The 54,003-nt window shown below is 40.0% G+C and carries 77 protein-coding genes, 5 tRNA genes, 1 rRNA gene and 1 pseudogene (1 of these 84 only partly in view); 81 read left to right on the forward strand and 3 right to left on the reverse strand.

Features of this window, described 5'->3' with window-relative positions:
- The 21 genes and pseudogenes from T543_RS10825 to T543_RS10910 form a co-directional block, all read left to right on the forward strand.
- A 23S ribosomal RNA gene (locus T543_RS10825) occupies positions 1 to 294 on the forward strand; the annotation flags it as partial.
- Positions 295 to 367: 73 nt separating this feature from the next.
- Positions 368 to 440, forward strand: a tRNA-Val gene (locus tag T543_RS10830).
- Positions 441 to 464: 24 nt separating this feature from the next.
- A tRNA-Asn gene (locus T543_RS10835) sits at positions 465 to 537 on the forward strand.
- Between the two features lie 51 nt (positions 538 to 588).
- A tRNA-Glu gene (locus T543_RS10840) sits at positions 589 to 660 on the forward strand.
- Positions 661 to 666: 6 nt separating this feature from the next.
- Positions 667 to 740: transfer RNA gene (locus T543_RS10845), tRNA-Ile, on the forward strand.
- Between the two features lie 39 nt (positions 741 to 779).
- Positions 780 to 865 (forward strand) — tRNA-Leu (locus T543_RS10850).
- A 381-nt stretch (positions 866 to 1,246) separates the two neighbouring features.
- Entirely contained in the window at positions 1,247 to 1,675 is a 429-nt protein-coding gene (locus T543_RS10855; protein ID WP_035768473.1) for a hypothetical protein, read from the forward strand.
- Positions 1,676 to 1,742: 67 nt separating this feature from the next.
- Positions 1,743 to 1,892 (forward strand): hypothetical protein, encoded by a 150-nt coding sequence (locus tag T543_RS15895; RefSeq protein WP_155843250.1) that lies wholly within the window; start codon positions 1,743 to 1,745, stop codon positions 1,890 to 1,892.
- Positions 1,889 to 2,122, forward strand: a complete 234-nt coding sequence (locus tag T543_RS10860) for a hypothetical protein (RefSeq protein WP_035768475.1) — start codon at positions 1,889 to 1,891, stop codon at positions 2,120 to 2,122. The genes T543_RS15895 and T543_RS10860 overlap by 4 nt, the downstream gene beginning before the upstream one ends.
- Positions 2,123 to 2,277: 155 nt before the next feature.
- Positions 2,278 to 2,910, forward strand: a complete 633-nt coding sequence (locus tag T543_RS10865) for an HAD family hydrolase (RefSeq protein ID WP_051638725.1) — start codon at positions 2,278 to 2,280, stop codon at positions 2,908 to 2,910.
- 25 nt (positions 2,911 to 2,935) lie between these two features.
- A complete protein-coding gene (locus tag T543_RS10870) occupies positions 2,936 to 3,460 on the forward strand; it encodes a GNAT family N-acetyltransferase (protein ID WP_035768477.1) in 525 nt (174 codons plus the stop codon).
- Positions 3,461 to 3,491: 31 nt separating this feature from the next.
- The gene (locus T543_RS10875) at positions 3,492 to 3,977 is read left to right on the forward strand and encodes an NUDIX hydrolase (RefSeq protein WP_081830046.1); all 486 of its coding nucleotides are present in this window, start codon (positions 3,492 to 3,494) and stop codon (positions 3,975 to 3,977) included.
- A 131-nt stretch (positions 3,978 to 4,108) separates the two neighbouring features.
- Positions 4,109 to 4,510: a DUF6483 family protein gene (locus tag T543_RS10880; protein ID WP_035768482.1), complete on the forward strand. Its 402-nt coding sequence runs from the start codon at positions 4,109 to 4,111 to the stop codon at positions 4,508 to 4,510.
- A gap of 268 nt (positions 4,511 to 4,778) precedes the next feature.
- Positions 4,779 to 5,258 (forward strand): DNA-deoxyinosine glycosylase, encoded by a 480-nt coding sequence (locus tag T543_RS10885; RefSeq protein WP_155843252.1) that lies wholly within the window; start codon positions 4,779 to 4,781, stop codon positions 5,256 to 5,258.
- Positions 5,259 to 5,317: 59 nt separating this feature from the next.
- Complete coding sequence (locus tag T543_RS10890; protein WP_035768487.1) at positions 5,318 to 6,130, forward strand: class I SAM-dependent methyltransferase; 813 nt, start codon at positions 5,318 to 5,320, stop codon at positions 6,128 to 6,130.
- Positions 6,131 to 6,221: 91 nt separating this feature from the next.
- A complete protein-coding gene (locus T543_RS16290; RefSeq protein ID WP_242839507.1) occupies positions 6,222 to 7,187 on the forward strand; it encodes a GNAT family N-acetyltransferase in 966 nt (321 codons plus the stop codon).
- Complete coding sequence (locus T543_RS10900; RefSeq protein WP_035768489.1) at positions 7,187 to 7,759, forward strand: GNAT family N-acetyltransferase; 573 nt, start codon at positions 7,187 to 7,189, stop codon at positions 7,757 to 7,759. The genes T543_RS16290 and T543_RS10900 overlap by 1 nt, the downstream gene beginning before the upstream one ends.
- A complete protein-coding gene (locus T543_RS15900) occupies positions 7,734 to 7,880 on the forward strand; it encodes a hypothetical protein (RefSeq protein WP_155843254.1) in 147 nt (48 codons plus the stop codon). Before T543_RS10900 ends, T543_RS15900 begins: the two co-directional genes overlap by 26 nt.
- Before the next feature lie 11 nt (positions 7,881 to 7,891).
- A complete protein-coding gene (locus tag T543_RS10905) occupies positions 7,892 to 8,785 on the forward strand; it encodes a metallophosphoesterase family protein (protein WP_051638726.1) in 894 nt (297 codons plus the stop codon).
- A pseudogene (locus T543_RS16580) lies at positions 8,763 to 8,873 on the forward strand (adenylate kinase); the annotation flags it as partial. The gene T543_RS10905 and the pseudogene T543_RS16580, both read left to right, overlap by 23 nt.
- Positions 8,874 to 9,088: 215 nt before the next feature.
- Positions 9,089 to 9,484: a cytidine deaminase family protein gene (locus T543_RS10910; protein ID WP_035768491.1), complete on the forward strand. Its 396-nt coding sequence runs from the start codon at positions 9,089 to 9,091 to the stop codon at positions 9,482 to 9,484.
- A 352-nt stretch (positions 9,485 to 9,836) separates the two neighbouring features.
- Here the strand turns inward: T543_RS10910 and T543_RS10915 are convergent, their stop codons facing one another.
- Positions 9,837 to 10,292 carry a DUF2798 domain-containing protein gene (locus T543_RS10915; RefSeq protein ID WP_051638793.1) on the reverse strand — a complete coding sequence of 152 codons (456 nt, stop codon included), beginning with the start codon at positions 10,290 to 10,292 and terminating at the stop codon, positions 9,837 to 9,839.
- Between the two features lie 388 nt (positions 10,293 to 10,680).
- On the opposite strand from T543_RS10915, the gene T543_RS10920 reads away from it, so the two are divergent.
- Entirely contained in the window at positions 10,681 to 11,904 is a 1,224-nt protein-coding gene (locus T543_RS10920; RefSeq protein ID WP_035768495.1) for a bacterial transcriptional activator domain-containing protein, read from the forward strand.
- Positions 11,905 to 12,043: 139 nt separating this feature from the next.
- The gene (locus T543_RS10925; RefSeq protein ID WP_081830049.1) at positions 12,044 to 12,889 is read left to right on the forward strand and encodes a GTP pyrophosphokinase; all 846 of its coding nucleotides are present in this window, start codon (positions 12,044 to 12,046) and stop codon (positions 12,887 to 12,889) included.
- A gap of 128 nt (positions 12,890 to 13,017) precedes the next feature.
- On the opposite strand, the gene T543_RS10930 is transcribed toward T543_RS10925, so the two are convergent.
- Positions 13,018 to 13,884 (reverse strand): class I SAM-dependent methyltransferase, encoded by an 867-nt coding sequence (locus T543_RS10930; RefSeq protein ID WP_035768497.1) that lies wholly within the window; start codon positions 13,882 to 13,884, stop codon positions 13,018 to 13,020.
- A gap of 516 nt (positions 13,885 to 14,400) precedes the next feature.
- Here T543_RS10930 and rpsJ point away from each other — a divergent pair.
- The 31 genes from rpsJ (at position 14,401) to T543_RS11085 (ending at position 30,737) form a co-directional block, all read left to right on the forward strand.
- A complete protein-coding gene (gene rpsJ, locus T543_RS10935) occupies positions 14,401 to 14,712 on the forward strand; it encodes a 30S ribosomal protein S10 (RefSeq protein WP_022761340.1) in 312 nt (103 codons plus the stop codon).
- 143 nt (positions 14,713 to 14,855) lie between these two features.
- The gene (rplC, locus tag T543_RS10940) at positions 14,856 to 15,539 is read left to right on the forward strand and encodes a 50S ribosomal protein L3 (protein ID WP_035768499.1); all 684 of its coding nucleotides are present in this window, start codon (positions 14,856 to 14,858) and stop codon (positions 15,537 to 15,539) included.
- 25 nt (positions 15,540 to 15,564) lie between these two features.
- Positions 15,565 to 16,188 (forward strand): 50S ribosomal protein L4, encoded by a 624-nt coding sequence (gene rplD / locus T543_RS10945; protein WP_035768501.1) that lies wholly within the window; start codon positions 15,565 to 15,567, stop codon positions 16,186 to 16,188.
- Entirely contained in the window at positions 16,188 to 16,487 is a 300-nt protein-coding gene (rplW, locus tag T543_RS10950) for a 50S ribosomal protein L23 (RefSeq protein ID WP_035768504.1), read from the forward strand. The genes rplD and rplW overlap by 1 nt, the downstream gene beginning before the upstream one ends.
- A gap of 85 nt (positions 16,488 to 16,572) precedes the next feature.
- A complete protein-coding gene (gene rplB / locus T543_RS10955) occupies positions 16,573 to 17,415 on the forward strand; it encodes a 50S ribosomal protein L2 (RefSeq protein ID WP_035768505.1) in 843 nt (280 codons plus the stop codon).
- Positions 17,416 to 17,526: 111 nt separating this feature from the next.
- Positions 17,527 to 17,814, forward strand: coding sequence for a 30S ribosomal protein S19 (rpsS, locus tag T543_RS10960; protein WP_035768513.1), 288 nt, complete (start codon positions 17,527 to 17,529; stop codon positions 17,812 to 17,814).
- Positions 17,815 to 17,855: 41 nt separating this feature from the next.
- Complete coding sequence (gene rplV / locus T543_RS10965) at positions 17,856 to 18,242, forward strand: 50S ribosomal protein L22 (RefSeq protein WP_035768514.1); 387 nt, start codon at positions 17,856 to 17,858, stop codon at positions 18,240 to 18,242.
- A 20-nt stretch (positions 18,243 to 18,262) separates the two neighbouring features.
- Positions 18,263 to 18,934: a 30S ribosomal protein S3 gene (gene rpsC, locus T543_RS10970; RefSeq protein ID WP_035768515.1), complete on the forward strand. Its 672-nt coding sequence runs from the start codon at positions 18,263 to 18,265 to the stop codon at positions 18,932 to 18,934.
- Complete coding sequence (rplP, locus tag T543_RS10975; protein ID WP_022761332.1) at positions 18,934 to 19,371, forward strand: 50S ribosomal protein L16; 438 nt, start codon at positions 18,934 to 18,936, stop codon at positions 19,369 to 19,371. The genes rpsC and rplP overlap by 1 nt, the downstream gene beginning before the upstream one ends.
- Positions 19,361 to 19,564, forward strand: coding sequence for a 50S ribosomal protein L29 (rpmC, locus tag T543_RS10980; RefSeq protein WP_026493608.1), 204 nt, complete (start codon positions 19,361 to 19,363; stop codon positions 19,562 to 19,564). Before rplP ends, rpmC begins: the two co-directional genes overlap by 11 nt.
- A gap of 28 nt (positions 19,565 to 19,592) precedes the next feature.
- Entirely contained in the window at positions 19,593 to 19,847 is a 255-nt protein-coding gene (gene rpsQ / locus T543_RS10985) for a 30S ribosomal protein S17 (protein WP_051638727.1), read from the forward strand.
- Between the two features lie 34 nt (positions 19,848 to 19,881).
- Positions 19,882 to 20,250: a 50S ribosomal protein L14 gene (rplN, locus tag T543_RS10990; protein WP_035768517.1), complete on the forward strand. Its 369-nt coding sequence runs from the start codon at positions 19,882 to 19,884 to the stop codon at positions 20,248 to 20,250.
- 11 nt (positions 20,251 to 20,261) lie between these two features.
- Complete coding sequence (gene rplX, locus T543_RS10995; protein ID WP_035768518.1) at positions 20,262 to 20,573, forward strand: 50S ribosomal protein L24; 312 nt, start codon at positions 20,262 to 20,264, stop codon at positions 20,571 to 20,573.
- Between the two features lie 22 nt (positions 20,574 to 20,595).
- Complete coding sequence (gene rplE, locus T543_RS11000) at positions 20,596 to 21,135, forward strand: 50S ribosomal protein L5 (RefSeq protein WP_035768519.1); 540 nt, start codon at positions 20,596 to 20,598, stop codon at positions 21,133 to 21,135.
- Positions 21,136 to 21,156: 21 nt separating this feature from the next.
- Positions 21,157 to 21,342, forward strand: coding sequence for a type Z 30S ribosomal protein S14 (locus T543_RS11005; RefSeq protein WP_022761326.1), 186 nt, complete (start codon positions 21,157 to 21,159; stop codon positions 21,340 to 21,342).
- 83 nt (positions 21,343 to 21,425) lie between these two features.
- The gene (gene rpsH / locus T543_RS11010; protein ID WP_035768520.1) at positions 21,426 to 21,827 is read left to right on the forward strand and encodes a 30S ribosomal protein S8; all 402 of its coding nucleotides are present in this window, start codon (positions 21,426 to 21,428) and stop codon (positions 21,825 to 21,827) included.
- A 15-nt stretch (positions 21,828 to 21,842) separates the two neighbouring features.
- Entirely contained in the window at positions 21,843 to 22,382 is a 540-nt protein-coding gene (gene rplF, locus T543_RS11015) for a 50S ribosomal protein L6 (RefSeq protein WP_035768521.1), read from the forward strand.
- A 19-nt stretch (positions 22,383 to 22,401) separates the two neighbouring features.
- A complete protein-coding gene (gene rplR / locus T543_RS11020) occupies positions 22,402 to 22,770 on the forward strand; it encodes a 50S ribosomal protein L18 (RefSeq protein ID WP_035768522.1) in 369 nt (122 codons plus the stop codon).
- A gap of 16 nt (positions 22,771 to 22,786) precedes the next feature.
- Positions 22,787 to 23,296: a 30S ribosomal protein S5 gene (rpsE, locus tag T543_RS11025; RefSeq protein WP_035768523.1), complete on the forward strand. Its 510-nt coding sequence runs from the start codon at positions 22,787 to 22,789 to the stop codon at positions 23,294 to 23,296.
- A 30-nt stretch (positions 23,297 to 23,326) separates the two neighbouring features.
- Entirely contained in the window at positions 23,327 to 23,530 is a 204-nt protein-coding gene (gene rpmD / locus T543_RS11030) for a 50S ribosomal protein L30 (RefSeq protein WP_035768524.1), read from the forward strand.
- A 16-nt stretch (positions 23,531 to 23,546) separates the two neighbouring features.
- Positions 23,547 to 23,987, forward strand: a complete 441-nt coding sequence (gene rplO, locus T543_RS11035; RefSeq protein ID WP_035768525.1) for a 50S ribosomal protein L15 — start codon at positions 23,547 to 23,549, stop codon at positions 23,985 to 23,987.
- Positions 23,987 to 25,306, forward strand: a complete 1,320-nt coding sequence (gene secY, locus T543_RS11040; protein WP_035768526.1) for a preprotein translocase subunit SecY — start codon at positions 23,987 to 23,989, stop codon at positions 25,304 to 25,306. Before rplO ends, secY begins: the two co-directional genes overlap by 1 nt.
- Positions 25,307 to 25,392: 86 nt before the next feature.
- Positions 25,393 to 26,034: an adenylate kinase gene (locus T543_RS11045; protein ID WP_035768527.1), complete on the forward strand. Its 642-nt coding sequence runs from the start codon at positions 25,393 to 25,395 to the stop codon at positions 26,032 to 26,034.
- Positions 26,035 to 26,050: 16 nt separating this feature from the next.
- Positions 26,051 to 26,806, forward strand: a complete 756-nt coding sequence (gene map / locus T543_RS11050; protein ID WP_035768529.1) for a type I methionyl aminopeptidase — start codon at positions 26,051 to 26,053, stop codon at positions 26,804 to 26,806.
- Between the two features lie 37 nt (positions 26,807 to 26,843).
- Entirely contained in the window at positions 26,844 to 27,062 is a 219-nt protein-coding gene (gene infA / locus T543_RS11055) for a translation initiation factor IF-1 (RefSeq protein ID WP_035768530.1), read from the forward strand.
- A 100-nt stretch (positions 27,063 to 27,162) separates the two neighbouring features.
- Positions 27,163 to 27,276 (forward strand): 50S ribosomal protein L36, encoded by a 114-nt coding sequence (rpmJ, locus tag T543_RS11060; protein ID WP_022754357.1) that lies wholly within the window; start codon positions 27,163 to 27,165, stop codon positions 27,274 to 27,276.
- Between the two features lie 196 nt (positions 27,277 to 27,472).
- Entirely contained in the window at positions 27,473 to 27,841 is a 369-nt protein-coding gene (gene rpsM / locus T543_RS11065; RefSeq protein ID WP_035768533.1) for a 30S ribosomal protein S13, read from the forward strand.
- Positions 27,842 to 27,902: 61 nt separating this feature from the next.
- Positions 27,903 to 28,301 (forward strand): 30S ribosomal protein S11, encoded by a 399-nt coding sequence (rpsK, locus tag T543_RS11070; protein WP_026511466.1) that lies wholly within the window; start codon positions 27,903 to 27,905, stop codon positions 28,299 to 28,301.
- Between the two features lie 124 nt (positions 28,302 to 28,425).
- Complete coding sequence (gene rpsD, locus T543_RS11075) at positions 28,426 to 29,019, forward strand: 30S ribosomal protein S4 (protein ID WP_035768534.1); 594 nt, start codon at positions 28,426 to 28,428, stop codon at positions 29,017 to 29,019.
- A gap of 65 nt (positions 29,020 to 29,084) precedes the next feature.
- Positions 29,085 to 30,047 (forward strand): DNA-directed RNA polymerase subunit alpha, encoded by a 963-nt coding sequence (locus T543_RS11080; protein ID WP_035768536.1) that lies wholly within the window; start codon positions 29,085 to 29,087, stop codon positions 30,045 to 30,047.
- Positions 30,048 to 30,200: 153 nt separating this feature from the next.
- The gene (locus tag T543_RS11085) at positions 30,201 to 30,737 is read left to right on the forward strand and encodes a bL17 family ribosomal protein (RefSeq protein WP_035768538.1); all 537 of its coding nucleotides are present in this window, start codon (positions 30,201 to 30,203) and stop codon (positions 30,735 to 30,737) included.
- Positions 30,738 to 30,941: 204 nt separating this feature from the next.
- Here the strand turns inward: T543_RS11085 and T543_RS11090 are convergent, their stop codons facing one another.
- Positions 30,942 to 31,727, reverse strand: a complete 786-nt coding sequence (locus T543_RS11090; protein ID WP_081830050.1) for a M15 family metallopeptidase — start codon at positions 31,725 to 31,727, stop codon at positions 30,942 to 30,944.
- Between the two features lie 98 nt (positions 31,728 to 31,825).
- On the opposite strand from T543_RS11090, the gene T543_RS11095 reads away from it, so the two are divergent.
- From T543_RS11095 to T543_RS11235, 27 genes are all read left to right on the forward strand, one after another.
- Positions 31,826 to 32,695: an energy-coupling factor transporter ATPase gene (locus tag T543_RS11095; RefSeq protein ID WP_242839508.1), complete on the forward strand. Its 870-nt coding sequence runs from the start codon at positions 31,826 to 31,828 to the stop codon at positions 32,693 to 32,695.
- Positions 32,696 to 32,704: 9 nt separating this feature from the next.
- Positions 32,705 to 33,550, forward strand: coding sequence for an energy-coupling factor transporter ATPase (locus T543_RS11100; protein ID WP_035768540.1), 846 nt, complete (start codon positions 32,705 to 32,707; stop codon positions 33,548 to 33,550).
- Positions 33,551 to 33,566: 16 nt separating this feature from the next.
- The gene (locus T543_RS11105) at positions 33,567 to 34,370 is read left to right on the forward strand and encodes an energy-coupling factor transporter transmembrane component T family protein (protein ID WP_035768542.1); all 804 of its coding nucleotides are present in this window, start codon (positions 33,567 to 33,569) and stop codon (positions 34,368 to 34,370) included.
- Positions 34,371 to 34,373: 3 nt separating this feature from the next.
- Positions 34,374 to 35,165, forward strand: a complete 792-nt coding sequence (gene truA / locus T543_RS11110; RefSeq protein WP_242839509.1) for a tRNA pseudouridine(38-40) synthase TruA — start codon at positions 34,374 to 34,376, stop codon at positions 35,163 to 35,165.
- Positions 35,166 to 35,419: 254 nt separating this feature from the next.
- Complete coding sequence (gene rplM / locus T543_RS11115; RefSeq protein ID WP_035768543.1) at positions 35,420 to 35,848, forward strand: 50S ribosomal protein L13; 429 nt, start codon at positions 35,420 to 35,422, stop codon at positions 35,846 to 35,848.
- Positions 35,849 to 35,868: 20 nt separating this feature from the next.
- Complete coding sequence (rpsI, locus tag T543_RS11120; RefSeq protein ID WP_035768545.1) at positions 35,869 to 36,267, forward strand: 30S ribosomal protein S9; 399 nt, start codon at positions 35,869 to 35,871, stop codon at positions 36,265 to 36,267.
- Positions 36,268 to 36,685: 418 nt separating this feature from the next.
- Positions 36,686 to 37,240, forward strand: coding sequence for a GNAT family N-acetyltransferase (locus tag T543_RS11125; protein WP_035768548.1), 555 nt, complete (start codon positions 36,686 to 36,688; stop codon positions 37,238 to 37,240).
- A gap of 100 nt (positions 37,241 to 37,340) precedes the next feature.
- Positions 37,341 to 37,820 (forward strand): MarR family winged helix-turn-helix transcriptional regulator, encoded by a 480-nt coding sequence (locus T543_RS11130; RefSeq protein ID WP_081830051.1) that lies wholly within the window; start codon positions 37,341 to 37,343, stop codon positions 37,818 to 37,820.
- A complete protein-coding gene (locus tag T543_RS11135) occupies positions 37,817 to 38,374 on the forward strand; it encodes a flavodoxin domain-containing protein (protein ID WP_035768549.1) in 558 nt (185 codons plus the stop codon). The genes T543_RS11130 and T543_RS11135 overlap by 4 nt, the downstream gene beginning before the upstream one ends.
- Positions 38,375 to 38,388: 14 nt before the next feature.
- Positions 38,389 to 38,847: a GNAT family N-acetyltransferase gene (locus T543_RS11140; RefSeq protein ID WP_035769419.1), complete on the forward strand. Its 459-nt coding sequence runs from the start codon at positions 38,389 to 38,391 to the stop codon at positions 38,845 to 38,847.
- 111 nt (positions 38,848 to 38,958) lie between these two features.
- Positions 38,959 to 39,441: an NUDIX domain-containing protein gene (locus tag T543_RS11145; RefSeq protein WP_051638729.1), complete on the forward strand. Its 483-nt coding sequence runs from the start codon at positions 38,959 to 38,961 to the stop codon at positions 39,439 to 39,441.
- 27 nt (positions 39,442 to 39,468) lie between these two features.
- Entirely contained in the window at positions 39,469 to 40,422 is a 954-nt protein-coding gene (locus tag T543_RS11150; RefSeq protein ID WP_035768551.1) for an amidohydrolase family protein, read from the forward strand.
- Between the two features lie 57 nt (positions 40,423 to 40,479).
- Positions 40,480 to 41,400, forward strand: a complete 921-nt coding sequence (locus T543_RS15345) for a GNAT family N-acetyltransferase (RefSeq protein ID WP_051638730.1) — start codon at positions 40,480 to 40,482, stop codon at positions 41,398 to 41,400.
- Positions 41,401 to 41,451: 51 nt separating this feature from the next.
- Positions 41,452 to 42,015: a histidine phosphatase family protein gene (locus tag T543_RS11165; RefSeq protein WP_027218932.1), complete on the forward strand. Its 564-nt coding sequence runs from the start codon at positions 41,452 to 41,454 to the stop codon at positions 42,013 to 42,015.
- 71 nt (positions 42,016 to 42,086) lie between these two features.
- Positions 42,087 to 42,611, forward strand: a complete 525-nt coding sequence (locus T543_RS11170) for a GNAT family N-acetyltransferase (RefSeq protein WP_035768554.1) — start codon at positions 42,087 to 42,089, stop codon at positions 42,609 to 42,611.
- A 159-nt stretch (positions 42,612 to 42,770) separates the two neighbouring features.
- Positions 42,771 to 43,331 (forward strand): helix-turn-helix domain-containing protein, encoded by a 561-nt coding sequence (locus tag T543_RS11175; protein WP_035768555.1) that lies wholly within the window; start codon positions 42,771 to 42,773, stop codon positions 43,329 to 43,331.
- Positions 43,324 to 44,034: a DUF6036 family nucleotidyltransferase gene (locus tag T543_RS11180; protein WP_035768557.1), complete on the forward strand. Its 711-nt coding sequence runs from the start codon at positions 43,324 to 43,326 to the stop codon at positions 44,032 to 44,034. The genes T543_RS11175 and T543_RS11180 overlap by 8 nt, the downstream gene beginning before the upstream one ends.
- A gap of 175 nt (positions 44,035 to 44,209) precedes the next feature.
- Positions 44,210 to 44,605 carry a hypothetical protein gene (locus T543_RS11185; protein ID WP_035768559.1) on the forward strand — a complete coding sequence of 132 codons (396 nt, stop codon included), beginning with the start codon at positions 44,210 to 44,212 and terminating at the stop codon, positions 44,603 to 44,605.
- Between the two features lie 2 nt (positions 44,606 to 44,607).
- Positions 44,608 to 45,630 carry a S66 family peptidase gene (locus T543_RS11190; RefSeq protein WP_035768561.1) on the forward strand — a complete coding sequence of 341 codons (1,023 nt, stop codon included), beginning with the start codon at positions 44,608 to 44,610 and terminating at the stop codon, positions 45,628 to 45,630.
- Between the two features lie 98 nt (positions 45,631 to 45,728).
- Positions 45,729 to 46,226, forward strand: coding sequence for a hypothetical protein (locus tag T543_RS11195; protein ID WP_035768563.1), 498 nt, complete (start codon positions 45,729 to 45,731; stop codon positions 46,224 to 46,226).
- Positions 46,227 to 46,380: 154 nt separating this feature from the next.
- A complete protein-coding gene (locus T543_RS11200) occupies positions 46,381 to 46,857 on the forward strand; it encodes a hypothetical protein (RefSeq protein WP_155843256.1) in 477 nt (158 codons plus the stop codon).
- A gap of 85 nt (positions 46,858 to 46,942) precedes the next feature.
- A complete protein-coding gene (locus T543_RS11205) occupies positions 46,943 to 48,655 on the forward strand; it encodes a S41 family peptidase (RefSeq protein WP_035768566.1) in 1,713 nt (570 codons plus the stop codon).
- A 46-nt stretch (positions 48,656 to 48,701) separates the two neighbouring features.
- On the forward strand, positions 48,702 to 49,217 hold the full coding sequence (locus T543_RS11210; protein ID WP_035768568.1) for a hypothetical protein: 516 nt from the start codon (positions 48,702 to 48,704) through the stop codon (positions 49,215 to 49,217).
- Between the two features lie 481 nt (positions 49,218 to 49,698).
- Positions 49,699 to 50,757: a DUF3795 domain-containing protein gene (locus tag T543_RS16485; protein WP_081830052.1), complete on the forward strand. Its 1,059-nt coding sequence runs from the start codon at positions 49,699 to 49,701 to the stop codon at positions 50,755 to 50,757.
- Between the two features lie 548 nt (positions 50,758 to 51,305).
- Complete coding sequence (locus T543_RS11225; RefSeq protein ID WP_035768572.1) at positions 51,306 to 52,187, forward strand: HD-GYP domain-containing protein; 882 nt, start codon at positions 51,306 to 51,308, stop codon at positions 52,185 to 52,187.
- Positions 52,188 to 52,304: 117 nt separating this feature from the next.
- The gene (locus tag T543_RS11230; protein ID WP_035768574.1) at positions 52,305 to 52,883 is read left to right on the forward strand and encodes a TetR/AcrR family transcriptional regulator; all 579 of its coding nucleotides are present in this window, start codon (positions 52,305 to 52,307) and stop codon (positions 52,881 to 52,883) included.
- A 188-nt stretch (positions 52,884 to 53,071) separates the two neighbouring features.
- Positions 53,072 to 54,003, forward strand: partial view of an NAD-dependent epimerase/dehydratase family protein gene (locus T543_RS11235; RefSeq protein WP_035768576.1) — the 5' portion only. 88 nt of this gene lie beyond the right edge of the window; only the first 932 of its 1,020 coding nucleotides appear in the window; the start codon lies at positions 53,072 to 53,074; its stop codon lies beyond the right edge, outside the window.

A 54,003-nucleotide genomic window follows, 5' to 3' on the forward strand; every position in this document is an offset into this window, starting at 1 on the left:
TCGGTCCCTATCCGGCGCGGGCGTAGGATATCTGAGAGGAGCTGTCCTTAGTACGAGAGGACCGGGATGGACGGACCGCTGGTGTATCAGCTGCATCGCCAGATGCATAAGGCTGGGTAGCCAAGTCCGGAAGGGATAAACGCTGAAGGCATCTAAGCGTGAAGCCCCCCTCAAGATGAGATATCCCTGCTTCGGCAGTAAGACCCCTTAGAGACTATGAGGTAGATAGGCACAAGGTGTACGCACGGTAACGTGTTCAGCTGATGTGTACTAATAGGTCGAGGGCTTGTCCAAGAAGGACATAGAACGAAGAAGGATCTGAGATGTATTCAGTGTTCGGTTTTGAAGGTACGTTGTTACCATATATGGGGTCTTAGCTCAGCTGGGAGAGCATCTGCCTTACAAGCAGAGGGTCACAGGTTCGAGCCCTGTAGGCCCCATTTAAACATTTATATGTTTAATATTCCTCAATAGCTCAGTCGGTAGAGCATTCGGCTGTTAACCGAAGTGTCGTAGGTTCGAGTCCTACTTGGGGAGCTGATTGTTAGTGGACGTAATTTTGTTTTCACAATCAATTGAATAACTTATGGCTCCGTGGTCAAGTGGTTAAGACATCGCCCTTTCACGGCGGTAACACGAGTTCGAGCCTCGTCGGAGTCACTACTTGGAGCTTTAGCTCAGTTGGTTAGAGCAACCGGCTCATAACCGGTCGGTCCTGGGTTCGAGTCCCCGAAGCTCCACTAAAAAGTCGCTTTAAGAGCGACTTTTTGCTAATAATAGCCGGCGTGGCGGAACTGGCAGACGCCCGGGACTTAAAATCCCGTGGGTAGCGATACCCGTACCGGTTCGATCCCGGTCGCCGGCAGTAATGTGATTGGCTGTAAGCTTAGATTTTATCTGAGCTTGCAGCCTTCTTCTTTTTTATACATTTGGTTCAAAAGGGTGAGCGCTTTAAGAGCAAAATGTATAGGAACAGGCGACTTGGAGAATTTTTAAAAGAGCTTGATTTTACCGTGGGACATAGTACCGGAATTCCAACTATTCAAGAGGGACTACAAAGAAATGGTTCGCCCAGGTCAATCATTATTAAAATGATTGAGAATATGGCACAACTATATAACCGAAGATATTCTTGTCTTATAAGATTAGGCTCCTCAAATTTGAGGAGCTATAATCAAAAAATAGTTTCAATAATCTTATTTTTTGTTATTATAGAAGAAGTTTGAAATACGTGAGAGAGTTTTAGATGAAGCTGGGAGCATTTGCTAAAAATTCAATATTGCTTCTTATATTGCTTACCATTGTAGCAGGTGGCATCTTTTTTGATGCTCATGAAAGTTTGGAGTTATCAGATAGGTTTGGCTATGGAGTAGCTGCTGAGGAGTCTCAGACATCCAGACCATTGAATGCAAACTCTTATGTAAACTATAACATCGCTCATATACTGTCGGCAGCAGAAATAAAGGATATTAGTATTCTTGGCGAAGTAATTAAAAAGCTGGAAAGAAGTTCTTCAAGCAAGCGCATTGTCGTTCTGACACTGATTCTATGCTTCTTTCTGTCTATAGGTGTTTATTTTAAGTCTAATCTACCTTCAATCTTTCCCTGGGCAAATGTCATTTGTTCAAGGAACAATATCATGACCTTTATTCATGATAAGGACGGTCTAAAATAATCAATCCCCAAACAACTGAATAAAGAAAGTATTTGTCAATTTTTATTTGAGAAAAGGAGATTTAGAAATGGTTGCAAATGCGATTGCTGTTATATGCACGGGCCTTATAGTCGGTGCTGTTATTTGGGTGCTTATAGCTGAGCATAATGCCCCGGATTATGATGAAGACCAAATAAAGGAAAACAATGACAAGAAAGATTTGAGGGACAGAAAATGATTAATTTTATAACATACATATTCATTATTCTTATGGTAATCTGTGGCGTTTCAGGTACAGTTCATCCAATATCAGTCAATGTAGCATCTGTAGTTGACCTGGTTGTCTTGATCTTTACAAGCCTTTTAGCGCTTATGTATTCGAGAACATCGAATAGGCTAAACAGAATTGAAGGATGCTCATTGGTGCTGATATACCTTATCTATATTGGATATGCTATTTGTAGATGACAAGTGTAAGAGAAGAGTCAATATAGGGGCAGCATATTACTGCCCCTACATATGAAGGCTACATAATAGAGGAAGGTAGGACTAAATGAAGAAGAGGAAAGATTTGCAAGCTGCATTTCTGGTGATGATGCAATTAAGATGATAGAGGATTTGCGATGAAGCTGGATAACATAGAATGGATCTTTTTTGATGTTGGCTCAACTTTGGTAAGTGAGGAAAAGCCATTTTTACATAGACTACACGAAATTGCTAATGCTGTTAATGAACCTTTTGATGAGATACAGAATAAGGTTACTCAGCTTTATAAGGAAAAGAAAAAGGGAGAACAAGTGCTGATTCAGGAATACGGAATAGAAAGACCTCGCTGGAGAAGTGAAGATGAGGAATTGTTTCCGGAGTCATATGAGTGCCTTGAGCGATTGAGTAAGAAATATAAAATTGGAGTCATTGCTAATCAGCTTCCGGGAACAGCAGCCAGATTAGAAAAGCATGGTGTTTTAAAGTTTATAGATATTGTCATTGCTTCTGCAGAAGAAGGATTAGAGAAGCCTGATAGGAGAATATTTGAGCTTGCCTTATCAAGGGCTAATTGTAAACCTGAGAATGCTGTCATGATTGGAGATAGGGTTGATAATGACATAATACCTGCTAAGAAAATAGGTATGAAGACTGTTCGTGTGAAGCAAGGGATGTGGAAATACTGGGATGCTCTTGGCGAAGAGAAACAGGCAGATTTTGAGGTGGATGATCTGAGCGCGGTAATAGAGCTGTTTGGATTTTTAGCATAATTAAAATGGATAGGAATAATACATAATGAATATAAAAAATAAAGATATTACTATAAGAAATGCAGAAAAAACTGATTGTGAGCAGCTTGCTATATGGTGGAATGATGGTAAGGTTATGGCACATGCAGGCTTTCCTAACGGGCTTGGGACTACTGCAGATGAGATCCGGAATCAGATATCAAGTGACATGGACGAGACAAAGCGAAGGCTCATCATAGATTATAAAGGTAGTTCTATAGGAGAGATGAGTTATTACAACATGGGCGAAAATATTGCTGAAATTGGCATCAAGATCTGTGACAGCTTATATCAGGAAAAGGGATTAGGCAAAAAGATACTTAGCATGCTTATTGGCGAGTTATTTGCAAGAGGATATAAGAAGATTATTCTTGATACCAATTTAAATAACAAAAGAGCTCAGCATGTCTACGAGACTTTGGGTTTTAGCAAGGTTAGAGAAAATATAGATTCATGGACAAACCAGGTTGGAGAAATTCAGTCTTCAGTGGATTATGAACTGATACCGGAAAACTTTGTAGATTTTACATGACTATTAAAATATTAGTTTAAGGGAATGAATCATGGAAAAATGGGATGCATACGACAGTAAGCTTAATAAGATAGAGGGTGTAACTTTGATTCGTGGAGAGCAGGTACCAGAAGGATACTTCCATTTATGCAGTGAAATCATAGTAAGACATACAGATGGAAGCTATCTGATAATGCAGAGAGATAAGAGAAGGCACCTTGGAGGAATGTGGGAAGCAACTGCTGGTGGTTCTGCGCTGCAGGGTGAAGATCCATTAACCTGTGCAATGAGAGAACTACAAGAGGAAACTGGAATAGTATCAGATGAACTGATAGAAATTGGCCGTGTGTTACATCATGGGCATAAGACATATTATGTAGATTATCTTTGTACCACAGATGTTGATAAAGATAGAATTGTTTTACAGGAAGGTGAGACAATAGCGTTCAAATGGATAGATCCTGATGAGCTTCGTGCCATGTCTAGAGATAATTTGGCAACAATGCGTCAATTGAACTTTATAGAGGAACTGACCTAAAAATAGACAAAGTTGTCTAATCGAAAAAAAACGGCATTTTTATTATATCTTTTGTTGTACTTAGGGCTTTAGCGGCTATTTCATCCAGGCACAGAAAATGATGTATTGCCGTATGAGAGCGGAGGTGCATTATGACATTTGACGATGAAAAAGATTATATCATGCGCATCATTAAGGAAATGGTAAGGGTACTTTTTTCATTGATGCTAGGTAAAAAGTATGTTGCAGTAGAGATGGAGCGTGATAATGGCTATGAAGTTTCCGGGAGAAAACTTGCTGAGCTTCTTGAAATGATAGATTGCGGAGAGATAAATAAAGCTGAAAATCTCCTTTTGGAATCTCTTGATTATTCTGATAAGAATAGCATTGCTGCTGCGGCAATGTTCTATCAATATTTATCTGAGAAGGGGGAAGAGTTCCTTATAGAGCATGATTTCTCCAGGGAAGAAGTGCTTGATGGAATAAGCCGCTTAATGCGACAGGCAGGCTATGCTGATGTTATCGATATTGTAGAAGATACTGTTATTACTTGAAATGCTTTGTAATTAGGAAAAACAAATAAAAGTGGTATAACTAAATTTATATTTGACGGAGAAATTGAGTACGATTCAATGATTAATCCGCCAAGAAACAGAGAAGCCGGATTTCCTCGTGTGGGAAGGGATGTCACAAAAGTTCGATCCCGGTCGCCGGCAGTAAACATTAGAGAATCGTATTAGTTTGCGGTTCTCTTTTTTGTTGCCATCTTGTACTATAAAAGAGTGTGCATATATGTTGGATGGGGGAAGGAGAGACTTAATTATGGTTATACATCCAATTGAACCAATATATGATAAGAGTTCAAAAATACTTATTCTGGGAAGTTTTCCCTCTGTAAAATCAAGAGAGGAAGGCTTCTTTTACGGACACAAGCAGAATAGATTTTGGAAAGTAGTTTCCAGAGTCTTTGAAGAGGAAGAGCCAAGGACAATTGAGGAGAAGAAGGCTCTTTTGATAAGGAACAAGATTGCATTATGGGACGTGATACATTCTTGCGATATTGTAGGATCGTCGGACTCCAGCATCACTAATGTAGTGCCGAACGACTTAAGCCTTATCTTAAACACAGCGGATATCAAGACAATATACGTCAATGGTAAAACGGCACTTAAGTATTATGAAAAGTATACAGGGCCTGCTATCAAAAGGCCTGCGATTTGTCTTCCATCGACAAGTCCCGCAAATGCGGCCTGGAATATGGAAAAGCTTCTGAGTGCTTGGAAGATTATAAAAAAGTATTGACCTTGCCCTTGGGGCAGCCTTTATCATTTGAAAAAACGAAACAACAGGAGGATTACACAATGCAGATAGGAAGTTCAAATGATTCAGAAGCAGTAAAGGCGCAGTATGCCACATCAAAAGGATTAGATACCAGGTTATCTTTTCACGATAAATATTCCACAAATAAGCTGGGATACGGAAATTGGATAGTGTCCAATTATGAAATAGGGGAAGGCATGAAGGTTCTGGAACTTGGCTGCGGCACAGGAAGTTTGTGGATGGGAAGGGATGAACTTGTGGATAAGTTTGGCAAGTTTGTTTTAACCGACTTTTCGGAAGGAATGCTTGCTACAGCAAAAGGAAATCTTGGAGAGATAAAAAACTTAGAGTATAAACAGGCCGATATACAGGACCTCCCCTTCGAAGATGGCTCTTTTGATGTGGTCATAGCAAATTCCATGCTGTACCATGTGCCGGATATCATGAAAGGAATAAGCGAAGTTCGCAGAGTTTTGAAGGACGACGGAGTTTTTTATACTGCGACTCTTGGGGAAAATAACTTTACAGACATACTTGCTAAGTGGTTTGAACTTGGGGGCGAGAGCTTTAATCCAAACCATAACTTCACTATGCAAAATGGCGCAGGTATGCTGAAAACAGCTTTTGCAGATGTGGAAGGAAGGATTTACGAGGATTCACTTCATGTGACAGATATAGAGGACCTTGTTGATTATCTGTGCAGCCTTGCATCTTTTAAGGCGATAATGGATATTCCTGTGGATAAGATCGCTCAGATATTAAAAGAGCATGCGGTGGACGGAGCTATTGATCTGCCAAAGGAATATGGCATGTTCATAGCAAAAGGCTTGCGTAATTTTGGAGGAAGAGTATGAAGGCCCTGATAATAGGAGCCAGTGGTTTTCTTGGTGGAACTATATATTAGGGTTTAAGATTGTGTGAACGCGGATTATGGAGAAGAAGGTAATGACTGAAGAATGGCATTTAGATTTAGAAGACAACGAATGGCCACTTACAACAATTGACCATGACAGGATGATTGCAAGAGCAATTGTAGTTGATGATGAGGGCTATTTTTATTTTGTCAGGGCAAACAGAGATGATGATTTTGGTAAGGCGACACTTATTGAAACTGCCGGCGGAGGAGTGGAAGCCGGGGAAGATTTAGATACTGCTATCAGGCGAGAGCTAAAAGAAGAACTCGGCGCTGATGTGGAGGTTCTGGATAAGATCGGGGTAGTCAGCGATTACTACAATCTGATTCACAGGCATAACGTAAATAACTATTTTCTTTGCAAAGTGAAATCTTTTGGGGATAAGCATCTTACGCAGGACGAGATAGAGGATTTTCATCTTTCGACTTTGAAGCTTAAGTATGAAGAGGCGCTTGCTGAATATGATAGATGCAGATGCACAAGCCTTGGAAGACTTGTTGCGAGTAGGGAAGTACCGGTTTTGAAAAGAGCTAAGGAATTACTGCAGCAGGCAGCTGCCGAGCGAATTGTAGACGATGAGATTAAACTAATTCCTTACTACAGGAATGATGAGGTATCCCTTCCTTGGTATCAGAATCCGGATGTCTGTAACCAGGTTGATAATAGGGATGAGCCCTATGATCTGGAGCTCTTGCATCGCATGTATGATTTCCTCAGTTCTCATGGGAATTGCTACTACATAGATTACAAGGGAACTTTCGTCGGAGATGTCTCACTTAGGGATAACGCTGAAGTTGCAATTGTAGTTTGCAAGGAATATCAGAACCACCATATCGGCAGACGCTGCATAGAAGATATGCTGAAGCTTGCAAAGGAAAAGGGCATGGATACAGTTAAAGCAAATATCTATTCCTTTAATAAGCAGAGCCAGCGCATGTTTGAAGCGGTGGGATTTAAGAAGACTGATGAAGAGTGGTATGAATTTAAGGTGATGTGATGATCAAGCTAGAAACAGACAGACTTATATTGCGTGACTATGAAAAAAGCGATTTTGATGCGTACTTCAGACTCAAAACCGATGATGAAACCATGTATTATATGCAGGATATCAGGCTCAATTCCATAGATGACGCCAGGGCGGAATTTGCAGATGTGCTGGCAGATATGGAGAAAGCTGACAGGCAGTTTTACTTTTTACATATGGAACTTAAAGGTACTCACGAGCAGGTCGGCAGTATAGGATATACAGTCATAGATGATACTCCTGTAGGCAAGATTGTTCATTTGGGCTACTTTACATATCCGAAGTTCTGGAGAAATGGATATGTGTCTGAGGCGCTGCGCAGAGTATTGGAATATGCCTTTACTGAGAATAATGTGTACAGAATTACAACAGGATGTCTTGCTGAAAACATAGGCTCCGAGAGAGTTATGCAAAAGAACGGGCTTATTAAAGAAGCTGAGCATATTGACTACGAGTGGCATGACGGAAAGATGAAGACGCGCTTGGAGTACAGATTACTTAGGGAGGAATGGGAGAAGAATGGAATTAAGGAAAATAAACAATGAGGATGCAAAAGCGCAATGGGAATATACAACAGCACTTCCTACTGATGAGAACGGGTTGACCAATCCGTACAACGGAGTTTCTTACGATGAGTATATGGAAAAGACTAAGTGGTTTGAATAATTGGAGGTTATATGAATATTGCAGTTTTATCAGACATTCATGGAAATCATATTGCACTCAGAGAGAGTTTAAATTTTCTAGAGAATAAGGACATAGATGCATATTGTTTTTTAGGTGATTACACCGGAGAGTTTCCCGGAATAGAAGAGACCATGAAAATGCTCTATGATCTGCGCGATAGTAAGACTTGCTATTTTTTAAGAGGAAACAAGGAAAACTATCAGATAGATGAGCTTGGTGAAGACTACCCGGAATGGGACGCATATCCCAGTACCATAGGAATGCTAAGGTATGCGCATAAGCACCTTACTAAAGAGGATGTTGAGTTTTTTAACAGCCTCCCAATCACTATGACATTGAAGACAGAAGGTATGCCGGACGTTGTAATATGCCATGGTTCACCAAGGAAAGTGAACGAGAAATTTGCAAATAACGAGCAGAGCCTCAAAGAGGTTGTAGCAGAAACAAACGCAGAATACATCATCTGCGGACATACACATTACAGGATGGAGACCAGGGTTCAAGACACATATATCTGGAATCCCGGATCTGTTGGAGCATCCTGCGATGTGCCATATAGTTATCGCTTTATGATCATTCATGATAGCGCCGGAAAATGGGAGCCTGAGTTTATTTCTTTGGAAGCAGATACAGAAATGCTTATCGCAGAAATGAAGAAAGCCGGAATATATGAAACTGCGCCTTACTGGACCCGTTTTACGCAGCTGCTTGTTACAGGCAAGTGCGGAGATTACACCCACGGCGCTATGCTGAATCGTGCCATGGATCTATGCTATGAGAAATACGGCGAGTGCAACTGGCCCATGATTCCTGAGGAGTGCTATGCGGCAGCGTTTGAGGAAATCGTAAGTGAATGCGGGGAAATCAGATGCTGTGCTAACTGAGTACCTCTGGCCAATTGTTCGAGAGATGATTAAGACAGCTATAGAAAATAAGCAAAATCTCATAGTGGAGGGATGCTATGTGCCTTTTGCAGCAGGTATTTGCTATGTGGCCTACCTGATCTGGTTTTGGAATACTTGATGTATCGGGAAAATTTTTCAGGGATAAAAAGGGAGGAATAGTATGAAAATCGCAGAAGAAATGATAACACTTAAGGATGGAAGGAAGCTTACCCTTAGATCTGCTGAGGAAAAAGATGCTAAGGCAATATGAAAGTGCAAGAAGGCTAAAAAGGGAGGTTGATCATGGATAAAATTTGGGAAGAAATGTATAACGCTGCAAAGGCAGTGCTTAAACCGGCAACTATTTCTGATTATGTGTCTGCAGGAGAAGTTTCTGCAGCAGTTCTATCCAAAACCGGAAAGATATATACCGGTGTTTGTATCGATACATGTTCAACACTTGGGATATGTGCTGAGAGAAATGCAATCTTTAATATGATAACTAATGGCGAGTATGAAATTGACAGGGTTCTATGCATTCCTCCGAATGAAGGAAAAGGAGCACCTTGCGGCGCATGTAGAGAATTGATGACTCAGCTTATGCCCGGGAAATATAAAGATATTGATATCATGATCGATTACAGAGAAGGTCGTGTTATGAAACTGGGTGAGCTGACACCTGAATGGTGGATAGAATAATTGTATGCGAATTGCTAAAACGTCTTTCGGCGAAAGCTGATTTTGCTACAGTCTCAGGACGTATCGATAATCCTGACAATCCCTTTGCACTATACAGTTCATGTGGTTTTGTTCATCCTGTATTATGGCATATTTTGATAAAGTAGCAGAAAAAACTTAACAGCATCAGAAATAAAAAACGGTGATCATATTACCATGACCACCATTTTTTGATGATATTTTGTTATTTTCCCTATCTACTTGACAGGGGCTGTTCAATGTTCAGGGTGACAGCTTTTTATTTTATATGAGGAAATTGCTTTCCTATGAAATAGAAGTCGCTCTGTGAGGATGCGCACTATAAATGCGATATTTAGTCAGCTTCATTTATGCTTTCAGCTTCTTTCTTTGCAAGGACTCTGACACATGCTCCAAACACATTTCTCACAAAAGGTCCTGCAAAAAAGATCTGCCAGCACAATGCCATAGGGAAATTCATAGCCGTGGTCTGGAACCATACGGCGATAAATTCGGATCCGGCATTTTTAAATAAAAGAGTTGCAGCAAGACTCATCAATGGGCACATAAGACATACAGACATAGCAGAGATGCCTAGGATTATCATTATTACAGGGTCTTTTCCCGGAGTTACGAATCTAAAGGCGAGCATTTTTGCAAGCTTTCCAACAAACAGTAATTCTAAGACAATGGCAATCGGCCACATGATAAGTATTTCCTTGAATGCGGCGAGGAAAACATAATTATGCATTCCGCCTACATTTAAAGAAATATTGTAGCAAATCATTGCATAAACCATGACAAATGCCATGAAAACTGTGAAAATAAAATCCTGAAACTTATTCTGTGGTAACACGTTAAGGTTCTCCTTTCATGAAACGGGGGAAGACTTAAGCGTGTTGTTCGTTATCACCTGAAGGTGTGCGTTTCCAATGATACCTGCTATGAATCTTCTTTGATTTTTCGACAAGGAGAGATTATATCAGAAAAAGATAATGCATGTAATACCTTTTTTAAAATAAATAGAATATTCTAATGCATTCTCATATTAACAGAATTTATGCTATAATTACTTTGTTTTATTATAAGTATATGAACTTATAGACACTACAATTGACGAGTTTTAAAGGGGTATGAGTATTATTTTTATTGGGAGCATGTGAGAAAATAATACGTCTATGGGAGACATGAAAAAAACGATGATTAGTGTAAAAACATTTGGTGGTTTTGGTATTGAATGTGACGATAAACCGGTTACTTTAGGAAGAAATAAGGGGTCTAAGTATATACAGCTTATATCAAGGGTATGCGTTGCAGGAAAAAAGGGACTTTCAAAGGAAGCACTTCAGGAAGACATTTATTCGGATGATCTTAATTCTAAGAGCAATTTGAATAACAGTATGAACAACCTTATTTATCAGTTTAAAAAGGTTGCGGAAAAAGCTGGACTTCCTGAAGGCAAGATAATTGCCATTGTGGACGGAAAGTATAATACGGATCCCGATGTTGATGTTGTTACAGATGTTGTCCTTTTTGAGGATTACATTGCCAAAGCAAGAAAACAGGAAGATAAGGATAAGAAGACAGAGCTTTATGAAAAGGCTTTCAACTTATATAAAGGAGACTTTTTGCCCGAGCTCGACGACCTGTACTGGGTTTCCAGGAGAGCTGAGGATTACCGCGTCTTGTTTAATGAATGCCTGGATTATCTTTCGGATGTATATCTTGAAAAAAAAGAGTACAAAAAGATGGCCGATGCATACCACAAAGCTTGCGAGATTGATAGAGATTGTGAGTGGCAGGTCGGAGAGATCGATGCATACAGACTTCTTGGCGAGTACAACAAGGCTTATGTACTCTACGAGGAGATGATAAGATACTATGCTGAAGAACTCGGAATTTCTCCTACTGAAAAGATGCAGAAGTGCTATCAGGAATTGCAGGATTCGGTTTTCTCAAAGGGTAATAACGGCGAGGGTGCTGATCATGATATTTCCGGACTTGGCGACGAACTGCTCATGGATGAATACGGAAAACCTTATGAGTGTCTGTTCCCTGAAATGAGTGCTTCGTATCATATATTGAACAGAAATATGTCAAGACATGGTCTGACTGTTTTTCTTATGCTGATCACAATTGCTGATTATGAAGGCAAAGAGATTAAGCAGGAGGAAAAGGCTGAAAAAAGAATGGCAGCGCTTCGCGAGGCCATCAACGAAACTCTTAGACATAGTGATGCTTTTTGCAGGTATTCAAAGACTCAGTATCTGATTCTTTTGACTGGAACCGGGGTTGAAGAATGCACACTGGTTCACAGGAGACTTCAGGACAGGTTAAAAGAGGTTGCAGGTCCCAGAGCAAGTCTTAATTATAAGATCATAACTTATGATGATATGAATGAGAATGCTGAGGAAAAACAATAATCTACAGATTATAAAAGCTTTATACATTATTAATATAAAGAGTAGCTAACGTGGTATAATATACTTTGAAGATGACAGTCGGGGGATAATGGTCATCAGAACTTAAAGAGGGGGCATATAGGCAATTGGAGGGATGCCCATGGCAATAGGTAATTTGGATCTAACTATGCTCGACAGGTCTTACATGACTGAAGAGCAGAAATCACTTTTAAACATAAGTAATATTTCGCAAAAAGAAATAGAACAACTTCTTGTAATGAGAGGCCAGGTACAGCAGTTTCAGATAATGATGATGAAATATGACTGTGCACTTACAGAAGTAAGAACCAAGCTTGAAGTATTAAATAAGGAACTTTCATTAAAAAATAACAGAAATCCTTTTGAAAGTATAAAGAGCCGTGTTAAGACACCGGTTAGCATATATGAAAAGCTTAAGAGAAAAGGAATCCCCTTTTCTCTTGAAAATATAGAAGAACACATATCGGATATAGCAGGAGTGCGTGCTATATGTTCGTTTGTCGATGATATCTATATGCTGGCTGACTGCTTAAAAAAACAGGATGATGTAAATGTTCTTGTTGAAAAAGATTATATTTCGATTCCTAAGGATAGCGGATACAGAAGTCTTCACCTGATCATAGAGGTTCCTATTTTTCTGACTGATGAAAAGGAAATGATGAAGGTAGAGGTACAGTTCAGGACAATAGCCATGGATTTCTGGGCAAGCCTTGAACATAAGATGAAATATAAAAAGGACATTGAGAATGCTGAGCTCATTTCTGAAGATCTGAAATTCAGTGCTGATCTTATAAATCAGCTTGACAGAAGAATGCAGCAGATTCGTGAGAGAATAGATGCTGGCGATGGTTCTCCGTATAGCTTAAGACCGACTGAAGAAGAGGAAAAAGCTTCAAGTGAGACCATGGAGATTATCAGAAGAGAGATAATCGCGGAACAAAAAGCCGCGGAAAAGAAGAAAAAATAATAAAAAATCAAGCCGCCCGGTACAAATTTGTACCAGGCGGCTTTGCTATCCTTACAATTACTTCATTATTTTATAGTAAGGAAGTATATGGGTAATATCATAATATTTTCTCTAAATGTCTATCAGATTCAGTTTGAAGCTGTCCATCTTCCGCTTGCTCCGCAAGGAAGGGTAAGACCATTGGATTTTACAGGAAGACCGACCTCGTCAGCTTCTACGATTCCTTTATGCAAAGGATCGATTGCGGTATGTATCATATAGGAAAGAACTGCCGGCTGCAGGCCTGTCGTATATGAATTGATCAAAAAGAAAAGTGGCTTGTCAGATAAAAGCTTTACTGACCTTAATATAAGATCATATACGCAATCCTCAAGTTTCCATATTTCTCCCTTAGGACCTCTTCCGTATGAAGGAGGATCCATTATGATAGCATCGTAGTGATTACCTCTTCGGATTTCTCGGTCAACAAATTTACCGCAGTCATCCACAAGATATCTTATTGGAGCATCTGCAAGTCCTGATGAAGCAGCATTTTCTTTTGCCCATTGAACCATGCCTTTTGCAGCATCCACATGAGTAACAGCAGCACCTGCTTTAGCAGCAGAAACCGTAGCGCCACCCGTATAAGCAAAAAGGTTTAGAACCTTTATCGGGCGGTCTGCTTCCTTTATAAGCTTAGAAAACCAATCCCAGTTTGCTGCCTGTTCCGGAAAAAGACCGGTATGCTTGAAGCTAAATGGCTTTAAATTGAACGTTAATTCTCCATAATTAATACTCCATTCTTCAGGCAGTGATCTGAAATCCCATTCTCCGCCACCCTTTGAGCTTCTCAAATATCTTGCATTGAACTTTTTCCAGCCCATATGCTTTTTCTCAGTATTCCATATAACCTGAGGGTCGGGTCTGACGAGCATATAGTCGCCCCATCGCTCAAGCTTTTCTCCCTTTGAAGTATCTATAACTTCGTAATCGGACCAATTATTTGCAATCCACATAAAAACTCCTTATATTTATGAAAGTACGACTTCTTGCGGGAAAAAAGAAAAAACTCACAAGAAGACAATCATTACCTATATTATAGAAGAAACAAATATAGATTGTAGCCTAAAATACTGCAAAAGCGAACTGAAAAGGAAAATAGATTAAAATACATCAAGTAAAAAAGCTGAATATTGCTTATTTTTCGTAAAAAGTAATTAATTTTAAAATAATGCTTGCATCAAAGAAAAAGATAATGTATAGTAATCAATGCTGTGACATGATAGCTGTGAAGCGTGAGGTTGCCACTTTATCCAGTGAGGTGGGTTTTCCGTGGAGCGAATGTCAAGAGACCATAAGGTCTAAGAATCTGACGACAAGTCACTGTACAAACAAATTGTCTGCAAAGCATAGCAAGCAGAAACGACGTGTGAAAATTGATGGTTTATACATCGCGACACACACGGGAGAGTGTACAGTCACCGCTTGTCGTACTTATCTAATTAAAGTGCGAAAAGGAGGCGACTTTTTTTATGGCAAATCAGGTAATGAGAATTACATTGAAAGCGTATGATCATCAGCTCGTTGATGCTTCTGCAAAGAAGATCATTGAGACAGTCAAGAAGAACGGTTCTCAGGTTAGCGGACCTGTACCGCTTCCCACTAAGAAGGAAGTAGTTACAATTCTTCGTGCGGTACACAAGTACAAGGATTCCAGAGAGCAGTTCGAGCAGAGAACTCATAAGAGACTGATTGATATCATAACACCTACACCTAAGACAGTTGAGGCTCTTCAGAGATTAGAGATGCCCGCAGGTGTAAACATCAATATCAAGATGAAATAATTCATCTGTAACTAATGTAAACCTCTACTAGTATGATGCGAGGCGCATGATGCCGTGAAAACTGGAGAGTTGCATAAGGCAATTAAAGCGACATTGCGAAAGTAGTAAGCATCCGCTGTAGATGTAATAAGGAGGTAAAAACAATGAAGAAGGCTATCTTAGCTACGAAGGTCGGAATGACTCAGATCTTCAACGAAGACGGTTCACTGATCCCTGTAACAGTATTACAGGCAGGTCCTTGTGTAGTAACACAGATTAAAACCGTTGAAAATGATGGTTACAGTGCAGTTCAGGTTGGATATGTTGATAAGAAAGAAAAGATCATCAACAAGGATAAGAACGGCAAAAAGACTATCGTTCATGCACATGGTGTAAACAAGGCTCAGCAGGGACATTTCAAGAAGGCAGGAGTAACATGCAAGAGATTTGTTCGTGAGTTCAAGTTTGAGAATGCAGCTGAGTATGAACTTGGCAGCGAGATCAAGGCAGACATCTTTGCACAGGGCGATAAGATTGATGCAACTGCAATCTCTAAAGGTAAGGGATTCCAGGGCGCTATCAAGAAGAATGGTCAGCACAGAGGACCTATGGCTCACGGTTCTAAATTCCACCGTCACCAGGGTTCAAATGGTTCCAGTTCTGATCCTAGCCGTGTATTCAAGGGAAAAGGAATGCCTGGTCACATGGGAAGCGTAAAAGTTACTGTACAGAATCTTGAAATTGTACGTGTTGACGCAGACAAGAATCTTATTCTTGTTAAAGGCGCTATACCCGGACCTAAGAAGGGACTTGTAACAATCAAGGAAACCACAAAGGTAGAGGCATAATACTTTTCGAAAGGAGGATATACAGATGGCTAACGTATCTGTTTATAATATGGAAGGCAAAGAAGTTGGCAATATCGAGCTTAGCGATGCCATTTTCGGAGTTGAAGTAAACGAACACTTAGTACACCTTGCAGTAGTTCAGCAGCTCGCTAACCTGCGTCAGGGTACTCAGAAAGCTAAGACACGTTCCGAAGTTCGCGGAGGCGGTCGTAAGCCTTGGAGACAGAAGGGAACCGGTCACGCAAGACAGGGATCCACAAGAGCTCCTCAGTGGACAGGAGGCGGAGTTGTATTCGCACCCGTTCCGAGAGATTACTCATTCAAGATGAACCAGAAAGAGAAGAGAATCGCTCTTAAATCTGCACTTACAGATAAGGTTCAGTCTGGTAAGCTTGTTGTTCTTGATGAGCTTAAATGCGATGAGTTCAAGACAAAGAAAATTGCAGAGGTTATGAACAACCTCAAGGCTACACGTAAGGCACTTGTTGTTGTAGCTGAGAATGATGAAAAGGTTATGAAGTCAGCTAAAAACCTTCCTGAGGTTAAGACAGCTCTTACAAATACCATCAATGTTTATGACATTGTAAACGCACACACAGTTGTTCTTACTAAGGACGCTGTAGCAAAGATCGAGGAGGTGTATGCATAATGGCAGCAATACAGTATTATGACGTAATTCTTGAGCCTGTACTTACAGAGAAGAGCATGAATGCCATGAGCGAAAAGAAATACACTTTCTTCGTTCATCCTGAGGCTAACAAGACAATGATAAAAGAAGCTGTTGAGAAGATGTTTGATGGCGCTAAGGTTGCTAAGGTAAACACACTCAATGCTGATGGTAAGCTTAAGAGAAGAGGTATGACCTACGGAAGAACAGCCAAGGTTAAGAAGGCAATTGTTCAGCTTACTGAAGATAGTAAGGATATAGAGATTTTTCAGGGACTTTAATTAAACCGTAAACTATACGCACAGGATCAAAATTAAGTCCGGATCCAGGCAACAGCCGTGCGTGATAAACACAAAGGAGATAATCATGGGAATTAAGAAATATGGCCCATATACACCGTCCAGAAGAAACATGACAGGTTCTGATTTCTCAGAAATCACAAAGAAGACTCCTGAGAAGAGCCTCCTCGTTTCTAAGAATTCAATCGCTGGACGTAACAACCAGGGTAAAATCACAGTAAGACATCGCGGTGGCGGTGGAAGAAGAAAGTACAGAATCATCGATTTTAAGCGTTATAAAGATGAGTGCACAGCAAAGGTTATCGGTATCGAGTATGATCCTAACAGAACAGCTAATATTGCACTTATTGAGTATGAAGATGGTACAAAGGCTTACATCCTTGCTCCTCAGGGATTAAAGGATGGTATGACTATCATGAATGGTCCCGATGCTGAAGTTCGTATCGGTAACTGCCTCCCTCTTGCAAACATACCTGTCGGTGAAAGCGTACACAACATTGAGTTGTATCCCGGAAGAGGTGGTCAGCTTGTTCGTTCAGCTGGTAATTCTGCACAGCTTATGGCTAAAGAAGGAAAGTATGCAACACTTCGTCTTCCTTCAGGCGAGATGAGACTTGTTCCCATCGAGTGCCGTGCAACAGTTGGTACTGTAGGTAACATTGATCACAACCTTATCAACATCGGTAAAGCAGGACGTAAGCGTCACATGGGTATTCGTCCCACAGTTCGCGGTTCTGTTATGAACCCGAATGATCACCCGCATGGTGGTGGTGAAGGTAGAGCACCTATCGGTCGTCCCGGCCCGTGCACACCTTGGGGTAAGCCTGCTCTTGGTTATAAGACACGTAAGAAGAAAAAGGCTTCTAACAAGATGATCATCAGAAGAAGAGATGGTAAGGCTATAAAATAAGCCGTGTTGAAAATAAGGGGATGTAAATTCACATAAGACATATAACACAGTCTTGTGTGGACATCCTGAGTTAGAAAACGTATAGAAGAGTTATACGAGAGGAGAATGACAATGTCTAGATCACTTAAAAAGGGACCTTTCGCAGATGCAAGCCTTCTGAAGAAGATCGATGCAATGAATGCTGAGAATCAGAAGCAGATCATCAAGACATGGTCTCGTCGTTCCACGATATTCCCTTCCTTCGTTGGACACACAATCGCTGTTCATGACGGAAGAAAGCATATTCCGGTATATGTAACGGAAGATATGGTTGGTCACAAGCTTGGTGAGTTTGTTCCTACAAGAACCTACAGAGGTCATGCAGGTAATTCACCTGAAAAGAAGGGTGGAGTTCGCTAAGTATAGCGTGATCCCGTTCAACATTGAAAGGAGGATAATCTATGGCTACAGCACATAGATCTCAAGTTAAGAGAGAGAGAAATGCCAAGAAGGATAACAGACCTTCAGCAAAATTATCTTACGCAAGAATCCCCGTTCAGAAGGCATGTTTCGTAATGGATGCCATCAGGGGTAAGGACGTTGAGACAGCACTTGCTATTTTGGAGTACAATCCGAGATATGCTTCCAGCGTTATTTACAAGTTACTTAATTCTGCAATTGCTAATGCTGAGAACAACAATGGCATGAACAGAGCAAACCTTTATATTGCAGAATGCAATGCAAGCAATGGCCCGATTATGAAGAGAATTCAGCCTAGAGCTCAGGGTAGAGCTTACAGAATTCAGAAGAGATTAAGCCATTTGACTGTAATTCTGGATGAGAGATAAGAAAGGAGAAAGTAAGTTCAATGGGACAGAAAGTTAATCCTCATGGCCTCAGAGTCGGCATCATTGCAGATTGGGATTCCAAATGGTATGCAGAGAATGGCGAGTTTGCAGACAATCTTGTTGAAGATTACAAAATAAGAAAGTTTCTTAAGAAGAAGCTCTATGCTGCAGGCATCTCAAAGATTGAAATTGAGAGAGCTTCTGATCGTGTAAAGGTTATCGTTTACACAGCTAAGCCCGGTGTTGTAATTGGTAAGGGCGGTGCAGAAATCGAAGTTACTAAGAAAGAACTTTCTAAGATCACAGATAAGAAGGTTCTTGTAGATATTAAAGAAATCAAGAAGCCCGATAAGGATGCTCAGCTCGTTGCAGAGAACATTGCACAGCAGCTTGAGAACCGTGTATCTTTCCGCCGTGCTATGAAGTCATGCATGAGCAGAACAATGAAGACAGATGCTCAGGGTATTAAGGCTTGCTGCAGCGGACGTCTTGGTGGCGCTGATATCGCAAGAAGTGAGTTCTACAGTGAGGGTACAATTCCGCTGCAGACACTTAGAGCAGATATTGATTATGGATTTGCTGAGGCAGACACAACTTATGGTAAAGTTGGTGTTAAGGTATGGATCTACAAGGGTGAAGTACTTCCTAAGAGAGCATCCGAGAATTCAGAAAAGGAAGGGAGCGATAAATAATGTTAATGCCGAAGAGAGTTAAGCATCGTAAGCAGTTCCGCGGTTCTATGGCTGGTAAGGCTACACGTGGAAACACAATCGCATACGGTGAGTATGGAATAGTAGCGCTTGAGCCCTGCTGGATTCGTTCAAATCAGATCGAGGCAGCCCGTGTCGCTATGACTCGTTTCATCAAGCGTGGTGGTCAGGTTTGGATCAAGATTTTCCCTGACAAGCCTGTTACAGCAAAACCTGCTGAAACTCGTATGGGTTCCGGTAAAGGTTCTGTAGATTACTGGGTAGCTGTTGTTAAGCCTGGACGTGTTATGTTTGAAATCGGCGGTGTCGATGAGGAAGTTGCAAGAGAAGCACTTCGTCTTGCTACACATAAACTTCCTTGTAAGTGTAAGATTGTTTCAAAGGCTGATTTGGAAGGCGGTGCATCCAATGAAAACTAATAAATATGTAGAAGAGCTGAAAGCTAAGTCTGCTGAGGAACTCAGCCAGGAGCTTGTATCAGCAAAGAAGGAACTTTTTAATCTGAGATTCCAGAATGCAACTAACCAGCTGGATAACACAGCTAGAATTAAAGAGGTTAGAAAGAATATTGCTAGAATTCAGACTGTGATCACACAGAATGCAGCACAGTAATGAAGTGGGATCCTGAAAGGAGTATATCGTGGAAAGAAATTTAAGAAAAACGCGTGTTGGTAAAGTAACAAGCGATAAGATGGATAAGACCATCACAGTTTCCATCGAAGATCATGTAAAACATCCTCTTTACAAGAAGATTGTTAAAAGAACCTATAAGCTGAAGGCTCATGACGAAAACAATGAGTGCCGCATAGGTGATACAGTCAAGGTTATGGAAACAAAGCCAATCTCTAAGGATAAGAGATGGAGACTGGTTCAGATTATTGAACGTGCTAAGTAATTAGCTGATAGTTGATAATAAAAGGAGAAATAACATGATTCAGCAGGAAAGCAGACTTAGAGTTGCTGATAACACAGGTGCAAAAGAGCTTTTGACAATCCGTGTTATGGGTGGTTCTACAAGAAGATATGCGAGAATCGGCGATGTAGTTGTTGCTTCGGTTAAAGAAGCAACACCCGGCGGTGTTGTAAAAAAAGGTGATGTTGTTAAAGCAGTTGTCGTACGTACCGTAAAGGAGACTCGTCGTAAGGATGGTTCTTATATTCGTTTTGACGAGAACGCTGCAGTCATCATCAACGATGAAGGCACACCTAAGGGAACTCGTATTTTTGGACCCGTTGCAAGAGAGCTTCGTGATAAAAAGTATATGAAGATACTTTCTCTTGCTCCGGAAGTATTATAAGGAGGCGCCGAATGTCTACAAGTAAGATTAAGAAGGGCGATACTGTTAAAGTTATTGCCGGCAAGAGCAAAGATAAAGAAGGCAAGGTACTCTCTGTTGACCTTAAAAACGGTAAGGTTGTAGTTGAAGGTGCAAATATGGTTACAAAGCATACAAAGCCTTCAGCTTCAAATCCTAACGGTGGTATTATTCAGCAGGAAGCTCCTATGGACATCTCCAATGTTATGTATGTTCATAAAGGAAAGGCTACCCGTGTTGGTTTCAAGGTAGAGGACGGCAAAAAAGTTCGTGTTGCTAAATCAACCGGTGAAGTCATTGACTAATTGAGAAAGGAGGTAAGGAGCTTTGAGTAGATATAAGGATTTATATAAAAACGAGATTATGGATGCTATGACAAAGAAGTTCGGTTATAAGAACGTCATGGAAGTTCCGAAGCTCGATAAGATTGTAATAAACATGGCTGTAGGTGAAGCAAAAGAAAACGCAAAGGTTCTTGAGAATGCTGCAAATGATATGCAGATTATTTCCGGTCAGAAGCCTGTTTATACTAAGGCAAAGAAGTCCATCGCTAACTTCAAGATTAGAGAGGGTATGCCGATTGGATGTAAGGTAACACTTCGTGGTGAGAAGATGTATGAGTTCATGGATCGTCTCGTTAACCTGGCACTTCCTCGTGTACGTGACTTCCGTGGAGTTAACCCTAACGCATTTGATGGTAGAGGTAACTATGCTCTTGGTATTAAAGAGCAGCTTATCTTCCCTGAAATCGAGTACGATAAGGTTGATAAAACAAGAGGAATGGACATCATCTTTACAACAACTGCCAAGACTGATGAAGAGGCAAGAGAGCTTTTAAGACTCTTCAACATGCCTTTCGCTAAGTAATAATAGGAGGAATCGAGACACATGGCTAAATTATCCATGAAGGTAAAACAGCAGATGAAACCCAAATTTTCTACACGTGCATACAACCGTTGCAGAATCTGTGGTCGTCCGCATGCTTATCTTAGAAAGTACGGAATTTGCAGAATTTGTTTCCGTGAGTTAGCTTACAAGGGTGAGATCCCAGGTGTACGTAAGGCTAGTTGGTAATAAAACATTGCGGCTTCGTGTCTCTGTGCATACAGGCACAGTAAGGCGAAGCAATAATAGAAAATTAAGGAGGCTTTTTCAAAATGGCAATGAATGATCCTATTGCAGATATGCTTACAAGAATTCGTAATGCAAACACTGCAAAGCATGACACAGTTGACGTTCCTTCTTCAAAGATGAAGCTTGCTATTGCAAACATTCTTCTTGATGAAGGTTATATCAAGAAACTTGATGTTGTTGAAGAGAACGGTTTCAAGTCTCTTCACATCACACTTAAGTATGGTGCTGACAGAAACGACAGAGTTATCACTGGACTTAAGAGAATTTCTAAGCCCGGTCTGCGTGTATACGCAGGTAGAGATGAACTTCCCAGAGTTCTTGGTGGACTTGGTATCGCTATCATCTCAACAAACCAGGGTGTTGTAACTGATAAAAAGGCAAGAGAGCTCCAGGTTGGCGGCGAAGTTCTTGCATTTGTTTGGTAAATTGGAGGTACGGGCATGTCACGAATTGGAAAAATGCCAATCGCTCTTCCTGCTGGTGTTACAGTAGAAGTAGCAGAAAATAATAAGGTGACTGTTAAGGGTCCTAAGGGCACTCTTGAGAGAGTTTTCCCTGCAGAGATGCAGTTCGAACAGAAAGATGGTCAGATTGAAGTAAAGAGACCTGATGATCAGAAGAAGACAAGAGCTCTTCACGGACTTAGTAGAAGTCTTCTTAACAACATGGTTGTTGGTGTTACAGATGGCTACGAAAAGAAGCTTGAAGTTAACGGTGTAGGTTACAGAGCAGCAAAGAGCGGCAAGAAACTCACCTTGACCCTTGGTTATTCACATCCTGTTGAACTCGAAGATCCTGAAGGAATCGAGACAGTTGTAGATGGTAATGCTATCATCGTCAAGGGTATAGACAAAGAAAAGGTTGGCCAGTTTGCAGCAATCATCAGAGAGAAGAGAGCTCCTGAACCTTATAAGGGCAAGGGTATCAAGTATTCTGATGAAGTTATCCGCCGCAAGGTTGGTAAGACCGGTAAGAAGTAATAGATAAGGAGAGTAAAAAATGGTTAGTAAAGAATCCAGACAGAAAAGTCGCGAAAAGAAGCATCTGAGAATTCGTAATCGTTTTAGCGGCACTGCTGAAAGACCGCGCCTTGCAGTTTTCAGAAGTAATAATCATATGTATGCTCAGGTTATCGATGATGTTGCCGGTAAGACACTTGTTTCAGCTTCCACACTTGAGAAGGACATTAAGTCAGCTCTTAAGGCTACAGATAATGTTGATGCAGCTGCATATGTTGGTGATGTTGTTGCTAAGAGAGCAATGGAGAAAGGTATCAAAGCCGTTGTTTTCGATAGAGGTGGTTACATCTACCATGGTAAGATAGCAGCACTCGCAGAAGCAGCTAGAAAAGCAGGCTTAGAATTCTAAGGAAGGGAGAAAGATAATGAAGCGTACAATCGTTGATGCAAGTCAGCTTGAATTAACAGATAAAGTCGTTACCATCAAGCGAGTTACAAAGGTTGTTAAGGGTGGACGTAACATGAAGTTCACAGCACTCGTTGTAGTTGGTGACGGAAACGGTCATGTAGGTGTTGGTCTTGGTAAGTCAACTGAAATACCTGACGCAATTCGCAAGGGTAAGGAGGATGCTACAAAGAACCTCATCACAGTTCCGCTTGATGAGAACAACAGTATCACACATGACTTCGTTGGTAAGTTCGGTTCAGCAGAGGTTCTGCTTAAGAGATCCCCGGAAGGTACTGGTATCATCGCCGGTGGTCCTGCTCGTTCAGTTTGCGAACTTGCTGGAATTAAGAACATTCGTACAAAGTCACTTGGTTCTAATAATAAGCAGAATGTTGTTTATGCAACAATCAATGGCCTTGGAAGTCTTAAGACTCCTGAGGAAGTTGCAAAGAAGCGTGGCAAATCTGTAGAAGAAGTTATCGCTTAATCAAGCAACAGCTAGTAAAGGAGAAAATCAATGGCAGCTAAGAATGAAAGTGGAAAAAAGCTTAAAATCACATTGGTTAAGTCCACTATTGGTGCTGTTCCGAAGCAGAGAGCTACGGTAAAATCAATGGGATTTAAGAAACTTAACAGCAGTGTAGAATTGCCGGATAACTCTTCTACAAGAGGACAGATCCAGCAGATCAGACACCTTGTTAAGGTCGAAGAACTGGACTAATATAAGGAGGAAAGTCATGGAATTATCAAATTTGAGACCTGCTGAGGGTTCTGTTCAGAGTGACAATTTCAGAAGAGGCCGCGGTCATGGTTCAGGAAATGGCAAGACTGCAGGTAAGGGACACAAAGGACAGAAGGCTCGTTCAGGTGCTCCCAGACCGGGATTTGAAGGTGGACAGATGCCTCTGTTCCGTCGTCTTCCTAAGAGAGGCTTTAAAAATATCAACTCAAAGAACATCGTAGCTATAAATGTAAGTTCACTTGAGCGCTTTGACAACGGTAGTGTTGTTGATATACAGGCACTTAAGGATAACGGTATCATCAAACATGAGTATGATGGTGTCAAGATACTTGGAAACGGTGAATTTACCAAAAAGCTTACGGTTAAAGTAAATGCATATAGTGCATCTGCTAAGGAGAAAATCGAAGCTCTTGGGGGAACGGCAGAGGTGATTTAATGTTCACAACCATTAAGAATGCATTCAAAATCAAAGATATAAGACTTAAAATGTTGTTTACATTTGCTATGCTCTTAGTAATAAGACTTGGTTCAGCAATACCTGTTCCTGGAATGAACGTTAGTGTATTCCAGGAATGGTTTGCACAACTTTCTGAGAACAACGCATTTGGTTTTATGGATCGATTTACAGGTGGATCATTCGAGAATATGTCAATTTTGGCACTCAATATCACACCTTACATTACATCTTCTATCATCATTCAGCTCCTCACAATTGCTATTCCAAAATTTGAGGAATGGCAGCGTGATGGAGAAGATGGAAGAAAAAAACTTGCAGCTTTAACAAGATATATTACAGTGGTTCTTGCTCTTGTAGAATCAATCGCCATGGCAGTTGGATTTTACAGAAGCGGATTTCTTATTGAAAAATCCCCGCTTTATGTAATTGAAATTGTTGCAGCTCTTACAGCAGGAAGTGCATTCCTTATGTGGATCGGTGAGCGTATTACAGACAATGGTGTAGGAAATGGTATTTCTATAGTTCTTACAATTAACATCATTTCAAGAATGCCTTCCGATTTAAGCAGTCTGTTTACACAGTTTGTGACAGGAAGTAAGAATGTTGCAAGCGGAGTTGTGGCTGCAATAGTTATTATTGCAGTAATAATTGCAATGGTTGTTCTGGTTGTTCTTTTGAACGGCGCTGAGCGTAGAATACCTGTACAGTATGCAAAGAAAATTCAGGGCAGAAAAACATATGGAGGAAATCATTCAGAGATACCTCTTAAAGTTAATACTGCCGGTGTTATGCCGATTATCTTTGCAATGTCACTTTTCCAGTTCCCTATCATAATCAGTCAGCTTGTTGGATACAAGGGAACCGGTGTATGGAGTGAAATACTTAAATATCTGAATCAGAGTTATTGGTGTGATACATCTAATTTGAAGTATTCAGTTGGGCTTGTTGTATATGTTTTATTGCTTATATTCTTTGCATATTTCTATACATCTATCACATTTAACCCGCTCGAAATTGCAGATAATATGAAAAAACAGGGTGGATTTATTCCGGGTATACGTCCTGGAAAACCCACAAGTGATTATTTAACAAACATTTTAAACTACATCATATTTATAGGAGCAATTGGTCTTACAATTATTGGTGTATTACCGATCTTCTTTAATGGTGTATTTGGAGCTAACGTATCATTTGGTGGTACGAGTTTAATCATTGTTGTAAGTGTTATTCTTGAAACGGTGAAACAGATTGAATCACAGATGTTGGTACGTAACTACAAAGGTTTTTTAGATGATTAAAACAAAAGAGGTTTTGAGGCATTACTATTTATAGTGTGCCTCCAGACCTCTTATTGTGGTTTTAAGAAAAAAATGGAGGGCTGGATATGAAAATAATTATGCTTGGGGCACCCGGTGCGGGAAAAGGAACACAGGCTAAAATGATCGCGGATAAATATCAGGTTCCGCATATTTCTACAGGTGATATTTTCCGTGCCAATATTAAAAACGGAACAGAACTTGGAAAGAAAGCTAAGGAATTTATGGATAAGGGACAGCTTGTTCCCGATGAATTGACAGTAGAAATCCTTTTAGATAGAGTTGCTCAGGATGACTGCAAGAATGGGTATGTATTGGATGGATTCCCGAGAACAATTCCTCAGGCAGATGTTCTTGATAAAGAACTTACAAAACTCGGTGACAAAGTTGATTATGCTATTAACGTTGATGTTCCCGATGATAATATCGTAAAGAGAATGTCCGGAAGAAGAGCATGCCTTAAATGTGGTGCTACATATCATATTGAGCATATTCCTCCGAAAAAAGAAGGCATATGTGATACATGTGGTAGTGAACTCGTTCAGCGTGATGATGATAAACCGGAAACTGTTCTCAACCGCTTAAAAGTATATCACGACCAGACACAGCCGCTTATTGATTATTACACCAATAAAAACATTCTCAAGACTGTAGACGGTACTAAAGACATGCAGGATGTATTTAATCAGATAGTAGGAATTCTTGGTTAACTTGAGGTAAGCAGGAATGCCGATAAGTGTTAAAACAGACGAAGAATTGGACCTCATGAGACAGGCAGGATATATGCTTGCGCAGGTTCACGAAAAACTACATGAAGTTTTAAGACCCGGTATGTCCACTTTGGAAATAGACCAAATAGGCGAGGAAGAAATCCGTAGACTTGGCGGGATACCTAATTGCAAAGGATATGAGGGCTATCCCGCTTCTGTATGTATTTCAGTAAACGATGAGGTAGTGCATGGTATACCCAAAGCTGAGACTATACTTAAAGAAGGGGATATAGTGTCCCTCGATACCGGACTTACATATAAAGGATTCAATTCCGATGCTGCCAGAACCTGGGGTATAGGTCATATTTCATCCGAGGCAGAGAAACTTATAGAAGTTACAAAACAAAGTTTCTTTGAAGGAATAAAATATGCCAAAGCCGGTAATCATCTTTATGATATTTCGAGGGCGATTGATAAATATGTTACTTCATATGGCTATGGAATAGTTAGAGAATTAACCGGACATGGAATTGGTAGAAGTCTACATGAAGAGCCATTGATTCCTAACTATAGAAAACTAACCAGAGGAGTATTGTTAAAGCCCGGAATGACATTATGCATTGAGCCGATGTTAACAATGGGAAAAAGACAAGTCGCAATACTTGATGATGATTGGACAATAGTAACAGCTGATGGATCTGTTTCTGCTCATTATGAGAATACAATAGCGATAACACCAAATGGTGAACCGGAGATATTAACTATTATATAAGTGAACATGCGAAAGCAAGATAAGTGAGGTTTAATAAATGTCTAAAGCAGATGTAATTGAAATTGAAGGAAAGGTTGTTGAAAAACTTCCTAACACAATGTTCAAGGTAGAACTTGAAAATGGGCACATAGTACTTGCACATATTAGTGGAAAACTCAGACAAAACTTTATCAGAATACTTCCCGGAGATAAGGTTACTTTGGAACTTTCTCCTTATGATCTTACAAAGGGCAGAATTATTTGGAGAGATAAATAAAGTATTGTCAACAAGCTAATTTTGTGATAGTATATAATGCGGTCGCTTTTAGAGGGTAAAGTATGCCCTTTTTGAGCATTGCGGCAGAAAGGAGTTTCAAATGAAAGTAAGGTCTTCTGTTAAGCCTATGTGCGAGAAGTGCAAGGTTATTAAGAGAAAAGGCGTTATTCGTGTAATTTGCGAAAACCCTAAGCACAAACAGAGACAGGGCTGATTCGAGTCATTTGACATTACTTTTTGATACCAATGTGTATTGGAAAGATCGGACCCGCTACTGTCCGATTGGGCAAGGAAATAATAGCCCCAATCAAATAAGTAACATTAGTACATACGATTTTATCGTATAACTTCCTGATAACGAGAAATCAGGAGAGACAATCAATTTAGTTGAAAATGGAGGAATTAGTAAAATGGCTCGTATTGCAGGTGTAGACTTACCGAGAGATAAGCGAGTTGAGATTGGTCTTACATATATCTATGGTATTGGTAGAACAAGCTCAAACAAGATTCTTGAGGCTGCAAAGGTTAATCCGGACACTCGTGTTCGTGATCTCACAGATGATGAAGTAAAGAAAATTGCTGAGATAATCGGTAATGATTATGAAGTAGAAGGTGATCTTAGAAGAGAAATCGCTATGAACATCAAGCGTCTTACTGAGATTGGTTGCTACAGAGGTATTCGTCATAGAAGAGGCCTTCCTGTTCGTGGTCAGAGAACAAAGACCAATGCAAGAACAAGAAAAGGACCTAAGAGAACAATTGCTAATAAGAAGAAGTAATTCTTTTTATTACATACAGTAACTAAGAAATAAACATAGGAAGAAAGTAGGTTAGTTTAAAATGGCAAATCAGAAATCATCAGCTTCAAAAGCAAAGAAGCGTGTCAAGAAAAACGTTGAACACGGACAGGCACATATCCAGTCATCTTTCAATAACACAATCGTTACATTGACAGATGCAGCTGGTAATGCACTTAGCTGGGCAAGTGCCGGTGGTCTTGGTTTTAAAGGTTCAAGGAAATCTACTCCATATGCTGCACAGATGGCTGCAGAAACAGCAACAAAGGCTGCACTTATTCATGGCCTTAAGACTGTTGATGTTTTTGTAAAGGGACCGGGTTCAGGAAGAGAAGCTGCAATCAGAGCTCTTGCTGCAAGTGGCCTTACCGTTACCAGTATTACGGATGTAACACCTGTACCTCATAACGGGTGCCGCCCGCCCAAGCGTCGTAGAGTATAATTTGTTTAAAATTTTTATTTTAAGCACCTATGATACTATAAATTTATTCAACTCGTTGGATGAAGGCGCAAACAGCACTGTAAACAACATCAGGAGATAGTCCTGAAAAAGAAAGGAGCCAATAATGGCAGTTAATAGAGTTCCAGTTTTAAAGAGATGCAGATCACTTGATTTAGATCCTACATTTCTTGGATATGACAAGAAATCAAAGAGAACAAACAGCAGAGCAAATAAGAAGATGAGCGAGTATGGTCTTCAGCTTCGTGAGAAACAGAAGGCAAAGTTCATCTATGGTGTACTTGAGAAGCCTTTCCGTAACTACTACGACAAGGCAGAGCGTCAGAAGGGACAGGCCGGTGAAAACCTTATGGTCCTTCTTGAGCGTAGACTTGACAACGTTGTTTTCAGAATGGGCTTTGCAAGAACAAGAAGAGAAGCTAGACAGGTTGTTCTTCACAAGTTCATCACTGTAAATGGTAAGGTTGTAAATATTCCTTCATACCTCATCAAAGCAGGTGATGTTGTTGAGGTTAAAGAGGCTGTTAGAACAATCCAGAGATTCAAGGATATTTCCGAGATCACAGCTGGTAGACTTGTTCCTGAATGGCTTGATGTTAACAAGGATAACCTTAGTGGATCAGTAAAAGAATTCCCTTCAAGAGATGTAATCGACGTTCCTGTTGATGAAATGTTGATTGTCGAGTTGTATTCAAAGTAATTTAAAATTGTTTTTTCAATTTTTTATCATGGATACTTTAAAAAACCAATAAGGAGGGTATATCAGTGTTTGATTTTGAGAGACCAAATATTGAAGTTGCTGAAATTTCCGAAGACAAGAAGTATGGCAAATTTGTTGTGGAGCCACTTGAGAGAGGCTATGGCATCACTCTTGGCAATTCACTCAGAAGAATTATGCTTTCTTCTTTGCCCGGAGCAGCAGTAAGTCAGGTCAAAATCGAAGGTGTGCTTCATGAGTTCAGTTCAATTCCCGGAGTAAAGGAAGATGTAACTGAAATTATCATGAATATCAAGAACCTTGCTATTCGAAATAATTCTGATACCAACGAACCCAAGACTGCATATATTGAGTATACAGGCGAAGGTGTTGTAACTGCAGCTGATATTCAGGTAGATCAGGATATTGAAATTACAAATCCCGATCAGGTTATCGCTACACTTTGTGGTAAAGATGCTAAGCTTTACATGGAACTTACTATCAATAAGGGTAGAGGTTATGTAAGCTCAGATAAGAATAAGCAGGCTGATCTTCCCATAGGAGTAATTGCAGTAGATTCTATCTATACACCTGTAGAGCGCGTTAACGTAAGCGTTGAAAATACTCGTGTGGGTCAGGTAACTGACTATGACAAACTTACATTAGATGTTCATACAAACGGAACACTTGGTCCTGATGAGGCAGTAAGCCTTGCAGCTAAGGTTCTTAGTGAGCATTTGAGTCTCTTCATTGATCTGTCTGAGAATGCCAAGACTGCAGAAGTAATGGTAGAAAAAGACAATGATGAGAAGGAAAAAGTTCTTGAGATGAGCATTGATGAGCTTGAGCTCAGTGTACGTTCTTTCAACTGCTTAAAGAGAGCCGGTATCAACACAGTTGAGGAACTTACAAATAAGACTCCTGATGATATGATGAAGGTTCGTAATCTTGGACGTAAGTCACTTGAGGAAGTTCTTGCAAAACTCGATGAACTTGGTCTTGCTCTTAGAACAGGCGAAGAGCAGAACTAATATTTATAAGATATTCGCTGAAGATAAATCCAATGTGTACTGACGCGGATTCTCATAGGTAGATAAACAACATACTGAGAGTAAATCCAAAGAGTGTCTCAGTATGCACCACAGCAGAGGGAACTCTGCGAATGAGAAAGGATGTAAATTATTATGGCAATGTACAGAAAATTAGGCAAAGCAACAAAGCCTAGAAGAGCACTTCTTAGAAACCAGGCAACAATGTTACTTTACAACGGCAAGATCGTTACAACCGAGGCTAGAGCTAAGGAAGTAAAGAAGATTGTAGAGCCTATCATAGCACTTGCTGCTAAAGAAAGAGACAACTACGAGACAGTAACTGTTGAGGCTAAGGTTGCTCGCAAAGATAAAGACGGCAAGCGTGTAAAGGAAGTTAAGGATGGAAGAAAGGTAACTGTATATGATACAGTTCAGAAGGAAATCAAAAAGGATAAGCCTTCACGTATGCATGCAAGAAGACAGATTCTCAAGACTCTTTATCCTGTAACTGAGGTTCCGAAGGAAGCAGCTGGAAGAAAGAAGAACACAAAGAAGATTGATCTTGTAGACAAGCTTTTCACAGAGTATGGCCCTAAGTATGCTAACCGTAACGGTGGTTATACCAGAATCGTTAAGATTGGTCAGCGTAAGGGCGATGCAGCTATGATGGTTGTTCTTGAACTTGTATAATGACAAAAAAAGAATTCCGATGAAAGTCGGAATTCTTTTTTTGTTGCACAAGACCGGCAAGCGAATGGATGCTTGCATACAAATTCATTTGCCGGTCGTAAGAACATGGAGCACTAAGTGCGGAATGTTCGTGTGCGAAATCGAGTAGGAGTCAGCCTACTCGATTGGCAACAATGCTGAGCCTCATATAATACGTTATAGAGACTATTTCTGAAAGTGTCCATAACTTTTTCCGGAATTCCAATTACCACCCCATGTAAAGCCGTGTAAAGTAAATAGTTTATATGCCAGATCATTCTCATCAATTTTATAAGGAAAATTATTGGTACGGTCTATATATTCTCCAGAGCTACTCGGCTCTACGATAGTGTTTCCGCTCTCATCATATGATATATATGGATTGTAGAGAGGATTGATATCTATGGCCAATCCGGAAGCATGTTTTTCACTATCATAATCTTTATCTAAATAACAGATCGTGTTGTTATCAACAGAGCTATCATTATTTGCTGAAGCATTAAAACAAGAATCAATGTATTCAATACGATAATCATTTATATACAGCTCTTTAAAGATTTTTAGTATGTCGTCGCCAATTGATAAATCGCAAATAATCTGTCCGGATAATTCAGTACCATCAAAAGAAATATATTTAACCGTGCAGCAAACCAGGTTCGTTTGATCATCCCTTACCTTATCATATACTTCATCGATGGGATCGTAGTAAAAACCTTCATCCAGTACAACTCTATCTTCTTTTACTTCTGATGAGATTTGCATGGAAGAATCCGGAATATTGATTTTTTGATCAGATGATGACACATCTTTATAGGAATCAGCAGTATTATTTATAGCACTACTCGAATTATTCGGGCTATTTTTAGCATAATCCGATAAAGTTTCTCCTCCTGACATGGTTCTGGCGAGTAATGAACTTACGACAATAATAACTGCTAATATTATAATGGGTTTAATATAGTTTTCACGCATAAGGCAATTGTACCATATTTTACCGGCTCATCGCTTGTTTTTCGGTTATTCATATAATAAAATAAGCTAATGTATTGATGACTATAACGGAGCGCAATATGAAAAAAAAGCATGATGAGATGATCTGTACAGAGGATCTGACATTTGAATATATACGAAGAGATGAAGAGGGCAATGTCGAAGGAATAACTACAGCTGTAGATGATGTAAACATATCTATTAATCCAGGTGAATTTATTTCTATCCTTGGTCATAATGGATCCGGAAAATCGACACTTGCCAAACATTTTAATGCCCTTTTATACCCAACAGAAGGGACGGTATGGGTTGATGGAAATGATACGTCCAATCTTCAAAATCTCTGGAACATTAGGCAGGAAGCCGGGATGGTTTTTCAGAATCCCGATAATCAGATAATAGGTCAAATTGTTGAAGAAGACGTGGGATTTGGCCCTGAAAATATCGGAATACCGACAAAGGAAATATGGGAAAGAGTTGAAGAAAGTCTGAAGGCGGTAGGAATGTACGAATTCAGGAAGAATTCACCTAACCATTTGTCAGGTGGCCAAAAACAGAGGGTATCAATAGCAGGTGTAATAGCTATGCATCCCAAGTGCATAATTCTTGATGAGCCAACAGCAATGCTTGATCCAAATGGAAGAAAAGATGTCATAAGAGCTGCAAGAGCTTTAAATCAGGTAGAAAATATTACGATAATCCTCATTACACATTATATGGAAGAAGTTATATATTCTGACAGAGTTTATGTAATGGATAAAGGGCATGTGGAAATGCAGGGAACACCAAGAGAAATTTTTTCTCAGGTAGATAGACTAAAGGAACTCAGATTGGATGTACCTCAGGTAACACTCCTTGCGCACGAATTAAAGATGCGCGGACTACCGCTTGAAGATGGAATCTTAACAATAGAAGAACTTGTAGATCAGCTTAAAAAAATAAGAAAGTAAGGCAGTAAAATGGCGATAATCATCGATCATGTAAATTACATATATGATGCTGATACAGAAATGGCTCATGCCGCATTAAAGGATATATCATTAGAAATTCCTGATGGCCAGTTCATTGGGCTTATAGGGCATACAGGATCGGGTAAATCCACTTTGATCCAGCACTTAAACGGACTTATAAAGCCTACTTCCGGAGCAGTTTATTTTGATGGAAAAGACATAAATGATCCTGAATATGACAGGAAAGCTTTAAGGGCAAAAGTTGGACTGGTATTTCAGTACCCTGAGCATCAGTTATTCGAGGTGGACTGCTTTACGGATGTTTGCTTCGGACCAAAGAATCTGGGGCTATCCAAAAAAGAAGTTGAACTTAGAGCCTATGAAGCATTAAAACAGGTAGGCTTTAATGATGAGCAGTTCTACCAATCCCCTTTTGATCTTTCCGGAGGGCAAAAAAGAAGGGTGGCAATTGCCGGTGTACTTGCAATGAAACCGCAGGTGCTTATACTTGATGAACCAACTGCAGGGCTTGATCCTAGAGGCAGAAGTGAGATTTTGGGACTTATTTCCAAACTCCATGAAGAAATGGGGATAACCGTCATTTTAGTATCCCATAGTATGGAAGATGTTGCTGAATATGTTCAGAGAATCATAGTCATGAACAAAGGGGAGGTTGCATTTGATGGCACACCTGCGCAAGTCTTTTCATATCATAAGGAACTTGAAAAAATCGGTCTGGCTGCGCCTCAGGTTACTTATGTAATGGAAGCTCTTGAGAGCGAAGGCTTTCCCGTAAATACTACAGCCATAACCATTGATGAAGCAGCAGATGAAATTATGAAACTATTCAGATAAGATGGAGATATAAAAGATGCTTCGAGACATCACGCTGGGACAATACTACCAGACAGACTCGGTCATTCATAGACTTGATCCCAGAGTTAAAATTTCAACTACATTACTTTTTATTATTTCTTTATTCATCGTTGACAATTTTGCAGGATATATAATTGGAGCTTTGTTTCTTGCAGCGATAATAAAACTTTCACATGTTCCGGTAAAGTTCATCTTTAAGGGAATGAAAGCGATTTATATGTTGCTTGCGATCACAATGATTTTTAATCTCTTTTTGACACCCGGAACTCCAATATTTACGTTATGGAAACTTAAAGTAACGATTGAAGGCATAAAAACGGCGACAATGATGGGAATAAGGCTGGTTTTTCTTATAACAGGATCATCCATAATGACGCTTACAACCACACCAAACCAGTTGACTGATGGACTAGAATCGCTCATGAATCCTCTAAAAAGATTAAATGTACCTGTTCATGAAATATCTATGATGATGTCTATAGCCCTCAGATTTATACCGATATTGCTGGAAGAAACTGACAAAATTATGAAAGCCCAGATGGCCAGAGGCGCGGATTTTGAGAGTAAATCGCTTATAAAAAAGGCACAGAGCCTGGTTCCACTACTTGTTCCGCTTTTTATATCTGCATTCAGAAGAGCAGGGGACCTTGCAATGGCGATGGAATCCAGATGCTACAGAGGTGGCGAAGGCAGAACAAAGATGAAACCATTGATCTACAGAAAAAGGGATTTCATTGCTTACGGAATAGTTGTAGTATATTTTGTACTCTGCATAATAATAGGGAAAATATTGTTCTAAACTATGAAAGAAAATCATAAGGTAGACGGAATGTCCAACGAAGGTAAAACTGTCAGGCGTATTTTTTTGGAAATAGCTTATGATGGAACTTGTTACCATGGTTTTGCATTTCAGGATAATGAAAAAACTATAGAAGGCACTATAATAGATGCAATTGAGCAATTAACCGGCGAAAAAACGGAAGTGATTGGTGCAAGCAGAACAGATACAGGGGTTCATGCTTACTGCAACGTTGCTGTTTTTGATACTGGATCAAGTATACCACCGGAAAGATTCTCGAATGCATTAAATACCAAATTGCCGGCAGATATCAGGATAACAAAGTCATTTGAGGTTTCGTCTGATTTTCACCCACGCAAGAGGAAAACAGAGAAAACCTATGAATACAGGATCATGAACACCGATATAGAAATACCAACTGACAGGCTTTACACATACCACTGCAGTTACAGGCTCGATGAAAAAAAGATGAATGAAGCGGCGCAGTATCTTATTGGAGAACATGACTTTTCAAGCTTCTGTAGTGCGGGGGCGCAGGTATTATCTCATGTGAGGACGATTAGAGACATTGATGTAGAAAGAAAAGGGAGTCTTGTTATCATTCGAGTTAGAGGGAATGGTTTTTTATACAATATGGTCAGAATAATAGCAGGAACTCTAATGGATGTGGGAAGAGGTAAAATAGCGCCCGAAGACATGATCACTATTATTGAAAAACGTGATCGAAGCGCAGCAGGACCAACAGCTCCTCCGCAAGGACTGTTTCTTGTTAACAGTACTTTTGATATGGATTAAAAATGCGTGTTTCCCACGATACAGAAATATATGAAAAGTTCATTAATTATGCGAAGTATTTGGCTATTTTATATTGACAAAAAATGCATTATGAGCATATAATATATGACTGTGTGACGTATTATCATGCAAATGTCGTCATGTTATCCCGGTAAGTAACAGGGCGTACATCTTATAGATTTTTGCGATAGAATCAGGTGAAGGGTTCTTCGCACCAGAGTTTTAACAGATAACTGGCTATGGAGGTAATTTAAATGAAGACATATATGCCTAGCGCTTCTTCTGTAGAGAAGAAATGGTATGTTGTAGACGCAACAGATATGACACTCGGTCGTCTTGCTTCTAACGTTGCTAACGTACTTAGAGGAAAGAACAAGCCGATTTACACACCTAACCTTGATACAGGTGATTATGTAATCGTTATCAATGCTGATAAGATTAAAGTTACAGGTAAGAAGATGGAGCAGAAAATGTACTGGCACCATACTGATTACGTTGGACATCACAAGGAATTCACACTTCGTCAGATGATGGAGACACATCCTGAGCGTGTTATCGAGCATGCAGTAAAGGGAATGCTTCCCAAGGGTTCTCTTGGCAGACAGATGTACACAAAGCTTCATGTATACGCAGGTCCTGAGCACAATCATGCAGCTCAGAAGCCTGAAGTACTTACATTCTAATCTGAAAGGAGAATTTGAAAATGGCTAAAGCAGCAAGTTTCTATGGCACAGGCAGAAGGAAAAAGTCTATTGCCAGAGTTTATCTTACACCCGGTAAGGGCAATATTACTATCAACAAGAGAAACATCGATGAGTATCTTGGTCTTGAGACTCTTAAAGTTATCGTTCGTCAGCCCCTTGTACTGACAGATACACTTGATAAGTTCGATGTAAACGTTACAGTTCGTGGTGGCGGTACAACAGGTCAGGCTGGTGCTATCCGTCATGGAATTTCAAGAGCTCTTCTTCAGGCTGACTCAGATGAGTACAGACCTGCTCTTAAGAAGGCTGGATTCCTTACACGTGATCCTAGAATGAAGGAAAGAAAGAAGTACGGCTTAAAGAAAGCTCGTCGTGCTCCTCAGTTCTCAAAGAGATGAGAATATCTGCTATTGCAGGTTTCAGAAGACTCGGTACATTTGTACCGGGTCTTTTTTGTGCGCGAAAGTGGACCTGGGGGACGGGGTTAGTGGACCATTCTGCGGGGTGAGTTTATATATCGCTTTGAAATTCTACAGAGATTTCTAATTGACAGCAAGTTTTCTGTCAATTATACTTACAACTAACAATTTTCAGAAAGAGAGACGCTATGGTAAGATTAAATCTCGTCACAACATATAGAGTCAATAATACATCCGTGAATATGATTCAGGGGTTTGCTTTTGATATGTGTGATGAGGTTAAGATTATTTGTAAGGCATAGATAGTGCTATATAACTGATATGGTTTTCAGAGCCTCATCAAGCAATAGTTTGATGGGGCTTTTTATATATCATCAAAAATATTTAGGAGGTGGCTATGAGAATAAAGGAGCAGAAATATCTATTACCGGATGGGCGAGAGGTTACCATTAAGAGCGCAGGCCCGGAGGATGCTATGAAGGTAAAGCTTCACAGGGAAGCAGTTTCGGCTGAGACGCATTTCATGGCGAGGAAACCTGAAGACGGCCAATTCAGCCTTGAGAGAGTTGAGGAAATGCTTGGACATATGGCAGATAGCGACAGAGACTTCATGGTAAGCGCATATATTGGAGATGAGCTGATAGGGGATCTGGGTGTAACACTCATAAGATCACATATGAAGTACCTTCACCGCGCCTATCTTGGAATGTCCATTCGCCTGATGTATACCGGAATGGGGCTTGGAAGCTTTATGATGCAGATTGCTTTGGAGCAGGCGAAAGCGAATGGCTTTGAGCAGGTAGAGTTGGGAGTTTACAGCGATAATGACAGAGCAAGGCATATGTACAGGAAGATGGGATTCAGGGAATATGGGATGAATCCAAGAGCTTTCAAGCTAAAGGACGGAACATACCGAGATGAGATTATAATGGCAAATATATTTGCGGGTTAAATCCCGAAGCTTTTTCTTTGGAATTGTGTTGACAAAAAATATGTAATATATTACATTGTTTCATATAGGTAATATATTACATATTATAAAAGGAGCTCACATGAATTACGATGAAGCAATGAATATCGAAAAAGTAACGTTTGGAGATATGCCTCCACAGCCGTTTTTACTCGGATTACTCAGTGCATTTGATAACAGATATCAGGCTGCAGCAGATGCATATTTCAAGGAGATTACCTGGAAACAGTTCTTTGCAATAATCTGTATCAACCTATGCAAGGAACCTCCGACGTTAAATGAGCTTTCTGATGTAATGGGCAGCTCTCATCAGAATGTGAAGCAGATTCTGCTGAAGCTTGAGAAAAAAGGCTTTGTCACAGCTGTTCCCGATGAAAAAGACAAGCGAAAGCAGCGGATTTTTGTCACAGATAAATGCAAGACTTTTCTGGAACAGAACGATAATAACGGTCAGCAGAGCCAGTACGTCATTGGACGGATTTTTGATGGGATTGATGAAAAGAGCCTGCAGACTACCATACAAACTATCATGAAAATGGAAAGGAACTTGAGCGAATTATGAAAACACTGATCATTTACACATCACAGACAGGTTTTACCAAGAGATACGCAGAGTGGCTTGCAGAGAAAATGAGCGGAGATCTGCTTGAACTTAAGGATGCGCAGAAGAAGAGTGCAGATTTTTTTGAGAACTATGATGCAATCTGCTACGGCGGTTGGGCAATGGCAGGAAATATTGTAAAATGTAAGTGGTTTCTTGAAAAAGCTGTTAACTGGAAGAACAAGCGCCTGGCTATGTTCTGCGTGGGTGGCAGTCCTAATGACAATCCGGATGTAGAGGTTTTTCTTCAGAATGTTCTTACAGATGAGCAGAAGAAGTATATTAGAGTATTCTATTGTCAGGGAGGCTTTAACTATGAAAAAATGAAGCCCCAATACAAGCTTGCCATGAAGATGTTTGTATCAGTCCTAAAGAACAAGAAAAATGCTACTGAAAAAGAAAAGGGAATGGCTGAGAAATGTGCTTCATCCTACGACATCTCTGATGTAAAGTACATAGAACCAGTCGTAGAGTATCTTAAAGAGATGAAGAAAAACTATGAAAAAGTGGTATGAAAGGACATAGAAAAATGATCATAGAGATTAAAAGTCCAAATGAAAAACAAGCTATCGCAAGAAAGGTACTGGAGGCTCTTACTGATTGGTTTGGCATAGAAGAGAGCAGAGAGGAATATATTTCCGGGAGCGCCAATTGGACGTTTTTTGCAGCAAAGGAAGAAGATGAATATGTGGGATTCCTCTGCTTAAAAGAAACAGGAAAGGCTACTGTCGAACTGGCTGTTATGGGTGTTTTACAGAATCATCACAGGAGCGGTCTTGGTAGGCAGCTCGTAGAAAGAGCTAAAGAAACTGCCAGATCTCAAGGGTATGAATTCATGCAGGTTAAGACTGTGAAGATGGGAATGTATGAGGACTATGACAGGACTAATCTCTTTTATATAAGCTGTGGTTTCAAGGAGCTGGAAGTATTCCCGCTTCTTTGGGATGAGGGAAATCCCTGTCAGATATATGTGATGTCTTTGAAATAATTTTCAGAATTTAGTATAATACTCATTGTGGCTTCAGACAATTATAGGCGGTAAGTTAAAAGACTTGCCGTCTTTTTCTTAATATGGAAATCATACTATGGGGATTGCATTATGGCTGACTTTACATGGTTTAAGGATTCTGTTCCTGACCAGTTATCGGTAAAACAGGTTTATGGAATAGCATTTTCAGCAGATAACCTGGTTGTCTTGAGGATTGAGGACGGAAAATACAAATTGACCGGTGGAAAGCCTGAAAATGCTGAAACTTTTGAAGAGACATTGAAACGGGAATATATTGAAGAATTAAATATTGAACTGGAAGATATCCATTATCTTGGGTATTTATTGGTGGAGGATAATTCGGATAAGTATGCTCAGGTAAGAATGATAGCGAAGATAAAAGATATTTATGAGAGTCATATTGATCCGGCTACAGGAAAAGTGTATGGGAGAGAGCTGGTAGCTGCTGATAGGGTAAAAGATTACCTTAAGTATTCTGATCGTGCAGGCAACGAAATGATTGATGATGCGGTACAACTTGCACAAGTAAGATATTTTCAAAAAAAAGATAGTATATCTACATGCTATTTTTAAAAGTATAGGGAAAGATTTGGGAGGATTATGGCAAATAGTTTATTTGTTGAGGGATTGATAGAAAATAACACAGGCAAACTTATAGAAGCGCCTAAGAGTGATCTGCATAACCATTCAACTAAGGGATGCACTCTTAAGTGGGTTGAAGAGCGAACGGGTCATTCTTTTCCCGCCCCTCCGGAAACCTTTGATGGTCTTGAGGGTATGCAGAACTGGTTCACTACCTATGTCAAACCCTTTTGCTCAGGAGATGAAGGCATAGTCTTTAGATGTGAGGGGGCGTTTGCTGAAGCAGGGCGCAACAATATTAAAAGGCTTGCAATGAATTTCGGGGCTACGGAGATTGAACTTGTAGGAGGAATTGATAAATTCAGGGAACTGATTCAGGGTTTTCACATGAAATACTGTCCGGAAACAGTTTTTGAACCGGAACTTACCTATATATCAGCGTGCGATATCGATTCTGCGACAGATTCAATTGATGAGTATATAAAGACCGGATTCTTTAAGTCACTCGATGTCTGCGGCGGCGAGAATATTCGACCATTTGAAGCTTTTATTCCCCTGTATCGAAAAGCTGAACATTACGGACTTACTAAGATAATACATGTTGGTGAGTCGGGATCTGCAGATGATGTAAGAAAAGCAGTTGAAGTGCTGGGACTTGATGAAGTTCATCACGGGATTGGTGCTGCCACATCAAAAGATACCATGCGATTTTTGGCGGATAATCACATACAGCTCAACGTTTGTCCCTCGAGCAATGTGATGCTTCGCTATGCCAAAGATTATGAGCATCATCCAATAAAGACGCTGGTTGAAAATGGCGTTGAGGTGACAATCAATACCGATGATCTTCTGATTTTCAATAGCTCTATAGAGAATGAATATCTCAAGCTTTACAAGGCAGGAACTTTATCGGTGGAGCAGTTGGAAGAAATAAGACTCAGAGGATTGAACGGGAAAAGGGAACTACTGTGAAGATATATTCCAGTTAAAACTGACTAAGACAAACTAAAGATTTAGGGGCGGAACAAAGTGATAAGTATTAAAGAATCAACATATGATGATATCAAGGATATACAAAGCTTGTGGGCTGATGAAGACGTCATGAGGTATATCTGGCCAGGAGGATTGCATGAGACAGAAGAAGCAGTAAAGGAATGGTTAGATAGATTCATATCGGCAAGGCCAAAGCAAAATCACTATTCAATCTTTGAGGATGGTAAATACTGCGGTGAGACTCAATATCGTATAGACGAGGAAACGGGCAATGCTTCTTTGGACATAAAGCTGTTAAAATCTGCTAGAGGCCGAGGAATTGCTACTCAGGCATTGGCCTATTCTATTCAAGAAGCATTTAAAAATGGAGCTGTAGATTTATGGGTTGATCCTCATCCGGCAAATGTCAAAGCAATTGATTTGTATCATAAGCTTGGATTTGTTCAGAAAGAAATGCCAGAGTATGTTATTGCTATGGGAGAGGATCCAACACTTTATACTTATATGGAACTTGAGAAAAATGATTTCAGTGCCAAATTTGAAAAATCATGTGGGGCAATAGTATTTAAGATAGACGATGGAGTAATAAAGTACCTTCTTGTGGAAGAAAAGAGCGGATTTCATAGCTTTCCCAAAGGGCATATGGAAGAGGGCGAAACTGAAATAGAAACCGCGCTTCGTGAAATAAAGGAAGAAACAAATCTGGAAGTCGAGTTATGCACTGATTTTAGGATAAGCGAACAATACCAGCTATCGGAAAAACCAGGCGTAACCAAGCAAGTGGTGTATTTCTTGGCAGAGTATAAAGACTCATGTCCGTGCATAGTAAGACCAAACGAGGTTAAATCTCTGAAGAGTCTCAAACTTGAAGATGCTATCAATACTATTGAGTATGAAAATAAAAAAGAGATGCTAAAAAAGGCGGATAGCTACCTTAAAAGGAGAAGCAGCAACTAATATTTTATTCCAGTTTTTCATTCGAAGGAGTTTGGATGAATAAGGGGGATTATGACAAAAGTATTTTTTGTAAGGCATGCAGAACCAAATTATGACAATCATGATGACAGATCTCGTGAGTTAAGTCCGCGAGGAATGGAAGACAGGAAAAAAGTCACATCATTTCTGGCTGATAAAAATATAGATATAGTTATTTCAAGCCCATTTAAGAGGGCTGTTGATACTGTCCAAGATTTTGCAGATAAAAATGGACTGCCTGTTGAGATAGTTGAGGACTTTAGAGAAAGAAAGGTAGATAGTTGTTGGATAGAAGACTTTGCCTCTTTTTCCAAAAAGCAATGGAGCGATTTTTCTTTCAAGTTATCGGATGGCGAGTGCCTTAAAGAAGTTCAGGATAGAAATATTTCTGCGCTTAATAATGTCTTGAAGCAGTATTCAGGAAAAAATATAGTAGTTGGAAGCCATGGTACATCATTAAGCACCATCATAAATTTTTATGATAATTCTTTTGGCTATGATGATTTTGAAAGAATAAGATTTCTGATGCCATGGATTGTGGAATTTAGTTTTGATGAGCTTGGAAATTGTGTGGACATCAAACGCCATTCTGTGTGATAGACAATAAGTGTACTAAGGGTGAGGACGTATTAATGGTATGACTAGGATTATGATAAAGGTGGTTAAAGATGGTTACGTATTATGATGATGGAACTATAAGAATTAGGAGCATGATTCCTGAAGATGCCCAAATCCTTTATGATACATATTTTTCGTATGGTTGGCATCCTTCCTTAGCTACATACGAAAAGTATTATAAAGAACAGGAGGATGGTAAAAGATTTGTTTTTATCGCAGAGTATGATGGCAGAGTCTCTGGGCAATGTACTCTGGTTCTGAATCCTATAGAAGGTCCTTGGGGGAATCAAGGCTATCCTGAAATAGAAGATCTGACAGTTTTCTTTGATGTTCATAATAAAGGTATCGGAAATAGGCTTTTGGATGCTGTCGAGAAAGAAGCGTCAAAAGTTTCCGATAAAGTTTACTTGGCAGTTGGGGTTCATTCTGGATATGGACCAGCCCAGAGGATGTATGTAAAAAGAGGCTACAATTTTGATGGCAGCGGAGTTTGGTATAAAGGGAAACAATTAGAACAGTATGCCCCCTGCATCAATGATGATGATCTTTTACTTTATATGGCTAAAGATGTTTAAATTCCAGTTTAAAATGGTTGTTATTTGCTTCACAAGCGGTGTATAATCTGCATAATAATTCATCCGGGCGCATTGCCCGGATATTTTTTCTGATAGCATATATACGCTTGCGTATATATAATTCTAAGTATATAATAAAGGTGGAAGGAGGATGCGACTATGTACATTAAGCAATATCTTGAAGACAACAGTATATCTATATATAAAGTGGCGAATAGCGCTCTGGTTGCTTATCCTACGGTTTTTAACATTGTTAATGGGAAGGTGGATATCCTTAACTGTGCTCTTGGCGTTGTGAAAAAGATAGCTGATGCTCTTAACCTCACAATAGATGAGCTTCTTACGTTGTGCGATAAGAATCATTCCTTCAACCTTTTCAGAAGTGAGCAGTGTCATCTAGTAAATCGTATTGGTGAGATAGATTACGTTATCGACCTTTTGGAAAAGAAAAAGATAGATTATTACTGGAAATTGGATATGAAAGCAGAAGCTTTTTATCTTCTTGCAATGCTTGATTATCTGAGCAAGCGGAACGACCTTCCAAAGTGTATTGAGTACGATGAAATCAGGAGGTATAAGTTGGAAAAGCCGGTTTTTCCCGCTGATACAGAGTTATCAGAAATGCTTTTGGGAAAAGATGCGCGACAAGAAGCTTTGAATCACGCAATTCCCGAGTTCCTTAATTTTAATATAGTAGAATGCGAGATTATAAATGGATAAGGTTTTATTTACGAAAGATAATATAGACAATCTGCTGTTCCAACTTGCAAAAGAGTATAAGAAGATCAATAGAAAAAATACACCGGCAGAGATTGTTATCATAGGTGGAGCAGCAATAGTGTCCAAATATGGCTTCCGGGCTTCTACAACGGATATTGATAGTTTGATTTTTGCCTCTTCTTCAATGAAGGATGCAATAAATACCGTAGGCGACAAAAATGGACTGCCAACAGGTTGGATCAATGAGGAATTCAGAAAAACAAGTTCATACACTGAGAAGATCAGGCAGTATTCCAAGCATTATAAGCTGTTTGCAAATATTCTGGAAGCGAGGATGCTTCCTTCCGAGTACGATGTAGCAATGAAACTTGCGTCATTGAGACCGTACAAGTATGATATGTCAGATGCTGTTGGCATCATTAAGTCAGAGAATATCACAAGAGAGCAGATAGAGAAAGCAGTTGTGGATTTTTATGGAGGATTCGATAATCTTTCGCATCCTGAAGAAGCAAAGAAACTTCTCGACAGTATCTTTTCTGCACATAACCTGGATGAGTTATATGACAGTACCAGAACATCAGAATCGGATAACCGGGTAATTCTCAAGGATATCGATGATAATTATCCGAAGCTTCTTAATGAAGGTAATTTGGCAAGCGTGCTAGAGGCTGCAAAAAGGAAGAAAAACAGTAAATGCCTATAAGGATTGTGTGCTGCTTTTTTTGTGGTTATAATACTCCATGGGGAAAATTTATGGAGGATTTAATCAGGAGCTGATCAGGCACTTGATACTGACCTCATATACAGCATGCATGAATTGGGCTTTGATACAAGTAATGTTTATGATATGAACCTTTGTCAAAATGTAACCGGAGTTTGTGGATATAGAGAATAATACCTGTGACTTTAACAATCAGGGCTTTTACCAGCTTCTTGAGTTCTTAAGCAGCCTTCCTGAAAGCGCAGGTGATGAGCCTGAGACTACCATCTATAGGGATAAAAAGGCAATTCTTTTGCCGGTGCAGATATATGATATGGATGAGTATGTATGGGCGAAAAAAGGCTTTTTTGACGGAGATGTAGTCTATAATGGCATGCCAACAGTGGAGGATGGAGAGACCTTCATTGAAGTACCATTTCAGGTTGCCATGAGCTTTACATGCAAGGGTAAGGCGGCAACTTGGGAGTTTATCTTAATGAGAGTAAATAACAGTGGCTTTTATGAGAATCGGCCACAATTCGTGGACGTACAGTTGGATCAGGTAAGGATATAGCAATGAAGAGTTTAGTTAAACCGTCACATCTGAATAAGGGAGATCTTATAGCGACTATCAGTCCCTGTAACGGATGGGCAGGAGATGCAAATGTAAGATGGAAATATGACCTGGGAGTGTCTAGGCTAGAGGCGTTGGGTCTTCGGGTAGTGGCTGCGCCAAATTCTATGCGAGGCTCGAAGTATCTTTCCAAGAATCCAAAGGCCAGAGCTGAAGATATAATGTGGGCCTTTGAGAATAAGGAGGTTCGTGCGATCATCGCCAACATTGGAGGCAATGACAGCCTAAAAGTCATCCCATTCATAGACCCCAAGGTGATTATGGATAACCCAAAGATTTTTATAGGCTATTCTGATGTGATGTATCTGCATTTCCTGTGTTATCACTGTGGGCTTTCCACATTTTATGGTGACAATCTCCTTACGACCATAGCTGATCAGGCCGGATGGCACGAATATGGTAAAAATTTGTTTGTAAAAACACTCTTTGACCCTGCACCCATTGGCATGATAGAGGCTGCAAAGGAGTGGGCATTTGAATCCTCAGATCTTTATGATCCGAAAAAGATAAGAGAGTTTATTCCAAACGAAGGATATGAGATCATTCAGGGAAGTGGCTGTGTATCAGGTAGGCTAATAGGAGGCCATACAGGCATCATGGACCTTGAAGGAACAGATATCGAGCCTGATCCGGAAGATTATGACGGAGCCCTTCTGTTCGTGGAGGATATACCTGAGTTCTTCGATGAAGAAGGTGTGAGGACCTATTTCGAATATCTGGGGCAAAAGGGAATACTTCAGAGAATAAATGGTATTGTTATCGGCAAGACCATAGACAACAATGCTTTTTCAAATAGAGCTGAGTTAATACGGCAGATAGTAGCTAAGTACTCCAGAGAAATTCCTATACTCTATGGGCTGAATTTCGGCCATTCCGCGCCGATATGCATTATGCCCTATGGAGCCCGGGCAGAGATTGACTGCGATAATAAGACGTTTTCTATCAAAGAAAGTGGTGTTATCTAAGTAAAGAATCCGATAAATAAGATAGCAATGGAAATGCGTGTCTTTTCAATGGATTGAGATCCAATGGGAAGGCACGTTTTTGTTATGAAGGAGACTTTATGAGTATAGCAGCACTGGCGCTTGATCGTTATGCAGATAGTACATCCTCTGTGGCAGTAAAAGAGAATAATATCGGTGTGGATGAGACTTCCAAAAGCTTTGGCGCTCACTTAAATGAAGCCACTGAGAAGAAATGCCCATATAGCTTCTTGGCGAAGGATGGCATCATTAACTATAAAGGTGTAGTCTTTGAGTGCGATTATCAGCAGAATGCTATAACCCTGGGAAATATGTATGAGAAAGAAAAAGAGCCTGAGCTTCAAGAAAACTCTTTGATAGAGCAGATAAATTCATACAAAACAGAACTTTATCGTAAGCTTCTTAACAATGAAACTGAGGTCAAGATCCGTATCGGAAGCCAGGAATTTAGCGACAAAGAATGGGATAAACTCATGAAGAGGGTAGACCAAGAGCAGGAACGAATTCAGGAAGCCTTGGATGAAAAAGAGGAAAAGCAGGCTGAAGAGTTTATGCAGGCAAAGATGGCGAAAGCATAATTGCTGCTCATATAATAGAAAACACAGATAATTAGGGCGGTTTACAGTAAATAGTAATACTCTTATTACAACAAATAGATTGATGTAAAATGAGTATAGTGTTTTCTTAGATAACGTAGAAACGTTAGATGGTTTATTTGGGCAATGCGATTTTTTGGCTTCCTTCATTACGGATGTAGATAAGATAATCGAGGGAATAGTGTTAAATGAAGGCAGTCCATCAACACTCAGAACGTGGATGGCAATTACTATTTTGACAATTGCATTTGTGTTACCTATGGTCTGGGGAGCAATGTCAGCGTTTTTCTTCTTTATTCGTAACCAGAACAGGAAAATATGGGCGATTTCGATAGCTATTGTTTCAATTTGGGGTATTTGCCAGGCTATTTACTCACTTTATATATCAGTAGTATTAACAAAACTCTCTGTTAATAATACAATAACACTTCCGCTTTTGGAGGCAGAAAATCAGTATGCAAAGGCAGTGTTATTGATTGCAATTTATATGTTGTTACTTTATCAGACATATACTTTATACCAAAAGAGAGTGTTTGCTTCGGCAGATTTCAGAAGACTCTGTACATTTGTACTGGGTCTTTTTTGTATCTATACATTATTTATGGATTTTTAAGACTATCGCAAGACGGAAAGTTGTAAAATTTAAAGAGGTATATAAAGCCTCGACAGAGCTAAGATAAGAAAAGAGGAGGCGATTCATGAAAAAGCGTTTATGCAATCAGCTCTGGATAGTTTCAGCATTGACCATATTGGGGAGTACTCTTTTGATTGCCTGTGGGGCACCATCCGGAAACGCTCTTAGTGAAATGGAGATTCCGTTATATTTTCACTCTGTTGATAATGAGGCAAGTATCAAACTCTATTTTGCTGATGAAAGCAAAGAGGTTCCCTACTTTGACATTGATACTGCCGTCTCCCTCATAGAGAGAGTCAATCACGAGATTATCGAAGATAAAAACTATGCACTGACCACTTCGGTCCAGGGCTCAGTGGTAACAATTACCCGTGAAAACCAGTATCCTATGCAGATAGACTGCGATAAAGACACAATTAGTTTTTATGATTTTGATGCTTTTTTCGTTCCATCCTGGACAAGCACGATTATAGATGTACTGCAGCCGGATAGTGCCTTTGAGGGCCTTATCCTCTCAGAGGAAAACTCCTATAGCCGCTTTGGTTCGGAGGTGGTTTTTGATCTTAAAAAATATGGTATAGACCTGATTGAAGAGAATGGTAAATGCTATATTCCCATGCAGACATTAAGTGATATAATGCTGTCTCTTCCGAGTTATGTATGCCTTCTATACAATAACGAAGGAGTATTTGTCTATGAGTATGGTTCAGAACCCGGCAGGGAGCTTTTGAGGAAGTATTATGAAGCACAGCCCAAGGAGGGCAAAAGCGAGGGACTCGCGGACTATACATATAACGAATTATGTATGATGATGGATCATTTTTATGGTTTGAAAGAAAGCCATGGAATTGAGAATTTTGATGAATTCTTTACTGAAACAGCTCTTCGTGACGCATTAAGGAGTACTGATCCTGAGATGTCTGCAAGGGCGATGAGAGTTTTGATGGATCTTTACATTGATGACTTACATAGCGGGTATATGCTTAATTCGTGGCGGATTGGCATGGATGCGCAAATCGATGGGATGACCGGCAAGTCAATTCAAAACATGAGTGATTCGGCGATGAAGTATTATACCGCCAGGGAAAAGTATTATCCCGACGGGATTCCCGGATACGAGGAAGTCGGAAACACAGCATACATCACCTTTGATAGTTTCCAAGCAAAAGATAAGGATGCTGATTATTATAAGGACGCACCTACCGCTGATACACAAGATACTGTTGGCCTTCTTTTGTATTCATATTCACAGATTACGAGAAAGGGAAGCCCTGTCGAGAATGTAGTTATTGATTTAAGTATGAATTCCGGAGGAGACACCGTCACTGCAAGTTTTATGATAAGTCTGTTTCTGGGAGAAGGTTCAGTATGCATCCAGGATACACTGACAGGTGCTTATGCCAATGAATGTTTTCGTGCAGATGCCAATCTTGATGGTGTATACGACGAAAAGGACTCGCTCCTAAACTACAATCTGTACTGTATTACCTCATCTATCAGTTTTTCCTGCGGTAATCTGGTGCCGAGTGTATTAAAATCGTCGGGTCAGGTTACTATTTTAGGACAACAAAGCGGAGGCGGCGCATGCACAGTAATCCCATTTTCAACAGCAGATGGAACTCTGCTTCAGATGTCCAGCAATCGCCGTCTGAGCTACATGAAAAACGGTTCTGTGTATGACATTGACCAGGGCGTAGAACCGGACTATATGATACATCAACCTGAGCACTTCTATGATAGAGAGGCTTTGACTGAGTATATAAATAATCTGTACTGAACGATAAGGACACCTATTTAATGCAAAATAAGGAGGAAAATTATTCATGGATGCAAAAACAATTATTATTTCAATTATTGCCGCATTACTTGCCTTTGTTATCTGTGGATTTATCTATCAGCGAATGATCAAAAGGGAAGTTCCGGAGCCTATAGGGAAACTACAGGCAATCCTGCCGGTTGTTTTGGGATGTATTTGTGTACCGATTTCCGGCGGTTCCGGGATTGGGTTATTGACCGTATTAAGAATCATCGGGATAGAGGGTGCAAAAATGCAGGCGCTATCGGCATCTTTCTTTACAGCATTTTTTATGGCTGGTGGCGTGGAGGAATTGTTTAAGTTTCTTGCAATCATCATTCCAACTGCTTTACATACTCTGTATGATGCCGGAACAATTTTTAACTATACGGTTTTGAAGAATGGCGATTTTATTGTAGGTGGCATACTTGGCGGAGTAGCAATATTGACAAATATTGTTCTTTTAATCTATGTGCTGGTAAGAGCCAAGAAGAACGCTGAAAAGTTCTCTGCTCTTTCTGTCTTACCTGAAGACGCGCAGTAAAAGAGGAGAATACCAATGCTTAAAAAGTACATTGAATTCATGAAAAGATCTCCACTGATTACTGCTGCGCTCTGCATAGTATATGTTGTCGTATGTTTCAAATCAGTGCCGACCCAGACGCATTTTCAGTTTTTCATCGTAAGAACGATGCTATGTGGAGCAGCGTGTTTTTTCCTGTATCAGATATCGGGAGACAAGACCCTTGCATCCAGCTATAATTCAACAAGTTATGTTTTGAAGTATTCTGTTGGATTTCTGATAGTAGCCTTTTCACTTGGCACTATTGTGTTGGTTTCAGAAGACTCGGTACAATGTATCGGGTCTTTTTTGTGCGCGAAAGTGGACCTGAGGGACGGGGTTAGTGGTCCACTTTTGGGCTTAAAGATTAAGGATAAGGCTTGCCTATTTTAATATGACTTTATTAAAATGTAAGAAAGCACCATGGAATAATATTGGATTAACTGATGAGAGAAGATAGATTATGGACAAATCATGGTCAGAAAACAATAAAGAAATACAGAAATTACTGACGAAGGAAGCAACCTTTAAAGATGCTATTCAGAAGCTTTTGGCTTTCCGCGAGGAAATGTTTGAGCAGATTACTCAGATTGTGAGTGGATATCCGGATGAGGCCTTTGCCAAAATGCCCTTTGCGGGTGCGAACGGATATCACAGTAAAACCCTTGCCTATTCTATCTGGCATATTTTCAGGATTGAAGATATAGTTGCTCATGAGATGATAGCAGGGGATAGTCAAATCTTTTTTACACATGACTTTCATAATCGCATTGGCGCACCTATTATTACTACGGGTAATGAACTTCAGGGAAACGAGATTGCAGAGTTTTCAGAAAAACTGAATATTAAAGAACTATATCTGTATGTAAAAGCTGTAAAGGCGTCTACGGATCAGATTCTTGGAGATCTGACATACAAGGATTTAAAGCAAAAATTTGGCGGCGATGTAAAGGAAAAACTTATCCGCAGTAAATGTGTCAGTGAGAATGCCTTTTGGCTGATTGATTACTGGTGCGGAAAGGATATAAAAGGACTGATTCAGATGCCATTTAGCCGTCACTGGATCATGCATATCGAAGCCATGCGCCGCATCAAGAATAAACTCTGCAAGATAGCACGAAAGGGTGTTGATCCTGTTGCTTATTGTGGCTTTTCCTGTAATCATTGTTTCCTTTCAGAGTGGTGCGGATCCTGCAGAACGAAGTACAATGTCTGCTCTTTTGCCACCTGTGCTGAGGACAGAATATGTCCGAATGTGAAATGCTGTAAGGAAAAAGATTTGGACGGATGTTATGAGTGTGCTGAGCTCGAAAATTGCAATAAAGGGTTCTATATTCCATCAAATGACGGAGCAAATGCAGCAAAGGCCCAGGCATTATATATACGGAAATATGGAAAGAAGGCGTTCCTCAAGGTTCATGACAGACTACATGAGAAATATGACTTCCAAAAGACACAGGAAGTTTTGGGACAGGATTATAAGGAAGGACTGAGAATTCTGGAGGAAAGCTATATGGAATAAGGAATGTGGAAAAGGAGTTAAGATAATTAACGTTCAGGATAAATGACTGAGGAGATAAAATGACAAAAATATGACTTTTTGCGGGCAAAAGCGGAAATCGCCCGCAAAAATCCTGCCTTCGGCAGGACACGCCCCTCGCTTCGCGAGGACCTGGTCCAATACGATTCCCGTTTTTCTGAAGAAAAACAGGAATCTATACTTTGTTTGGCATGCTGCAAGGAAACTGCAAAAAAGCTGTTACAAAGAAAAATTAAAGTATTTATTACGATGACAAAATGAGCGAGGCATTAAGTTTTATAAGAAAAATGGATTTGATTTTACTGGCGATACAATGATAGAGGACGAATGGATCCCATTAAAGAAAATGTCGATTGAATGAAAACTATGTATTTGTAGGGTAATGCGATATGAAGTAATATTAGAAAAAGATTATGGAGAAAAAACAATGTACTATGTCGCCGGGGCAGCGGCTGGGCTATCACATAGAAAAAATGATTGACCCTATTTTATTAGGATGTTTTTATTATAAAAGAGACAGGAGCAGGTAAATGATATCAGTGCTTATAATCATTGGCAGCATCATAATGGTTGGAAATATAATTGCATATATCAGGTTTATCAGAACCTCGACCGACGTGATGCTGTCCGGTAAGCGAGGCGAACCGATATGGGAAAAGATAGGCCTTGCACTTCTTGTTTTCTTTCTTTTGGGATATCTGGGAGTTGCTTTTTGGGGCAAACCGGATCTTCTGATGGCTGGGATATTGTTCTTCGGGGCTATATTTGTATCGCTGGCTTTAGTGCTTTTATACCACCTGGTAGATACCCTTAAGGACAGGAGTATTGAGGTTGCCGAGACGTTGATCGGAGTAATAGAGGCTAGGGATTCCAATTTGAACGGACACAGTCGTAACGTACAGATGTTATCAATGTGCCTTTATAAACATCTGCCGGCATTCATGAAGGAAGGGATAAGTCCGGTTAGCTTTGAATATGCAGCATTGTTGCATGACGTAGGAAAACTGGGAGTGCCGGAGTCCATTCTGAACAAACCCGGTAAACTGGACGATGAAGAATGGGATGTAATGAAGCAACACCCGAAGATAGCCATGGATCTGCTTAGGACGCTTCCGTCGTTTGATGAGATAAAGGAATGGATCCTGTATCATCACGAAAGGATGGATGGCAAAGGATACTACGGATTACCGGGAGAAGATATACCGATGGCAGCAAGGATCATAGCTGTCTGTGATACCTATTCTGCTATAACGATGCGTCGATCTTATAAGGATAAGCGGACACATGAAGAAGCTATGGATATAATAAAAGATGTGTCGGGATCACAGCTTGATCCGGATATAGTAGCTGTTTTTATGACAATACCTAAAGAAGAGTTACAGGCATGTACGCCGGAGACGGTGGATTTTTAGATTATCTTCCAGTTTTATAGACAAATCGAGATTTGTAAAGGCGCAGGAAACAGATTATGAAAGAGGAGCTGACAAAACTTCTCGGAAACAGAGATGTGGAGATTGTTATAGAAAAATATGAATAAGAATGAGAGCAAATATTTTAAATCAGCAGAGAAGATGCATAATGCGTTGATAACACTCCTTGATAGTAAGGACTTTGAGTATATTACCATTAAGGAAATATGTGAGACTGCAGGAGTAAACAGATCAACATTCTATCTTCACTATGATAATGTAAATGATCTTCTGCAGGAAACTGTGGAAGCCGTATATAAAGATTTCTTTGGCCGCTTCGGTGCCGAGAGTGCTGAAAGCATTGATATAGATGATAAAGACGATGAGAAACTGTTTCTTGTTACCCCGGGATATATGATGCCATATCTGAATTTTGTAGAAGAGAACAGGAAACTCTTTTACCTGATGTATGAAAAGAATGAGATGATGGGCGCCGAAAAAATCTATGAGACATGGTTTAAGAACATATTTGGGCCCATACTTACAAGGTTCGGAGTTCCGGAAAATGAGCAGCCGCTTATAATGGTCTTTTATCTTAAGGGTATTATCGGAGTTGTCACTGAGTGGGTACGAGGGGGATGCGCCGAGTCCAAAGACGAAATCATAAGCATTATTCAGAAGTGTATCATCAAGCCATAGAGCAGTAAAAATAGTATATCGGACTTACAAATCAACACTTTTTACAAAACGTGTCGGGACCTGTGCTCCTTAAATCAACACATTTTGCAAAAAGTGTTGTTCTTTTTGCAGGCTCATTTTTCTATAATGACTTCAAGCTCAAAACAGAGAGCAAGAAAACAAATTGAAAATAAGAGAGGAAAAGATAAATGAGCCAAACAAATAAGATGTATCTGGTAACAGGAGCAGCAGGATTTCTTGGAAGCACAGTCTGCAGAAAGCTTGTTGATAGAAACGAAAAAGTAAGGGCATTTGTCCTTGAAGGTGATAAGTCAGCCGCATATCTTCCGGAAGAAGTAGAAATAGTATACGGAGATCTTTGTAATAAAGATGACCTGGAGAGATTCTTTGAGACGCCTGAAGATATAGAGGTAATCGTGCTCCACATAGCAAGCATAGTAACAGTTAATCCCGACTACAGTCAGAAAGTCATGGACGTAAATGTCGGCGGGACAGAAAATATCATAGAGATGTGCAAAGAGCACAATGTTTCAAAGCTCGTTTATTGCTCATCAACAGGAGCAATACCTGAGGAAGAGAAGGGAAGCATAAGAGAATGTGAGGGTTCGATCCCGCTTGATCCTGAGAGGATCAAAGGTTGCTATTCATTGTCAAAGGCTATGGCAACAAATGTGGTGCTCAAGGCTGCAAAGGAAGGGCTTAATGCATGTGTGGTTCACCCTTCAGGAATCCTCGGACCTGAGGACTTTGCAATGGGTGAGACCACAAAGACTCTGGTTGATATCATCAATGGTGAGATGCCCGCCGGAATTGACGGAAGCTTTAATCTGTGTGATGTAAGGGATCTGGCTGACGGACTCATTGGAGCAGCGGATAAGGGAAAAAGCGGAGAGTGCTACATTCTTGGGAATGAGCCTGTCAGCTTTAAGGATTTTACAAAGCTTGTTTCAGAGGAGAGCGGATGTAAACAGATGAAGCTTTTTTTACCTATATCAGCAGCAAACTTCATTGCAAAGATACTTGAGAAAAAAGCCAAAAAGACAGGAGAAAAGCCGCTTATGACAACTTTCTCCGTTTATAATCTTGCAAGGAACAACCGCTTTGATTCAAGTAAAGCAAG

The sequence above is a fragment of the Butyrivibrio sp. NC2002 genome (assembly GCF_000702265.1).
Classification (GTDB): domain Bacteria; phylum Bacillota; class Clostridia; order Lachnospirales; family Lachnospiraceae; genus Butyrivibrio.

Bases quoted from the DNA above. Each gene is read 5' to 3' on its own strand.
- T543_RS10855 (WP_035768473.1), top strand. From the start codon at position 1,247: ATGAAGCTGGGAGCATTTGCTAAAAATTCAATATTGCTTCTTATATTG.
- T543_RS15895 (WP_155843250.1), top strand. From the start codon at position 1,743: ATGGTTGCAAATGCGATTGCTGTTATATGCACGGGCCTTATAGTCGGT.
- T543_RS10860 (WP_035768475.1), top strand. From the start codon at position 1,889: ATGATTAATTTTATAACATACATATTCATTATTCTTATGGTAATCTGT.
- T543_RS10865 (WP_051638725.1), top strand. From the start codon at position 2,278: ATGAAGCTGGATAACATAGAATGGATCTTTTTTGATGTTGGCTCAACT.
- T543_RS10870 (WP_035768477.1), top strand. From the start codon at position 2,936: ATGAATATAAAAAATAAAGATATTACTATAAGAAATGCAGAAAAAACT.
- T543_RS10875 (WP_081830046.1), top strand. From the start codon at position 3,492: ATGGAAAAATGGGATGCATACGACAGTAAGCTTAATAAGATAGAGGGT.
- T543_RS10880 (WP_035768482.1), top strand. From the start codon at position 4,109: ATGACATTTGACGATGAAAAAGATTATATCATGCGCATCATTAAGGAA.
- T543_RS10885 (WP_155843252.1), top strand. From the start codon at position 4,779: ATGGTTATACATCCAATTGAACCAATATATGATAAGAGTTCAAAAATA.
- T543_RS10890 (WP_035768487.1), top strand. From the start codon at position 5,318: ATGCAGATAGGAAGTTCAAATGATTCAGAAGCAGTAAAGGCGCAGTAT.
- T543_RS16290 (WP_242839507.1), top strand. From the start codon at position 6,222: ATGACTGAAGAATGGCATTTAGATTTAGAAGACAACGAATGGCCACTT.
- T543_RS10900 (WP_035768489.1), top strand. From the start codon at position 7,187: ATGATCAAGCTAGAAACAGACAGACTTATATTGCGTGACTATGAAAAA.
- T543_RS15900 (WP_155843254.1), top strand. From the start codon at position 7,734: ATGGAATTAAGGAAAATAAACAATGAGGATGCAAAAGCGCAATGGGAA.
- T543_RS10905 (WP_051638726.1), top strand. From the start codon at position 7,892: ATGAATATTGCAGTTTTATCAGACATTCATGGAAATCATATTGCACTC.
- T543_RS10910 (WP_035768491.1), top strand. From the start codon at position 9,089: ATGGATAAAATTTGGGAAGAAATGTATAACGCTGCAAAGGCAGTGCTT.
- T543_RS10915 (WP_051638793.1), bottom strand. From the start codon at position 10,292: ATGGCATTTGTCATGGTTTATGCAATGATTTGCTACAATATTTCTTTA.
- T543_RS10920 (WP_035768495.1), top strand. From the start codon at position 10,681: ATGATTAGTGTAAAAACATTTGGTGGTTTTGGTATTGAATGTGACGAT.
- T543_RS10925 (WP_081830049.1), top strand. From the start codon at position 12,044: ATGGCAATAGGTAATTTGGATCTAACTATGCTCGACAGGTCTTACATG.
- T543_RS10930 (WP_035768497.1), bottom strand. From the start codon at position 13,884: ATGTGGATTGCAAATAATTGGTCCGATTACGAAGTTATAGATACTTCA.
- rpsJ (WP_022761340.1), top strand. From the start codon at position 14,401: ATGGCAAATCAGGTAATGAGAATTACATTGAAAGCGTATGATCATCAG.
- rplC (WP_035768499.1), top strand. From the start codon at position 14,856: ATGAAGAAGGCTATCTTAGCTACGAAGGTCGGAATGACTCAGATCTTC.
- rplD (WP_035768501.1), top strand. From the start codon at position 15,565: ATGGCTAACGTATCTGTTTATAATATGGAAGGCAAAGAAGTTGGCAAT.
- rplW (WP_035768504.1), top strand. From the start codon at position 16,188: ATGGCAGCAATACAGTATTATGACGTAATTCTTGAGCCTGTACTTACA.
- rplB (WP_035768505.1), top strand. From the start codon at position 16,573: ATGGGAATTAAGAAATATGGCCCATATACACCGTCCAGAAGAAACATG.
- rpsS (WP_035768513.1), top strand. From the start codon at position 17,527: ATGTCTAGATCACTTAAAAAGGGACCTTTCGCAGATGCAAGCCTTCTG.
- rplV (WP_035768514.1), top strand. From the start codon at position 17,856: ATGGCTACAGCACATAGATCTCAAGTTAAGAGAGAGAGAAATGCCAAG.
- rpsC (WP_035768515.1), top strand. From the start codon at position 18,263: ATGGGACAGAAAGTTAATCCTCATGGCCTCAGAGTCGGCATCATTGCA.
- rplP (WP_022761332.1), top strand. From the start codon at position 18,934: ATGTTAATGCCGAAGAGAGTTAAGCATCGTAAGCAGTTCCGCGGTTCT.
- rpmC (WP_026493608.1), top strand. From the start codon at position 19,361: ATGAAAACTAATAAATATGTAGAAGAGCTGAAAGCTAAGTCTGCTGAG.
- rplN (WP_035768517.1), top strand. From the start codon at position 19,882: ATGATTCAGCAGGAAAGCAGACTTAGAGTTGCTGATAACACAGGTGCA.
- rplX (WP_035768518.1), top strand. From the start codon at position 20,262: ATGTCTACAAGTAAGATTAAGAAGGGCGATACTGTTAAAGTTATTGCC.
- T543_RS11005 (WP_022761326.1), top strand. From the start codon at position 21,157: ATGGCTAAATTATCCATGAAGGTAAAACAGCAGATGAAACCCAAATTT.
- rpsH (WP_035768520.1), top strand. From the start codon at position 21,426: ATGGCAATGAATGATCCTATTGCAGATATGCTTACAAGAATTCGTAAT.
- rplF (WP_035768521.1), top strand. From the start codon at position 21,843: ATGTCACGAATTGGAAAAATGCCAATCGCTCTTCCTGCTGGTGTTACA.
- rplR (WP_035768522.1), top strand. From the start codon at position 22,402: ATGGTTAGTAAAGAATCCAGACAGAAAAGTCGCGAAAAGAAGCATCTG.
- rpsE (WP_035768523.1), top strand. From the start codon at position 22,787: ATGAAGCGTACAATCGTTGATGCAAGTCAGCTTGAATTAACAGATAAA.
- rpmD (WP_035768524.1), top strand. From the start codon at position 23,327: ATGGCAGCTAAGAATGAAAGTGGAAAAAAGCTTAAAATCACATTGGTT.
- rplO (WP_035768525.1), top strand. From the start codon at position 23,547: ATGGAATTATCAAATTTGAGACCTGCTGAGGGTTCTGTTCAGAGTGAC.
- secY (WP_035768526.1), top strand. From the start codon at position 23,987: ATGTTCACAACCATTAAGAATGCATTCAAAATCAAAGATATAAGACTT.
- T543_RS11045 (WP_035768527.1), top strand. From the start codon at position 25,393: ATGAAAATAATTATGCTTGGGGCACCCGGTGCGGGAAAAGGAACACAG.
- map (WP_035768529.1), top strand. From the start codon at position 26,051: ATGCCGATAAGTGTTAAAACAGACGAAGAATTGGACCTCATGAGACAG.
- infA (WP_035768530.1), top strand. From the start codon at position 26,844: ATGTCTAAAGCAGATGTAATTGAAATTGAAGGAAAGGTTGTTGAAAAA.
- rpmJ (WP_022754357.1), top strand. From the start codon at position 27,163: ATGAAAGTAAGGTCTTCTGTTAAGCCTATGTGCGAGAAGTGCAAGGTT.
- rpsM (WP_035768533.1), top strand. From the start codon at position 27,473: ATGGCTCGTATTGCAGGTGTAGACTTACCGAGAGATAAGCGAGTTGAG.
- rpsK (WP_026511466.1), top strand. From the start codon at position 27,903: ATGGCAAATCAGAAATCATCAGCTTCAAAAGCAAAGAAGCGTGTCAAG.
- rpsD (WP_035768534.1), top strand. From the start codon at position 28,426: ATGGCAGTTAATAGAGTTCCAGTTTTAAAGAGATGCAGATCACTTGAT.
- T543_RS11085 (WP_035768538.1), top strand. From the start codon at position 30,201: ATGGCAATGTACAGAAAATTAGGCAAAGCAACAAAGCCTAGAAGAGCA.
- T543_RS11090 (WP_081830050.1), bottom strand. From the start codon at position 31,727: ATGCGTGAAAACTATATTAAACCCATTATAATATTAGCAGTTATTATT.
- T543_RS11095 (WP_242839508.1), top strand. From the start codon at position 31,826: ATGAAAAAAAAGCATGATGAGATGATCTGTACAGAGGATCTGACATTT.
- T543_RS11100 (WP_035768540.1), top strand. From the start codon at position 32,705: ATGGCGATAATCATCGATCATGTAAATTACATATATGATGCTGATACA.
- T543_RS11105 (WP_035768542.1), top strand. From the start codon at position 33,567: ATGCTTCGAGACATCACGCTGGGACAATACTACCAGACAGACTCGGTC.
- truA (WP_242839509.1), top strand. From the start codon at position 34,374: ATGAAAGAAAATCATAAGGTAGACGGAATGTCCAACGAAGGTAAAACT.
- rplM (WP_035768543.1), top strand. From the start codon at position 35,420: ATGAAGACATATATGCCTAGCGCTTCTTCTGTAGAGAAGAAATGGTAT.
- rpsI (WP_035768545.1), top strand. From the start codon at position 35,869: ATGGCTAAAGCAGCAAGTTTCTATGGCACAGGCAGAAGGAAAAAGTCT.
- T543_RS11125 (WP_035768548.1), top strand. From the start codon at position 36,686: ATGAGAATAAAGGAGCAGAAATATCTATTACCGGATGGGCGAGAGGTT.
- T543_RS11130 (WP_081830051.1), top strand. From the start codon at position 37,341: ATGAATTACGATGAAGCAATGAATATCGAAAAAGTAACGTTTGGAGAT.
- T543_RS11135 (WP_035768549.1), top strand. From the start codon at position 37,817: ATGAAAACACTGATCATTTACACATCACAGACAGGTTTTACCAAGAGA.
- T543_RS11140 (WP_035769419.1), top strand. From the start codon at position 38,389: ATGATCATAGAGATTAAAAGTCCAAATGAAAAACAAGCTATCGCAAGA.
- T543_RS11145 (WP_051638729.1), top strand. From the start codon at position 38,959: ATGGCTGACTTTACATGGTTTAAGGATTCTGTTCCTGACCAGTTATCG.
- T543_RS11150 (WP_035768551.1), top strand. From the start codon at position 39,469: ATGGCAAATAGTTTATTTGTTGAGGGATTGATAGAAAATAACACAGGC.
- T543_RS11165 (WP_027218932.1), top strand. From the start codon at position 41,452: ATGACAAAAGTATTTTTTGTAAGGCATGCAGAACCAAATTATGACAAT.
- T543_RS11170 (WP_035768554.1), top strand. From the start codon at position 42,087: ATGGTTACGTATTATGATGATGGAACTATAAGAATTAGGAGCATGATT.
- T543_RS11175 (WP_035768555.1), top strand. From the start codon at position 42,771: ATGTACATTAAGCAATATCTTGAAGACAACAGTATATCTATATATAAA.
- T543_RS11180 (WP_035768557.1), top strand. From the start codon at position 43,324: ATGGATAAGGTTTTATTTACGAAAGATAATATAGACAATCTGCTGTTC.
- T543_RS11190 (WP_035768561.1), top strand. From the start codon at position 44,608: ATGAAGAGTTTAGTTAAACCGTCACATCTGAATAAGGGAGATCTTATA.
- T543_RS11195 (WP_035768563.1), top strand. From the start codon at position 45,729: ATGAGTATAGCAGCACTGGCGCTTGATCGTTATGCAGATAGTACATCC.
- T543_RS11205 (WP_035768566.1), top strand. From the start codon at position 46,943: ATGAAAAAGCGTTTATGCAATCAGCTCTGGATAGTTTCAGCATTGACC.
- T543_RS11210 (WP_035768568.1), top strand. From the start codon at position 48,702: ATGGATGCAAAAACAATTATTATTTCAATTATTGCCGCATTACTTGCC.
- T543_RS16485 (WP_081830052.1), top strand. From the start codon at position 49,699: ATGGACAAATCATGGTCAGAAAACAATAAAGAAATACAGAAATTACTG.
- T543_RS11225 (WP_035768572.1), top strand. From the start codon at position 51,306: ATGATATCAGTGCTTATAATCATTGGCAGCATCATAATGGTTGGAAAT.
- T543_RS11230 (WP_035768574.1), top strand. From the start codon at position 52,305: ATGAATAAGAATGAGAGCAAATATTTTAAATCAGCAGAGAAGATGCAT.